Here is a 57,671-nt window from a genome sequence, read left to right as displayed (position 1 = left end):
AGGGGCCAGTCACCGAAGATCAAACGGTGGGAGCGAGCTTGCTCGCGATAGCGTCCGTTCAATCGACTTGATGTTGACTGGCACACCGCAATCGCGAGCAAGCTTTGCTCCCACAGGTCCTGCTCAAACAGATCTGACGGGTGTACGACCGCAAGAGCCAGGCCGGCTGTCAGGCCGCCTCGCGAGCAAGCTTTGCTCCCACAGGTCCTGCTCAAACAGATCTGACGGGTGTACGACCGCAAGAGCCAGGCCGGCTACTAGGCCGCCTCGCGGTGGACGTTGATCTCGGCGCCCCGTTAACCACGCTGGCCGAACGCAGGCATTGCGCAGTGGGCAACCCGGCATGGATGCCGGGTTAGCCGCGCTGGGCCATGGATGGCCCTTCGCGGCGGGCCCACGGAGCAATGCCTTCGTTCGGGCATGCCGAGCCTAGGCGAGGCACCGAGTGGTGGGGCAGAAGCGCTTTGGTTACTTTCGCGCTTTTCGAAAGTGACCCGCCGTCAGGGCGGAACCCTAAGCCGCCGTTACCGCAGCAATGGATATGTACCGACCATCAGGCCGCCATCGCGAGCAAGCTTTGCTCCCACAACGGCGCCAGCGCCTGACAAACCGCGCTAAAAACGTAAAAGCCAGGCAAAAAGAAACCCCGAGAAGTGGGGAGACGACTCGGGGTTAAACGTAACCAATCAAGGTTCGTACAACAAGCGACAAGCACCGGAGCACAATGCTCGCTCTTGTTGGTAAAGAGTCTGACTCATCAGGACGTAGGAAGGTTCCCACAAAACCCCAGTCAATTCGCCCCGACCATGACCTTGTCGCGCGCCAGATTGCGCAGCGCCGCAATCACACAGGGCTCCAGGCGGCCCTCGGCAATCAGCACATCGCGATGCAGGCCATCGACCACATCCGTCAACTGACGCTTGTCGGTCAATTGGGCCTGATTGAACACTCGCTCGACCATGATGGCCCCGGAGGTATTCTTCAGCGTCACCAGGCATTCGCCCTTGGCGCCGGAGGGAGTCAGCGTGACCTGATACGGGCTCAAGGCTTCATTCAGCAATAGGCTGATACTTTCCATTCGCTCACCCTTCAATAGTCCGAAAACAACTGCATGTTCACAGTAAGTGACCGTGGGCCGCAGCAGAAAGTTCGTCAGCGCACCGAACCGGCACGCCTCCAACCTGTTCAACCGAGCATGCGCGCCCAATATGACAGGCAAACAACAGCCTTCTCTTGAAGTCTTGGCGTGGTGACGGTCGGCGTCAGGCCATCAACTTGTCGCAACGGCGCCATCGACGCCCGGCATCGGTCCAGCCCCCCAGAATGCCGCGCAACTGCCCGTCAGCCCCATAGAAGGGCACCGACCAATGATAGATTTCCCGCAATCCGCTGCTGAACATCAATTGTCGGTCGACGAACCGGGACTGGCCGGTGCGCAATTGCTCCATCACCTCCCCATGCAGCAACTCGGCAGTGGCCGGCGGGAATGCCGCCGAATCCGTCAGCCGCGTGCCCCGCAGCTTTTCGAAGCGGGTCGCAAACTGGTCCTCGTAGCTTTTGTTGCACATGATCAGGCGCCCTTCCAGATCCCGGATGAAAATCGGGTCGGGAATGGCATCCATCAAGGCCCGCTGGAGCATCAACTGGTCCTTGAGGACCGCCTCGGCCTTGAGACGCTGGTCGATCTGTATCTGCAGGCGACGGTTCCATAGCAGGGACAGGAGGCCGAACACCACGACCACGGTCACGCACCAGTACCCCCAGCGGGACACCCGCTCCCAGATCGATGGCGCCTGGACGGGTGTGATGCCGGCCATCCATTTGGAACGCAGCGCGCGCATGTCCTTGGCCGGGAAGGCTTCCAGGGCTTTGTTCAAGATGCTCAGCAGCACGGTCAGGTCCTGGCGTACCGCGAGGTAATCGGGTTCCCACTTGCCTTCAAGGCCCCTTCCTACCTGCAATTGTCCTGCCGGATAGAGATGCACCCCGGTTTCATTTTCGATGGTGGCATAGGCTTCCCGACTCTCGACCAATGCCCGCGCCTCGCCATAGGTCTTGGTCGTGCGCAATTCGATGGCCGGGTAGTCGCGCCTGATCTCCGCTTCCAAGGCATGCCGCGCCGGCAACGCCAGGACCTTCCCTTCCAGCTGTTCCAGCGAATGGAGAATCGACTCTCCGTCACGGCCGACAAATACCCAGCCCGAGCCACCAAATGCATGGCTGAAACTCAGGAAATCCCTGCGTTCGTCATTCATCGCCAAGAGGGTCGTCATGTCGGCTTCGCTGTTCTCCAGCAGCGTCAGCAACTCGCCGGGGGAGAACGACTCTCGATGCACGAACTCAAGGCCAGTCATTTGCGTAATGCGCTGGAGAATGTCGTGGTTCAGACCGTTCCACTGCCCCAGTTCATTCTTGAACAGGTACAACGGAAACTGCGTCGTGGCCACGATGACGCGGGGGTTCTCCTTGATCCACTTCAATTCCTGCACATCCAGCACCAGCCGCTCGCCAGGATTGAACGGCGGCGTGTCGAAAGCCGCCAACTGCGCCGCATTGCCCCCTTGCGCCCAGTACATCAGGGCCAGGCCCATTACCCAGCCCCGGGCTGGCTTGCCTTTGCTAAAAAACGACATCTGCATTTCCTTCGAGATGACTCGCCCGTTCCTCCAAGGGCGAAAACCCGACCAGTTTGGCATGCAGAAACAAGAAAGCCCGTCAGGAGACGGGCTTCAAAATGTGACAGGTTTGCGCGGTCAGAGCGGCTTGCCGCGGTTCCCATGCTGACTGACAAAGGCCTGCACGGCCTTCAAGTCGTTGGGCAACACGGTGCAACGCTCATCTCGCTCAAACAAATCAGAAAGATGCGCAGGCAGTTCGAGCGCTTTTCCTACACCGGCTTTCTCCACGGCTTCCGGGAACTTGACCGGATGCGCCGTGCCCAGGATCACCATCGGGATGTCCAGGCTACGACGGCACTCACGAGCGGCCCTGACGCCAATGGCCGTGTGCGGATCGAGCAACTCACCGCTCTGCTCGAACACCTCGGCGATGGTTTCGCAAGTCTGCTCATCGTCCACGGCCAGGGAGTCGAACAACTTGCGGGCTTCGGTCCAGCGCTCAGGCTCGACGCTGAAACCGCCGCCCTGGCGGAAGCTGTCCATCAGGCCGGCAATCGCCGCACCATTGCGACCGTGCAGGTCGAACAGCAGGCGTTCGAAGTTCGACGACACCATGATGTCCATCGAAGGCGACAGCGTGGCGTGCAGGGTTTCCTTGACGTACTGGTTGCCGCTCATGAAGCGGTGCAGGATGTCGTTGCGGTTGGTGGCGACGATCAATTGATTGATCGGCAGGCCCATGTTGCGCGCCAGGTAGCCGGCGAAGATATCGCCGAAGTTGCCGGTCGGCACCGAGAACGACACGGAGCGGGCCGGGCCGCCCAATTGCAGGGCCGCGTGGAAGTAATAAACGATCTGGGCCATGATCCGCGCCCAGTTGATCGAGTTCACCGCCACCAGCCGCGTGCCCTTGAGGAAGCTCTGGTCGGCGAAACTGGCCTTGACCATTTCCTGGCAGTCATCGAAGTTGCCTTCGATGGCGATGTTGTGGATGTTATCGCCGAATATCGTCGTCATCTGCCGACGTTGTACTTCCGAGACCCGGTTGTGCGGGTGCAGGATGAAAATGTCGACGTTATCGCAATGCTTGCAGCCTTCGATGGCCGCCGAACCGGTGTCGCCAGACGTGGCACCGACGATCACCACACGCTCGCCACGCTTTTGCAGCACGTAGTCCAGCAGGCGACCGAGCAATTGCAGGGCGAAGTCCTTGAACGCCAGGGTCGGGCCGTGGAACAGCTCCATGACCCATTCGTTACCGTTGAGCTGACGCAGCGGTGCGATGGCATTGTGGGAAAAGACGCCATAGGTCTCTTCCAGGATTTTCTTGAAATCGGCGTCCGGGATGCTGCCGGTGACGAACGGGCGCATGACCCGGAACGCCAGTTCGTGATACGGCAGGCCGGCCCAGGAAGCGATTTCTTCCTGGGTGAAGCGCGGCAGGTTTTCCGGCACATAGAGACCGCCGTCCGTGGCCAGGCCGGCCAGGAGGACATCTTCGAAATTCAGGGCCGGTGCCTGGCCGCGGGTGCTGATATAGCGCATGGGGCAAACCTTCGGTTTGGGCTTCAAGCGTTGAAGCTGCAGGCGATACATTCAAAGGCAAGTGTGCCTTCGTTCGCAGCCTGCAACTTACCGCTTGCCGCTAAATTAATTCAAATGTTCGACGCGGATACGGACCACCGGGCCAACGACACCCTGGAGCGCTTCCAACGCCGCAATCGCGTCGTTGATGCGCTGCTCGACCACACGGTGGGTCAGCAGGATCATCGGCACCAGGCCGTCGTGTTCCTCGACTTCCTTCTGCATGATCGACTCGATGTTGATGCCGCGTTCCGAGAGGATGCTCGCCACTTGGGCCAGCACACCCGGATGGTCCTTGGCCTGGATGCGCAGGTAGTAGGAGCTTTCGCACGCCTCGATCGGAAGAATCGGGTGAGCCGACAGCGAGTCTGGCTGGAAGGCCAGGTGCGGCACACGGTTTTCCGGGTCCGAGGTCATGGCGCGAACCACGTCCACCAGGTCGGCAATCACCGAAGAGGCCGTCGGTTCCATGCCCGCACCAGCGCCGTAGAACAGCGTCGAGCCGGAGGCGTCGCCGTTGACCATCACCGCGTTCATCACGCCGTTGACGTTGGCGATCAGGCGATCGGCCGGGATCAAGGTCGGGTGCACGCGCAGCTCGATGCCGTTGGCGGTGCTGCGCGCCACGCCCAGGTGCTTGATGCGATAGCCCAAGGCTTCGGCGTAGTTCACGTCAGCGGTGGTCAGCTTGGTGATGCCTTCGGTGTAGGCCTTGTCGAACTGCAACGGAATGCCGAACGCAATGGAGGCCAGGATCGTCAGCTTGTGCGCTGCGTCGATGCCTTCCACGTCGAACGTCGGATCAGCCTCTGCGTAGCCCAGGGCCTGGGCTTCGGCGAGCACGTCTTCGAAGGTGCGACCCTTCTCGCGCATCTCGGTGAGGATGAAGTTGCCGGTGCCGTTGATGATCCCCGCGACCCAGTTGATGCGGTTGGCCGACAGGCCTTCGCGGATCGCCTTGATCACCGGGATACCACCGGCCACGGCGGCTTCGAAAGCCACGATCACGCCCTTCTCGCGGGCCTTGGCGAAAATCTCATTACCGTGAACAGCGATAAGCGCCTTGTTCGCGGTGACCACATGCTTGCCATTCTCGATGGCCTTGAGTACCAGCTCACGGGCAACGGTGTAGCCGCCGACCAGCTCTATGACGATGTCGATCTCAGGGTTCGTGGCCACTTCGAAGACATCGTTGGTAATCGCAATACCGGTCGTCTGGAACTGAGGCTTTGGCGTGCGCATGGCAATTTGTGCCACTTCGATCCCACGCCCGGCACGACGAGCAATTTCCTCGGCGTTGCGCTGAAGTACGTTGAAGGTGCCGCCACCGACGGTACCTAACCCACAGATGCCTACTTTGACCGGATTCACTCTTGACTCCCCATGAAACGGCCGACGCAAGGTCGGCCGTGAAATACAGCCGCGCAGCAACGCGACTTTGTGTTTAACGGCCCGACGAAGGTTTTCGCCGAGCCGTGATCTTCAGAAGCAGATCGCCCATGATCATTTCGCGTCCAGGGCCAGTTTGGCGACTTGTGGCGCCGGCTGGTAGCCCGGAATCACCTGGCCGTCGGCCAAAACGATGGCCGGCGTGCCGTTCACACCAATGGACTGGCCAAGGGCGAACTGCTTGGAAACCGGGTTCTCGCACTTGGCGGCCTTGATTTCCTTGCCATCGACCATCTTGTCCATGGCCGCTTTCTTGTCCTTGGAGCACCAGACCGCCTGCAACTGCTCATCGCCCGGCGAGCCCAGGCCCTGGCGCGGGAACGCAACATAGCGCACTTCGATGCCGCGCTTGTTCAGCTCCGGCACTTCGGCGTGCAGCTTGTGGCAATACGGGCAGGTGGTGTCGGTGAACACGGTGATGTGCGACTTGGTTTCGCCAATGGCCGGATAGACCACGGTTTCAGCGACTGGAATGCCGTTGATCAACTTGGAAATGCCCTGGCGCTCGGTCATCTCGGTGAGATTGACCGGCTTGCCGTCCTTGAGCTCGAACAGGTTGCCCTGGACGATGTACTGACCGTCGGCGCTGGCGTAAAGCACGCGACTGCCCTTGAGCTTGACCTCATACAGGCCGGCCATGGGACTGGCCGAGATGGTTTCGATCGGCACTTCGAGCTGAAGGTTTTCCAGGCTCTTGCGGATAGCCTTGTCGGCCGCGTCGTCGGCGATGGCAAAGGTACTGGCCAGCGCAATGGCGGCGGCGGTGAACATCTGGATCAAACGCATGGGGACTCCTGAGGCGAACAAATGAGACGGGAAACGCCGACCCGCAGATTCGGGTTCCAACCGCCCACTGTGCAAACCGACAAAGCCTACCACATAAGGCCCGCGTGACCGAATGCCGCTGATGCAAGACGCTTTGAGGATTGATGCAGGCTTTTCTGTGGGAGCTTTTCTGTGAGAGCTTTTCTGTGGAGCTGTCCTGTGGGAGCTGTCCTGTTGGAGCTGTCCTGTGGGAGCTGTCCTGTGGGAGCTGTCCTGTGGGAGCAAGGCTTGCCCGCGATGGCCGCGCCGCGGTGTAACAACTACACCGCGTTATCGTTCATCGCGGGCAAGCCTTGCTCCCACAAGCTTGCTCCCACAAGCTCGCTCCCACAGGGAATTTCATTCAGCCGCGCGGATGGTGTTTGGCATGCAAGTCCTGCAACCGCGCCCGGGCGACGTGGGTGTAGATCTGGGTGGTGGACAGGTCGCTATGGCCGAGCAGCATCTGTACCACCCGCAAGTCGGCGCCGTGGTTGAGCAGGTGCGTGGCGAAGGCATGGCGCAAGGTGTGAGGCGAGAGGGATTTGTTGATCCCGGCCACCTTGGCCTGGTGCTTGATGCGGTGCCAGAAAGTCTGGCGGGTCATCTGCTCGCCGCGCAGGCTGGGGAACAGCACGTCGCTGGGGCGCCCGCCCAACAGTTCGTGGCGGGCATCGCGCATGTAGCGCTCGACCCAGACAATCGCCTCCTCGCCCATCGGCACCAGGCGCTCCTTGCTGCCCTTGCCCATCACCCGCAGCACACCCTGGCGGAGGTTGACCTGCTCCAACGTCAAGCTGATCAACTCGGTGACCCGCAGGCCACAGGCGTACAAGACTTCCAGCATGGCCCGGTCGCGCTGACCGATGGCTTCGCTGAGGTCGGGTGCCGCCAGCAGCGCTTCCACATCGGCTTCGGAGAGGGACTTGGGCAATGGACGCCCCAATTGCGGCATTTCCACGCGCAAGGTCGGGTCCACCGCGATCAGCTTTTCCCGCAGCAAATAGCGATAGAACCCACGCAGGCCGGAGAGAAACCGTGCCGTCGAGCGCGGTTTGTAGTTCTGCTCCAGACGCCACGCCAAGTGATCGAGGATCAACTCCCGGCCAGCATTGATCAGTTCCAGGTGGTTTTCCTGCAACCAACCGTTGAACAGCGCCAAGTCGCTGCGATAGGCATCGCGGGTGTTATCGGACAGGCCCTTCTCCAGCCACAGGGCGTCGAGAAACTGGTCTATCAGCGGATGATCGATGGCGGGCATAAGAACTCTTGAAGGATGCGGGCACACACAGCATCAAAATGGCAAATGAAGCTATGCAGGGTGCTCAAAGCGCAAATCGCAGGCAACAAAAAAGCAGCCCGCAGGCTGCTTTTTTTGCATCGGAAGCTGGACTTAAGCCAGTTTTTCCTTGATGCGAGCTGCTTTACCCGACAGGTCACGCAGGTAGTACAGCTTGGCTTTACGTACGTCACCGCGACGCTTGACAGCCATGCTGTCGATTTGCGGGCTGTAGGTCTGGAAAGTACGCTCTACGCCGACACCGTTGGAGATTTTACGAACGGTGAATGCACTGTTCACGCCACGGTTACGCTTGGCGATAACGACGCCTTCGAACGCTTGCAGACGGGAACGGTCGCCTTCCTTCACTTTCACCTGAACGACAATGGTGTCGCCTGGGGCAAAGGTAGGGATTTCTTTGGTCATCTGCTCTGCTTCGAGTGCAAGGATGATTTTGTTAGTCATGCTGTGCTCCTAAGGCAAGTCGTCGGACTCACCATCGATACGTTGTTAACTATCGTCCCGCTCGCGGATGTATTCCTCGAGCAGCTTCTTCTCTTCTCCAGAAAGCGAGCGGCTTTCCAGAAGATCGGCGCGTCGTTCATAGGTCCGACCAAGGGACTGCTGTAAACGCCAACGCCGGATGTGCGCGTGATTGCCACTTAGCAACACGTCGGGAACACGCTGATCCGCATACACCTCCGGTCGGGTGTAGTGCGGGCAATCCAGCAGACCATCCGTAAAGGAATCTTCCTCAGCGGAATCTGCATGCCCTAAAGCTCCAGGCAGCAGTCGTGTAACCGCATCGATCAGGACCATCGCCGGCAGCTCGCCGCCAGACAGTACATAGTCGCCAATCGACCACTCTTCATCGACATGAGCTTCAATGAAACGCTCGTCAATGCCTTCATAACGGCCGGCAATCAGGATCAATGCATCCGAATTCGCCAGCTCGCGTACCGCCGACTGAGTCAGCTGACGGCCTTGGGGCGACAGGTAGATCACCTTCGCACCCTCCCCGGCTGCCGTCCTGGCCTGAACCAGCGCATCTTCCAGGGGCTTGATCTTCATCACCATGCCCGGACCACCGCCAAACGGGCGATCGTCCACAGTGTGATGTCGATCCGTGGTGCAGTCCCGCGGATTCCAACAGGTGAGCTGCAACAGCTCCTGTTTCACCGCGCGGCTGGTTATGCCGTACTCGCTGATGGCGGAAAACATCTCGGGAAACAATGTAATGACTTCAACGCGCAAGTTAGCCACGTTTAGAAATCCGCATCCCATTCCACCTTCATCTCGCCTGCGGCAAGGTCGACGGCCAACACGCATTGCTCGGTATAGGGCAACAGGCGTTCGCGATCATCCAGGCTGCCGACGCAAGGCTTGACCACCATGACATCGTTCGAACCGGTCTCGAGCAGGTGATCGATTTTCCCGAGCAATTGCCCGAGGTGGTCGATGACCTTCAGACCCACCAGCTCGTACCAGTAGTACTCGCCGTCGGTCAGTTCAGGGAACAGGTTGCGCGGCACGCAGATCTCATAACCGGCCAGAAGACGCGCTTCTTCACGATCATCGAGATCCTTGAGCTTTGCGACCAGGAACTTGTCGTTCCCGCGTCCGCTGACCAGCTCCACCTGTTTCACGCTACCTTCGCGCTTGAGCGTCCAGGTTTTGTAGTCCAACAGGTTCTTGATCGGATCAGTAAAGGAATACACCTTCACTTCGCCGCGAACGCCATGTACAGAGTAGATCTTGCCGACAACGATCAAATCATCAGCATCTTTTGGCGTCGCGTTCATATTGCTCAGGCCGCAGCCTTAGCCGATTCCTTCAACAACTGAGCAACGCGCTCAGAAGGTTGTGCACCAACGCTCAGCCAGTAGGCTACGCGCTCTTGGTTCACGGACAGACGAACTTCCTGACCACGGGCAACAGGGTTGAAGAAACCAACCTGCTCCTTGTGGGAACCGTCACGCGGGTTGCGGCTGTCGGTTACGGTCAGGTGGTAAAACGGGCGCTTTTTGGAGCCGCCAAGGGCAAGACGGATTGTTAGCATGTGAACATCGTTCCTGTAGTCGGTGCTGCAAATCTAAATGCACAGCGGGCATAGGTGCCCGAAAGGCCGCATATTCTAAGGAATATCCGGACTTTTGCAAATGTCTTTTTCCGGCGCCTGGCGCCATGCGATCAAGATTTGCCATAGAGCCGTCATGAAAAACGGCAAGTCAGCTCCCGCGTAGCGCGGGTTTGCTGGAGATCCCCGCATCCGTGCGGGGCAACGCCGACATGACAGTCGGCGCAGATTCTTTACATTTTCGGCATGCCGCCGCCGGGCAACATACCACCCATGCCGCGCATCATCTTGGCCATTCCGCCCTTGGCGGAGAATTTCTTCATCATCTTCTGCATCTGCTTGTGCTGCTTGATCAAGCGACCGATGTCCTGCACCTGGGTGCCGGAACCCATGGCGATACGGCGCTTGCGCGAACCGCTGATCAGCTCAGGGTCGCGGCGCTCGGCCGGGGTCATGGAGTTGATGATGGCTTCCATCTGCTTGAACTGCTTTTCAGCCGCGCCCTGGGCATTGCCCATCTGCGCCAGGTTCACGCCACCGATGTTCGGCAGTTTGTCCATGAGGCCGCCAAGGCCGCCCATGTTCTTCATTTGTTGCAACTGGTCGCGGAAGTCTTCGAGGTCGAAGCCCTTGCCCTTCTTCAGCTTCTTGGCCAGTTTGTCGGCCTTGTCCTTGTCGAGGGTCTGTTCGGCCTGCTCGATCAGGCTGAGCACGTCGCCCATGCCGAGGATACGCGAAGCGATACGCTCGGGGTGGAACGGTTCGAGCGCTTCGCTCTTCTCGCCCATACCGATGAACTTGATCGGCTTGCCGGTGATGGCGCGTACCGACAGCGCGGCACCGCCACGGGCGTCACCGTCGACCTTGGTCAGGATCACGCCAGTCAACGGCAGTGCATCACCGAATGCCTTGGCGGTGTTGGCCGCGTCCTGGCCGGTCATGGCATCGACCACGAACAGGGTTTCCACCGGGTTGATCGCGGCATGCAGCGCCTTGATCTCGCCCATCATCTCTTCATCGATGTGCAGGCGACCGGCGGTATCGACGATGACCACGTCGATGAATTTCAGTTTTGCTTCTTTAATAGCCGCCTGGGCGATGTCCACCGGCTTCTGGCTCAGGTCGGACGGGAAGAACGTCACGCCAATGTCGTTGGCCAGGGTTTCCAGTTGCTTGATCGCCGCCGGACGGTAGATGTCCGCCGACACCACCATCACCGACTTCTTCTTGCGCTCTTTAAGGAAGCGCGCCAGCTTGCCGGCTGTCGTGGTCTTGCCCGCGCCCTGCAGGCCGGCCATCAGCACCACCGCTGGCGGTACGGCGCTCAGGTTCAGGTCTTCGTTGGCGGCGCCCATCAGGCTTTCGAGTTCGGCCTGGACGATCTTCACGAACGCCTGGCCCGGTGTCAGGCTGCGCGACACCTCGGTGCCGACGGCACGCTCCTTGACCGAATTGACGAAGTCCTTGACCACCGGCAGGGCGACGTCGGCTTCGAGCAACGCCATACGCACTTCGCGCAGGGTGTCTTTGATGTTGTCCTCGGTCAGTTTCGCCTTGCCGGTGACATGGCGCAGCGTCTGCGAGAGACGGTCGGTTAGGTTTTCAAACATGCGCGATCCTTTCAGGCCCAGATGAGACCGGGATAATGGCGGCCCAGACCGTGAAAAATGTGCTCGGCGAGCCTGCGGCGTGGGCAGGTCGCGGATTATAGCGAAGAAGCGGGCGACGTACACCTTGCTGTCAGTTGCGGTGGTCTTTCGTGCGGAGGGGGTTCTATGCCAAACTCAGCGCCTTTCGGGCTTGCCTAACAGGATTTATGCTCCCCTTGTCACCCAGCTTGCTTGCCACGCTCGCCGCCGCTTGCCTTTATGCCGCTGCGACCCTCTATCAAGGCACCCGCCTGGCCACCGGCGCCAAGGCGAACAAACGCCTGCTGGTCACGCTTGGCGTGCTGGCGGTGCTCGGTCACGCGACCAGCCTTTATACCCACCTGATGACGCCGATTGGCCTGGGCCTGGACTTCTTCAACGCCGCCAGCCTGATCGCCGTCGCCGTGATCGCCCTGACGCTGCTGGCCTGCTCGCGCATTCCGGTGGAAAACCTGCTGGTGCTGCTGTTCCCGCTGGGGCTGGCGACGGTGCTGCTGGCGCAATTCGCGCCGTCGGGCACGGTGCAGATCATCGACGAAGAGCCGGGCATCCTTGCCCACATCCTGCTGTCGATCCTCGCCTATGGCCTGTTCACCATCGCGGTGTTCCAGGCCTTGCTGCTGCTGGTGCAAGACCACCAGCTCAAAAACAAGCACCCGTCCGGGCTGATCCGCAACTTCCCGCCATTGCAAACCATGGAAAGCCTGTTGTTCGGCTTCCTCTGGGCCGGCTGGAGCCTGCTGTCGCTGTCGCTGATCTCCGGCTGGTTGTTCGTCGAGAACCTGTTTGCCCAGCACCTGGTGCACAAGACCCTGCTGGCCTGCCTGGCGTGGATCGTCTTCAGCGTGCTGCTATGGGGCCGCAACCGCCTCGGCTGGCGCGGCCACAAGGCGATTCGCTGGACCCTGGCCGGTTTCTGCCTGCTGATGCTCGCGTACTTCGGCAGTAAGCTGGTCCGCGAATACATCCTGCATGTGTGACGGACGGCCCTGATGGATACGTTGCCCGTGGCGCCGCTGTTTGCCGTGCTGGTGGTGCTGATCCTCTGGTCGGCCCTGTTCACCGCCATCGAAGCCGCCCAGCAGCACCTGCTGGCCCAGCGCACGGCTTCGCGCGCCAGTGACAAACCACTGGCAGCGCTGACGTTCCCGTTGGCCAGCCTGATCCTGTGCAATACCCTCTGCCGCACCCTGGCCGTGGTCGTCGGCACCTTGCTGGCGATCTTTACCTGGCTGGAAAACGGCCCTTGGGTAGCCTGGCTCGGCAGCGGCGCTGCCCTGCTGGTGTTTGCCGACTACCTGCCGCGCACCTTGGCCACCCGCCAACCCGAAGCGGTGCTGGCCCTGGGCAACGCCTTGCTGGGCATACCGTTGAAGATCCTCTATCCGTTTGCCTGGCTGTTGAATGGTGCCAGCCAATTTTTGCTGCGCCCCTTTGCGCGCAAGGCCAGCATGGTGCAACAGAGCGACGACGAAATGCCCGCACCACCGCGCAGCGAACACGAACCTGAACACGGCGGCGGCCGGCTGCACCCGATTTCCGGCATACACGCCCTGGACAACATCACCGTCAACGATATCCTCGTGCCCCGCAGCGAGGTCGATGGGATCAACCTCGACGACCCCATCGGCGAGATCATCGAACAGTTGCGCCTGAACCGGCGTACCCGCCTACCGATGTTCCACAGCGACATCAACCAGGTCGAAGCGGTGCTCAACACGCGCCAGATCCGTCATTTGCTGGCGGACGCGAGCCTGACCAAGGAAGCGCTGCTGACCGCCTCCCACGAGCCCTACTTCGTCCCCGAAAGCACGCCACTGCAACTGCAATTGCTGAATTTCCACAAGCAGCAGCGGCGCCTGGGCATGGTGGTGGACGAGTACGGCGAAGTGCTGGGCATCGTCACCCTGGAAGACATCCTGGAAGAAATCGTCGGCGAATTCGAGAGCGAGCACAGCCTCGACAACCCCCACATCCATCCCCAGCCCGATGGTCGCCTGATGATCGATGGTGCGGCGTCGATCCGCGAATTGAACAGGACCCTGGGCTGGCACCTGCCTTGCGACGGCCCCAAGACCCTCAACGGGCTGGTGACCGAAGCCCTGGAAACCATCCCCGAAAGCCCGGTGTGCCTGAAGATCGGCCGTTATCGGCTGGAAATCATCGAAACCGTGGACAACCGTGTCAGCCAGGTGCTGGCGTGGCATAACAGTTCGGTGCCCACGGCTTCCTGAATCCCCCCCAGGCTCAAGGTAAAACACAGTTGTGGCGAGGGGATTTATCCCCGCTGGGCTGCGAAGCAGCCCTAAAACCCGGCAACTCGGTGTGCCAGGCAAAATTGAGTTGACTGTATTTGGGGCCGCTTCGCAGCCCAGCGGGGATAAATCCCCTCGCCACAAAAAGCCCAGCGCACGCTTCAATATTGTGTGCGGGCTCTCTTGTTGAATCGTTAGCCCCCTTCCTATACTCAAGCCGCTTACCCAGCCCCGCCCGAACCCCGTGCTTACCCGCACCCAGCCGGTTCATCGGCAGAATCCACATCAGTCCTGCGACTGTTCCTACCCGAAACAGCGAAAGGATACCCGCCCACATCCCTGGGTGTTCGACCATAATAATTCGCTCCAACGGAGCACATGACTGTCAGGGATAACCGCATGACGACCGCTACCTGCAACGAGGCTGTGTCTGCCCAGCCGACAAATTCGGCCACCCGCGTGGCCACCGCGAGTTTCATCGGCACCGCCATCGAGTTCTACGACTTCTACGTCTACGCCACGGCTGCGGCCCTGGTGATCGGGCCGGTGTTCTTCCCGCAAACCTCAGGCACGGCACAGATGCTGTCGTCCTTCCTGACGTTTGGCATCGCCTTCCTTGCCCGCCCGTTGGGCTCTGCGCTGTTCGGCCATTTCGGCGACCGGATCGGGCGCAAGTCGACGCTGGTGGCGTCCCTGCTGCTGATGGGTGTGTGCACCACGCTCATCGGCGTGCTGCCGGGCTACGCCAGCATTGGCGCCTGGGCGCCGATCCTGCTGTGCGTGCTGCGTTTCGGCCAGGGCCTGGGGTTGGGCGGTGAATGGGGCGGCGCGGCGCTGCTTGCCACCGAGAACGCGCCCAAGGGCAAGCGTGCCTGGTTCGGCATGTTCCCCCAGCTGGGGCCCTCCATCGGCTTCCTGGCGGCCAACGGGCTGTTCCTGACCCTGGCCATGACCCTTGACGACGAGCAGTTCCGCGCCTGGGGCTGGCGGATTCCGTTCCTGCTCAGTGCCGTGCTGGTGATCGTCGGCCTCTATGTGCGGCTCAAGCTCCACGAAACCCCGGTGTTTGCCAATGCCATGGCCCGCCAGGAGCGAGTGAAGGTGCCGTTGGTCGAGCTGTTCAGCCAGTACTGGGCGCCAACCTTGCTGGGCGCGGCGGCGATGGTGGTGTGTTACGCGCTGTTCTATATCTCGACGGTGTTTTCCCTGAGCTACGGCGTGTCCACCCTCGGCTACAGCCGCGAGACCTTCCTGGGTCTGTTGTGCTTTGCCGTGCTGTTCATGGCCGCCGCTACGCCCCTGTCGGCCTGGGCCAGCGACCGCTACGGCCGCAAGCCGGTGCTGATCGTCGGCGGCGTATTGGCGATTGCCTCGGGTTTCCTCATGGAACCCTTGTTGACCCACGGCTCGACCGGCGGCGTGGCGCTGTTCCTGTGCATCGAGCTGTTCCTGATGGGGGTGACCTTCGCCCCCATGGGCGCCTTGCTACCAGAACTGTTTCCGACCCACGTGCGCTACACCGGTGCCTCGGCGGCCTACAACCTGGGCGGCATCGTCGGCGCCTCGGCCGCGCCATTCTTCGCCCAGAAACTGGTGGCGATGGGCGGTTTGAGCTATGTCGGGGGTTATGTTTCAGCGGCCGCGCTGCTTAGTGTGATCGCCGTGCTGTGCCTGAAGGAGACGCGTCATAACGACTTGAACCGAGTCGCCTGACGCGCCTCCCGTAGGAGCTGCCGCAGGCTGCGATCTTTTGATCTTTCACTTGAGACTCAAGCGTCAGGGGAAAGATCGCAGCCTCGCTTCGCTCGGCAGTTCCTACGGGGCAGAACCGGCCAATGAAATAACCGCTAACAATCACCCTCCATTGAAACCACCCCCCACCTGCCCCATCTAAGACCCATACCCCATTGCGCAGGTGCCCCATGAGCGACCAGCACTCTACAGAAGCCACTCACGATTACGCTGACTCCGAACACATCGAACACACCTCCTCCGGCACCGGCCTGGCCCTGCCTGGCCAGAATTTGCCGGACAAGGTCTACATCATCCCGATCCACAATCGTCCGTTCTTCCCGGCCCAGGTGTTGCCGGTCATCGTCAACGAAGAACCGTGGGCCGAGACCCTGGAGCTGGTGGCCAAGTCCGACCATCACTCCCTGGCACTGTTCTTCATGGACTCGCCCCAGGAAGACCCGCGCCATTTCGATACCTCGAAACTGCCGCTGTACGGCACGCTGGTGAAGGTGCACCACGCCAGCCGGGAAGGCGGCAAACTGCAATTTGTCGCCCAGGGCCTGACCCGCGTGCGTATCCGCACCTGGCTCAAGCACCATCGCCCACCGTACCTGGTGGAAGTCGAATACCCGCACCAGCCGAGCGAGCCGACCGATGAGGTCAAGGCCTACGGCATGGCGCTGATCAACGCGATCAAGGAACTGCTGCCGCTCAACCCGCTGTACAGCGAAGAGCTGAAGAACTACCTCAACCGCTTCAGCCCCAACGACCCTTCGCCGCTGACCGACTTTGCCGCTGCGCTCACCTCCGCCACCGGCAATGAACTGCAGGAAGTGCTCGACTGCGTGCCCATGCTCAAGCGCATGGAAAAAGTCCTGCCGATGCTGCGCAAGGAAGTCGAAGTGGCGCGGCTGCAAAAAGAAATTTCCGCCGAGGTCAACAACAAGATCGGCGAACATCAGCGCCAGTTCTTCCTCAAGGAGCAGCTCAAGGTCATCCAGCAGGAGCTGGGGCTGACCAAGGACGACCGCAGCGCCGATATCGAACAGTTCGAGCAGCGGCTCGAAGGCAAAGTGCTGCCGGCCCAGGCGCAGAAACGCATCGAAGAGGAAATGAACAAACTCTCGATCCTGGAAACCGGCTCGCCGGAATATGCCGTCACCCGCAATTACCTGGATTGGGCGACCTCGGTGCCGTGGGGCGTGTATGGCCAGGACAAACTCGACCTCAAGCATGCGCGCAAGGTGCTCGACCAGCACCACGCCGGCCTGGACGACATCAAGGAGCGCATCCTCGAATTCCTCGCCGTTGGCGCCTACAAAGGCGAGATCAGCGGTTCCATCGTGCTGCTGGTGGGTCCGCCGGGCGTGGGCAAGACCAGTGTCGGCAAATCCATCGCCGAGTCCCTCGGGCGACCGTTCTACCGTTTCAGCCTCGGCGGCATGCGTGATGAAGCCGAGATCAAGGGGCATCGGCGCACCTACATCGGCGCCCAGCCGGGCAAGCTGGTGCAGGCACTGAAAGATGTCGAAGTGATGAACCCGGTGATCATGCTCGACGAGATCGACAAGATGGGCCAGAGCTACCAGGGCGACCCGGCCTCGGCCCTGCTGGAGACCCTCGACCCGGAGCAGAACGTCGAATTCCTCGACCACTACCTGGACCTGCGCCTGGACCTGTCGAAAGTGCTCTTCGTCTGCACCGCCAACACTCTGGACTCGATCCCCGGCCCGCTGCTGGACCGGATGGAAGTGATCCGCCTGTCGGGCTACATCACCGAAGAAAAAGTCGCCATCGCCAAGCGTCACTTGTGGCCCAAGCAACTGGCCAAGGCCGGCGTGTCCAAGGGCAGCCTGAGCATCAACGACAGCGCCCTCAAGGCCCTGATCGACGGCTATGCCCGTGAAGCCGGGGTGCGACAGCTGGAAAAACAGCTGGGCAAACTGGTGCGCAAGGCGGTGATGAAGCTGATCGACGACCCCAAGGCCATGATCAAGCTCGGACCGAAGGACCTCGAGGCCTCGCTGGGTAAACCGGTGTTCCGCAACGAGCAGGTGTTGTCCGGCATCGGCGTGATCACCGGCCTGGCCTGGACCAGCATGGGCGGCGCGACCTTGCCGATCGAAGCAACGCGCATCCACACCCTCAATCGCGGCTTCAAGCTGACCGGGCAACTGGGGGACGTGATGAAGGAATCGGCGGAAATCGCCCACAGCTACGTCAGTTCGCACCTGAAGCAATTTGGTGGCGATCCGAAGTTCTTTGACGAGGCCTTCGTTCACCTGCACGTACCGGAAGGCGCCACGCCCAAGGACGGCCCGAGCGCCGGCGTGACCATGGCCAGCGCGTTGCTGTCCCTGGCCCGCAACCAGCCGCCGAAAAAAGGCGTGGCCATGACCGGCGAACTGACCCTCACCGGACACGTCCTGCCGATTGGCGGGGTGCGCGAGAAGGTCATCGCGGCGCGGCGGCAGAAAATCAACGAGCTGATCCTGCCGGAAGCCAACCGGGGCAACTTCGAAGAACTGCCGGACTACCTCAAGGAAGGTGTCACGGTGCACTTTGCCAAGCGGTTTGCGGATGTGGCTAAGGTGTTGTTCTGATATTTCTCTAGCGCTTGTGCGGGCGCCATCGCGGGCAAGCCTTGCTCCCAGGGTAAAATGTCGCTCACAGATTTTGTGTGCGACAAAGATCTATTGTGGGAGCAAGGCTTGCCCGCGATGACGGCATCAGTAACAACACCTCCCCAGCTGACACACCCAGTAGCATCTTCGGTTATGCTCGCCGTTCGTCGTGAATGCCGGAGCCACCACCCTTATGTTCCCCACCCGCCTGCTCGCCCCCCTCAGCCTCGCCCTGTTGAGTGCCTGCGCCACGCAAACCAGCAACAACGTGACCGTGGAAAAACTGAGCCAGTGCCCGGTAAGGCTCAATAACGGGCAGAACCTGATCCTGAGCTTGCCCAGCAACCCCACTACCGGTTATCGCTGGGCGATCCAGGATTCGGCCGGTGGCGTGCTCAAAGGCTTGGGGCCGGAGGTTTATCGCAACCCGGAAGACGCCGGCATCGTCGGCGCCGCGGGTGTCTCGACCTGGCGCTTCCAGGCGTTCAGCGCCGGCACCGGGCGCTTGCGCCTGACTTATCAACAGCCCTGGGCCCCGGAAGTACCGCCCGTGGAAACGTTTGACTGCGCCATTGCGGTGAACTGACCGTGGGTTGGCTGATCCTTGCACTGATGGGCGCAGCCACCTACCTGTACGGCCTGACCGTGCACGCCACGCTGTTGTGCCTGCTGGTCAAGCCCATGCCGGTCCTGGCCCTGCTCGGCTGGCTGCACGATGCGCCGCCCAGTGACTATCGGCGCTGGATCAGCCTCGGGCTGATTTTTTCGCTGGTGGGCGATGTGTTGCTGGCCTGGCCGGGGGATCTGTTCGTGTTCGGCCTCGGCGCGTTTCTGCTGGCGCACCTGGCCTACCTGAAAGCCTACCTCAGCGACTGCCGCCGCCCGGCACTGCTGCCATTGGCCCTGGCCTTGGGCATCGGCGCGGTGCTGTTGGGGATCCTGGTGTCGAACGGCCTCGGGCCGTTGCTGGTGCCGGTGATTGTCTACGGCCTGGCCATCAGCGCCATGCTCTGGCGAGCGTTGGCGCGACTGGGCACCGGCGTGCCGAAACGCTCGGCCTGGCTGGCCGCCGCCGGGGCGCTGGCGTTTGTGTTCTCCGACAGCCTGATCGGCATCAACCGGTTCGTGCAGCCCTTCCATGCCGCGCCTTACCTGATCATCGTCAGTTACTGGCTGGGCCAGTGGGGGATTACGGCGTCGGCGTTTACCCAAAAGCCACACTGAACAAAGATAAATATGGGAACAAAGCTCTGTGGGAGCAAGGATCTGTGGGAGCAAGGCTTGCCCGCGATGAAGGTACCGCGGTCTATAGCAAGACCGCATTATCGTTCATCGCGGGCAAGCCTTGCTCCCACAGAGCCCTACTCCCACAAAACCTTACTCCTACAAAGCCTTACTCCCACAAAGCTCGCTCCCACAGGTTTTTTGGTTAAAATGCCGGCCTTTTCACCACCCATGCCGCTGGAACCGCCGTGAGCAAAGATCCCGATCGCCTATTCGCCCAACCCCTGGCCCAAGTGCCGGACTTCGCCTTCAACGAGGACGTGGTGCGGGTGTTTCCGGACATGATCAAGCGTTCGGTACCGGGTTACCCGACCATTGTCGAAAACCTTGGCGTGCTCGCCGCGCAATTCGCCCAGCCGGGCAGCGTGCTCTACGACCTGGGCTCGTCCCTGGGCGCCGTGACCCAGGCCCTGCGCCGCCACGTGCGCACGGACGGTTGCCGGGTAATCGCTGTGGATAACTCGGCGGCCATGGTCGAGCGCTGCCGCGAATACCTCAACGGCCAGGACTCGATGCTCCAGGAGCTGCTGCCGGTGGAAGTGATCGAAGGCGACATCCTCGCCCTGACGTTCCAGCCGGCCTCGGTGGTGGCACTGAACTTCACCCTGCAATTCATCGCGCCGGACCAGCGCACCGCATTGTTGAGCCGCATCCGCCAGTCCCTGCTGCCGGGCGGCGCCCTGATCCTGTCGGAAAAATTGCGGTTCAACGATGCCGAGGAACACGCCCTGCTCACCGACCTGCACGTGGCGTTCAAGCGCGCCAACGGCTACAGCGAGCTGGAAATTGCCCAGAAACGCAGCGCCATCGAAAACGTCATGAAGCCCGACAGCCTCGAAGAACACCGCGAGCGCCTGCTGGCAGCCGGGTTCTCGAAAGTCGTGCCGTGGTTCCAGTGTCTTAACTTCGCCTCGTTGATTGCCCTGCCATGATTGATCTGTCCCCCCTCGCCCGCCATCTGGCCGGCACGCCCCTGGCCGAATGGGCCGCGACGCTGCAGACGCAACTCGACAGCAAGATGGAAAAGGGCCATGGCGATCTGGAGCGTTGGCAAAGCGCGCTCGATGCGCTGCCGGCCTTGCAACCCACCACGGTCGACCTGCTGAATGGTCTGACGCTCGACACCGATTGTTCCGACGAAACCCGTGCGCAAATGCGTACCGCGTTGATGGGCCTGTCGCCATGGCGCAAAGGCCCTTTCGACCTGTTTGGCGTGCACGTGGACACCGAATGGCGCTCGGACTGGAAGTGGTCACGGGTGGCCCCGCACCTGGACCTGAAAGGCAAGCGCATCCTCGATGTGGGCTGCGGCAACGGCTACTACATGTGGCGCATGCTCGGCGCCGGGGCTGACACGGTGATCGGCGTCGACCCCAATTGGCTGTTCTTCTGCCAGTTCCAGGCGGTGCAGCGCTACCTGTCGCAGCCCAACGCCTGGCATTTGCCGTTCCCCTTCGAGGCCCTGCCACCCGAGTTGGAAGGCTTCGACACCGTGTTTTCCATGGGCGTGTTCTACCACCGCCGCTCGCCGATCGAGCACCTGCTGGCCTTGAAGGACTGCCTGGTCAAGGGCGGTGAACTGGTGCTGGAAACCCTGGTGATCGAGGGCGACGAACACCAGGTGCTGGTGCCCGAGGACCGCTACGCGCAGATGCGCAACGTGTGGTTCCTGCCGTCGGTCCCGGCCCTGGAGCGCTGGCTGCGCCGCGCCGGGTTCAGCGACGTGCGTTGCGTGGACGTGAGCCTGACCACCGTAGAGGAACAGCGCAGCACCGAGTGGATGAAGTATCAGTCGCTGAGCGACTTCCTCGACCCCGCCGACCACAGCAAAACCATCGAAGGGCTGCCGGCGCCGATGCGGGCGGTGATTGTGGCGCGGAAATAACCCAGACAGCCACAAATCCCCCCTGTGGGGGCGAGCCCTTGTGGGAGCAAGGCTTGCCCGCGATGGAGGCACCGCGGTCTATAGCAAGGCCGCGTTATCGTTCATCGCGGGCAAGCCTTGCTCCCACAAAGGTTCACTCCTACAGAGGTTCGCTCCCACAGGAGATAAGTGTTTAGTCTGAGGATTTGGCTCTTCGGGCCTTGAAGAACTCACTCAGCATGGTGCTGCATTCCTCGGCCAACACCCCGCCCTCGTACATCACCCGATGGTTCAGGAAGCCCTGGTTGAAGAACTGCCCCTGGCTCTGCACGATGCCGGCCTTGGGCTCCAGGGCGCCGTAGACGACCCGGGCGATACGCGAATGGACGATCAGGCCAGCGCACATGCTGCATGGCTCCAGCGTCACATACAGCGTGCTGCCGGGCAGGCGATAGTTGCTCACCGCCTGGGCGGCGGCGCGGATGGCGACCATTTCGGCGTGGGCACTGGGGTCGTAGCCGCTGATCGGGCAGTTGAAACCGCGTCCGATGATCTCGCCGTCCTGCACCAGCACCGCGCCCACGGGCACTTCGCCCAGGGCGGCGCCTTGTGCGGCGAGGGCCAGGGCTTCGCGCATGAAGTCCTGGTCACGGCTGCGGTCGATGATCCTGGCAGGGCGAATCTGGCGCATCAAGCCACCTCGATGGCGGCCATCAGGCCGGTTTCCATGTGGTCGATCACATGGCAGTGGAACATCCACACGCCTGGATTATCCGCCACCAGCGCCACCTGCGCCCGCTCGTTCTTGCCCAGCAGGTAAGTGTCGGTGAAATACGGCACGACCTTGTGCCGGTTCGACGCAATCACCTTGAAGCTCATGCCGTGCAAGTGGATCGGGTGCTGGTACTGGGTCATGTTCTTCAATTCGAAAATGTAGCTCTGGCCTTTCTTCAGCGTGGCGATCGGCCGGTCGGCGCAGGTCTTGTCGGTGATGTCCCAGGCCTTGCCGTTGATCTGCCACAGGCTCGGTGGCTTGCCATTGTCGACATTGACCGACACCGAGCCAACCCATTCGAAATTGAAGTTGAGTTTTTCGGCATTGGCCAGGTCCGGCTCGGACACAGGATTGGGCGGCAGCGCCGGCGGCCATTGGCTCGGCGCGTCACTGTTAGGCACCGAACGCAAGGTCCCCAGGCGCACCGGGCCATTGCGCAACGACAACTCTTCGCCGGCTGGCGGTGCCTTGATCGCCAGGCAAATGCGCATGCCCGGGCCAAGCCAGTATTCCTTGCCCAACGGGCGCGGTTCGATGGGGTTGCCGTCCAGTGCATAGATCTGCGCTTCAACGCCTGGGATGTTGATGCGATACGTCAGGGTGTTGTCCAGGTTGAGCAAGCGCACCCGGGTGATCTGCCCGGCCGGCAGGTCAATCACCGCTTGCGCCACGCCGTTGATGGTCGCCAGCCGGCCAGCCGTGCCGCCACGCGCCGCTTCACGGGGAATGCTGAACGCGACGAACTCGCCCTGCTCGTCCACATGCCAGCTCTTGAGGCTCAGGGTTTGTTCGTACTTGAAACCGGTGGGCTCACGCTCTTCGATGATCAACGGCCCCACCAGCCCACGCCCGAGCTCTTCGCTGCTGTTGACGTGGGGGTGATACCAATAGCTGCCAGCGTCCGGCACGCGGAATTTGTAATCGAAATACTCGCCCGGCAGCACCGGCAATTGCGAGACATACGGCACACCGTCCATCTCCAGCGGCAAACGGATCCCGTGCCAATGAATGGTGGTGGCGACCGGCAGGTGATTGATGAAACGTACCCGCAGCCACTCACCCTGGCGCACCCGCAACTCGGTGCCCGGCGCCGAAGAGCCAAACGCCCAGGCCTGGGTCTTGTGCCCGGCCACCAGCTCGACGTCCAGCGGTGCGGCGATCAATTCATAGTCGTGACCGGCCTCGGCATCGGCGCGCTTGCCCAACCAGTACCGCGACGCACCTCCCGCCCCCACGCCAACGACAACAAGACCGGCCAGGCCACCGAGTATTTGGCGACGGGTAAAGGACATGAACGCAACCACCTATTGAATCCGCGGCGAACCGTTGGGCCCGCAAAAGGCGAATACGATACACCCGCAGATGAGAAACGGTAAGGAAAGCAAGATGAAAAAAACGTGTGGTGGTTTTTCCCAGCGTTTTCCCGATAGGAGAATAATTCGAACGATCAGCGTGCTTTTGCACCGCGTGGCGTAAAAAAAGCCGAGCGACTACTCGCTCACCCGCTCCAACCAGGCCTTGTGCGCAGCACTTGTATCGTCGGGCAGGTGGCGCAGGTAAGCCTGTAGCTCCGCCTGCATACCGAACACCTTCCATATCAACGGCGCCAAGCGCGATGCAGGGTTGCCCGCCTGCTCCAACTCGCGCAGCCACTGCAGGCTGCGCTCTTTGTATTCGGCGAGCACGTCCGACTGGTAATCGTGGGCCTTGCCCAACCCGGAGATGTACATCAGCTTGGCGACTTCCACCGTGGGCCAATGAAGAGCCATGTTCAGCGGCCAGTCGAGCATGGCACGCTCACCCCACATCGCGGATTTAGGCATGCGCCCGTTCGCCAGCAGCGTCAACATGAAGGCCTGGCCCAGCTCGGTCAGGTAGACCGGCAAGGCTTCGGCGGTGGGATGCAGGTAGAACGAATCCACGGGCGTCTCGCGCTTCAGGCCAATGCGCGCAAGCAAACGCTGCTCAAGGTCGAGTACCAGAGCACCGATGCCGGCCTTCGTCGCGCTGCCGCTTTCGGTAGTTTGCCTGGTGCGAGTCGCGCAGTCCCAGAGGCTCAGGGAAAGCTGCCATTGGGCTAGATCACCTTCACCCGAACAGCCGATCTCGCCGGTGATGAAGGACTTCATCGTCGGCGGCACGATATCGAAAAGCGCTTGGCCGTCGGCTTCACCCCCCGATAGCACCGGGCCGCCGCCTTCCACGATTTGGATATAACACGTGCCTACATGGTCGCTCCAGTAGTGCACGGCTTCGGCCAGGTAGAGAGGAATCGCGCGCGAGAAGCGCCCCAGTTCATCCTCCCGTTGCGATTCGGCGCGCTCTGCCCCGTCTGTGCTTTTGGACAGCGCGAAGAAACCGATTTGCGATGCCCCTTCCGGTTTCTGCGCGAAGAACCAATCGGCGTTGCGCAAACCGTAGTGCCAGATCGGCTGGCTCAATGCCAACGTCGCGAACTGCAGGCTTTCAGGATCCACCGGCACGCCTTGGGCGTCCTGCTTGTGCATTTGCTGGAAGGCTTGGGCAAACTGGTCGAGCTGGCTTTTGATCGGCGCAAAACCCAGGGCATACAGGCGGGCGAGCAGCGCCTCGCCTGCGGCCGCTTGGCCAAGTTCCTGATAGGCGCGCAGCAAGTTGATACCGGCCATGGGGTCGTGTTTGCGCTCATCATAGACGGGCTCGACCAGCTCGATGATCAGTGGAATCTGGCCGTTGTTACCCAAGTCGCCCGAGATCATCATCAGCGCGCTGCCGTCGAACGTACCCGCCGTCAGCACCTGCGTGTAAAACCCGCGTGCCGATTGGACGTCCTTCTGTTCCAGGCAATGACGCGCCAACCACAAGGGCGCACGCCAACTGCCGGGCAACGCAGCCACGGTACGCAGCGCCTCGAGATAACCCGCCTCGCCCCCTCGTTCCCGCTGAAGGGCCGCCCACCACAACAGGCCATTCTCTTGATTCGGGTCGGCCTGGATCGCGTGCCAAAGCGTTTCATCGGCAAGCGCCTGCTCGCCGCGCTCGCTGAAGACCTTGGCCAGGTTGGTCAGCAAGGTGCCTGTCGCGCCCACTTTCGCCATCCCGGTGCGCAGCGCGTTTTCGGCGGCATCGAGCTGGCCGTTCTCCAGCAGCACAATGCCCTGGATGACATGGCTGCGCTCGGGGTTGCTGTCGATCTCGACCAGTTGTGCCGCGGCCGGAATCAAGTCAGCGACAAAACCATCATTCAAACCCGAGATAATCAGGCTGTAGAGTTCGTCGGCAGAATTCCATTTCTCTCGCAGGTTTGGCAGGAAGACGTTGTTGCGCCACTCGTTGCGGGTGATCTGCATCTCACGACCGTAGCTGTCGTAGACCGTGATCAATTCACCCTCGTCCGGCTGGGGCGGCGGCGCATCAGCGTGCGCGGAAGAAACCGGTGTCGACGTGCTGGATTTCTTGCCGCTCAGAGCGGACAGGATGCGTTTGAACATAAGGGCAGTGACACCGTTTCTGAGTTTGTCGGCACGGTGTTCTTGGGATGGAAGTTTGCAGTCTTGTTGTGAGCGGCCGACAGCTTTGCGCATTCACGAGCAGAGAGCGACGGACAAACGTGGACAAGCCAAGAGCAACGATGGGGAAGTTGGCATTTAAGCACAATTTGAAACACGACTTTGCGCAGCGGCTAGGCACAGACACCTGGAAAACGCCTCTGCCCCTGTGGCGAGGGGATTTATCCCCGTTGGGCTGCACAGCAGCCCCCCGGAACCGTTATCGCCATGCGCCAGCTTCGGCTACTCCGTTATTCCCCAAGACTGTCACCCAACCAAAGCGTCCAACTCTTCGCAAGCCATACCAGGCAACCGTCGACCTTCTTTCGCAACGTTGACCTGCAGCGCCACTTGGGCCACATCCAACACATTCTTGGTAAGCGAATAGCTGCCCCTGGCCTGCAGCCAACCCAGAACATCTGCCAAATGCCAGATAGATGTACTGCCCTCATGCACCGGTGTCGGGAAGCTAGCTGGATGGGCCAACATCAGCTTGCGCATGTTCTGCCGAGACACACCTACGATCTCGGCAACGTCGGTCAACCCGACCAAATCAGGCGCAACCTCGATCAATTTGGCCGACGGCACCGCGCGATGGACGTCGGCCAGAGCGCTAAGCACAGCCTTGACCGCATCAGGAGCCTCGCGAGTGAACTCAAGCGCCAGACGCCCTGGCTGCCCGATGCCTACCAAGGCATCGTCGCAGCCCGCTTCTCCCAGCCGTTCGACCAGTTCATCCATGGCACAACCGTCGTCAGCAAGCTGATATTTCAAGGTAAAAATATATTCCATTGTTCTATTCCTCAGCATCGCCATCAACGTCGTGTCGGTCGCGATGCGCAGTGCAATTGTCCACAACGCGTCGCAAGGCTCGCGCATGGTTGCCAGGGCTCTTCGGCGTGCTCCATATCGAAGTGATACAGAACTCGCCACAACGGCACTCCACCTCTTTGTACGGGCAATAAACCCGCCCCCAGGCGTGACTGCCGCCAACCTCTATGCGCCAGCCATGCCCTTCGGCATGCCTAAGCGCTTCTTCAATTTCTTTCTTCGGATGCGTTGGACGAATCATCCTTGATCTCCAGTATTCGCATGACTCGCCAGGTTGTCAAATGACAACCTTACTCTTTCTTTTAAACGACAGCACTCACTACCAGCACGGACACGCTTGCCCGGGCACGGCATGGGTGCGGGGGAGATAACTTGGCTACAACAGCGTTTCGCGAGGCATGCCGGCGACGCTCCTGTTGGGTCTCGCCGTTCGATGATAAGCATTTCTCGATGCTCGTTGAGGCGGGGAATCGTAGCGAAAGGTGACTGAGCCGCCAGGTGACATTCACTTTCAGGGGAGCGACGGACAAACGTGGACAGGTCAGGAACAACGATGGGGAAATCGGTGCATAGACGGCACAAGCAGCATGGACCGCTTAACAATGTGGCGAGGGAGCTTGTCCCTCGCCACATAGGTGTTTTGCAGAACAGTCCTATCGGAAAGTTATTATCAGTCGAACGTGACCAAGCCCTGGGTTCAAACGCCAAAAGCCCGCAATTAAGCGGGCTTCAGGGTGTTTCTCGCTAATGGCTGCCGGTCAGTGCCGGCGCCCCATCATTCCCACTCAATCGTCGCCGGCGGCTTGCTCGACACGTCGTACGTCACGCGAGAAATACCTTCGATTTCATTGATGATGCGCCCGGAAACGGTTTCCAGCAGCTCGTACGGCAGGTGTGCCCAGCGCGCGGTCATGAAGTCGATGGTTTCCACGGCACGCAGGGCCACGACCCAGGCGTAACGACGGCCATCGCCGACCACGCCCACCGATTTCACCGGTTGGAACACCACGAAGGCCTGGCTGACCTTGTGGTACCAGTCGGCCTTGCGCAGTTCTTCGATGAAGATGTGGTCGGCGCGACGCAGCAGGTCGGCGTATTCCTTCTTCACTTCGCCGAGGATCCGCACGCCCAGGCCCGGGCCCGGGAATGGGTGGCGGTAGACCATGTCGTACGGCAGGCCCAGCTCAAGACCCAGGCGACGCACTTCGTCCTTGAACAGTTCGCGCAGCGGCTCGACCAGCTTGAGGTTCATCTCTTCCGGCAGGCCACCGACGTTGTGGTGGGACTTGATCACGTGGGCCTTGCCGCTCTTGGCGCCGGCCGACTCGATCACGTCGGGGTAGATGGTGCCCTGGGCCAGGTACTTGATGTTGTCCAGCTTGTTGGACTGGGCATCGAACACGTCGATGAAAGTGCGGCCGATGATCTTGCGCTTTTTCTCCGGGTCGGACTCGCCGGCCAGGTTGTTCAGGAACTGCTCTTCGGCGTTGGCGCGGATCACCTTGACGCCCATGTTCTCGGCGAACATGGCCATCACTTGCTCGCCTTCGTGCAGGCGCAGCAGGCCGTTGTCGACGAAGACGCAGGTCAGCTGGTCGCCAATGGCCTTGTGCAGCAATGCGGCAACCACCGAGGAGTCAACGCCGCCGGACAGGCCGAGCAGCACGTTGTCAGTACCGACTTGAGCACGGACTTGGGCAATGGCGTCTTCAGCGATTTTCGACGGGGTCCACAGGGCTTCACACTCGCAGATGTCGAGGATGAAGCGCGACAGGATGCGGCCGCCCTGCTTGGTGTGGGTCACTTCAGGGTGGAACTGCACGCCGTAGTAACGGCGATCATCGTTGAACATGCCGGCAATCGGGCAGCTCGGGGTGCTGGCCAGGATGTGGAAGTCTTCCGGCATCCTGGTGACCTTGTCACCGTGGCTCATCCACACGTCCAGGCCGAACAGGCCGTCGGCGTCGACGTGGTCCTCGATGCCGTCCAACAGGCGGCTCTTGCCGACTACGTCAACGCGGGCATAACCGAACTCACGCAGGTCCGAACCTTCGACCTTGCCGCCCAGTTGTTCAGCCATGGTCTGCATGCCGTAGCAGATACCGAAGACGGGCACGCCCAGGTCGAACACGGCTTGCGGGCAGCGCGGGCTGTCGGCTTCGTGCACGGACTCGGGGCCGCCGGCGAGGATGACGCCTTTAGGCGCGAATTCGCGAATCGCTTCGTCATCCATGTCGAACGGATGCAATTCGCAGTACACGCCGATTTCACGCACGCGGCGGGCGATCAGCTGGGTGTACTGGGAACCGAAGTCGAGGATCAGGATGCGGTGAGCGTGAATGTCGAGGGCCATGACTCATTCTCATGTAGTGAATCAGAAACAACTCGGGGCTGAATGAACAGCCCCGGTGATTAACGTTTTGCTGGAGGCCTTAACCTACGCGGTAGTTCGGCGCTTCCTTGGTGATCTGCACGTCGTGGACATGGGACTCGGCCATGCCAGCGCCGGTGATACGCACGAATTCAGGCTTGGTGCGCATCTCTTCGATGTTGGCGCTGCCGGTGTAGCCCATGGAAGAACGCAGGCCGCCCATCAGTTGATGGATGATGGCGCTCAGGGTGCCTTTGTACGGCACGCGACCTTCGATGCCTTCCGGCACCAGCTTCTCGGCACCCGCGGAGGAGTCCTGGAAGTAACGGTCGGAAGAGCCCTGGGCCTGGGACATGGCGCCCAGCGAACCCATGCCGCGATAAGCCTTGTAGCTACGGCCCTGGAACAGCTCGATCTCGCCCGGTGCTTCTTCGGTACCGGCAAACATCGAACCCATCATCACGCAGGAGGCACCGGCTACGATGGCCTTGGACAGGTCACCGGAGAAGCGGATACCGCCGTCGGCGATCAACGGCACGCCGGTGCCTTCAAGGGCGGCGGCGACGTTGGCGATGGCGCTGATCTGCGGCACGCCGACACCGGCAACGATACGGGTGGTGCAGATCGAGCCAGGGCCGATACCGACCTTGACCGCGTCGGCGCCGGCTTCGGCCAGGGCCTTGGCGGCAGCGCCGGTGGCGATGTTGCCGCCGATCACCTGCACTTCAGGGAAGTTCTGCTTGACCCAGCGAACGCGGTCGATCACGCCTTTGGAGTGGCCGTGGGCGGTGTCGACCACCACCACGTCAACACCGGCACTGACCAGGGCGGCGACACGGTCACCGGTGTCCTTGCCGGTGCCGACCGCAGCGCCGACGCGCAGACGACCTTGGTCGTCCTTGCTGGCCAGCGGGTAGGCCTTGGCTTTTTCGATGTCGTTGACGGTCATCATGCCCTTGAGGGCGAATTTGTCGTCGACGATCAGCACGCGCTCGATGCGGTGCTTGTGCAGCAACTCGCGGACTTCGTCCTTGTTGGTGCCTTCCTTGACCGTGACCAGGCGCTCTTTAGGCGTCATCACTTGGCGGACGGTGGCATCCAGGCGGTTCTCGAAACGCACGTCGCGGGAGGTGACGATGCCGACCAGGTCGCCATCGTGCAGCACCGGAACGCCGGAGATGTTGTGCATGCGGGTCAGTTCGAACAGATCCCGGACCGTGGCGTCAGCCTCGATGGTAATCGGATCCTTGACCACGCCAGCCTCGAACCGCTTGACCTTGCGCACTTCGGCGGCCTGCTGTTCGATGGTCATGTTCTTGTGGATGATACCGATACCGCCTTCCTGGGCCATGGCAATGGCCAGACGGGCTTCGGTCACGGTGTCCATGGCGGCGGAAACCAGGGGGATATTCAGTTCGATGCCACGGGTGAGACGGGTTTTGAGACTGACTTCGTTAGGCAGTACTTCGGAATAACCGGGCACTAGGAGAATGTCGTCGAAGGTCAGAGCTTCTTGGCTGATACGCAGCATCGCGGGGGCTCCCGAGCGGGAAAATGGAAGCGCGCCATTATACTCATGGACCCCGTCTGGCTCAATGTAAAACTCTGTCTATTATTGCCGGGCTGATTGACGGGCTAAAACCAACAATTCTTGTTGTACACCAAACCCTGTGGCGAGGGGATTTATCCCCGCTGGGGCGCGAAGCGGCCCTAAACCCAGACCATGCGGTACATCTGGCAGATTGAGTCGACTGCTTGGGGACTGCTGCGCAGCCCAGCGGGGATAAATCCCCTCGCCACAAAAGCATCCTGTGGTGTACCTATCTACAACTCCACCTTCACCCAACTCACCGGCTGGTCGAGCCAATCGGCGAATTCATCGAGAAAGTCCTGCTTGAACCCCGCCTCCAGCCAATTGTTGAAGATGAACCCCAGGTTGGAAAAGCCGCAGGGCTGCAGGAACAGGAAGCCGTTGATGTCATCTTCATGGCCGCATTCGGGGCAGGTGAAGTTGTCGGTGCGCGCCGGCATCCAGTCTTCCAGGCTTTCGAACAGCGCTTCGCCGACTTCCTTGCGGCACTCGGCGCAACCGGCTTCTTCGAGAAAGCCCTTGGCCGGCGTATAGATGCAGCGCTTGGTGATGATCTCCAGGCCATTGATCGCCTCACCGAACGGCAAGGCTTCGGGGTGCATGACCACGTCGCGGGCACCGGAGGCGATGGCGTGGGCCATGCGACTGCCGGTGCGCCCGCAGGTGGTCAGTTGTTCTTCGACGATATTCTTGCGCACCAGCCAGCGCACGATCGCCCGGGCCCGAGGCTCGTGGACCGGCAGGGTGGAAATTTTCGGAACGATGATGCTTTGCGAGTTCATGGCGAGGCCTGGCTGTTTCCCTGGCAGGGTCTGATCAAAGGCCGGCAGCTTAATCCCTGGCGGGGCCAGGTCAAGCACTCAGGTAGCGCCCGATCAACGCAAGACCGCTGGCAAGCACCAGCCAGGTGACCAGCCGCACGAATGCCTCTCGCGACATCTTCATGGTCAAGCGACGCCCTACCCACAACCCCAGCGCCATGGCCGGCAACAAACACAGCGCCAGTACCAACAAGGGTAGCTCGGCATACACCCCGGCCACGATAAACAGGCTCAGGCGCACCACGGTGCTGCAACTGATCAGGGCACTTTGCGTGGCTCGGGCCGCGTCCTTGGGCAAGCGACTGTTCAGATAGATGGCATATAAAAAGCCGCCACTGCCAAACAACGCGCCGAACATCCCGCCCACCGTGCCCATCGGAAACGCCCACCGCGCTGACAACTGCGTCGGCCGGGTTTTTATCAACAGGCTGTAGATCGCATAGCAACTGATGAACACCCCCATCAACAGCAACAACAGGTCGGACTTGAGGTTGAGCAGGAAAATCACCCCGAGGGTGCAACCCAGTGCCATGCACGGCAGCAACCGCAGCAGCTCCGGCCGGGACACATCTCGGCGCGAGGGCAGCAAGTTGCCGAAGGCCGCGACGAAATCGAGCAAGACCAGCAGCGGGACGATTTTCGACAGCGGCATGAACAGCAGCAGGATGGGCGCGGCCACCAGCGCCGTGCCGAACCCGGCAATGCCGAACACGATGTAGGCCAGGGCAATGGCCGAGCCGATCACCAGCCATTCCATGGGGGCGAAGGCCCATTGGCCCAGCCATGGGAGAAGATTCATCCGGCACTTCCTTGATGAGGAGAGCGGGGACTTTAGCCAGAGGTCGGGGGCATATCCAGCATTTGTGGTGACAGACCTAGCGCCTTCGCGAGCAAGCCCGCTCCCACAGGGGATATCGGCGATTTCAAGATTGATGCTGTACCTGTGGGAGCGGGCTTGCTCGCGAAGGCGGCGACTCGGTCTGACAGGCAGTGCACAGGAGGAGTTATCTGTACACATGGAGATTCCCCTGCGAATCCCCTTATCATGCCGCCCATGATTAAAGATCCCTTTGCCCGACTGGGCCTGGACCGTGAGGTCCTGACTGTCAGCCAGCTCAACGGCCGTGCGCGGGTGTTGCTTGAAGACGTGTTCAGCAACATCTGGGTCGAGGGCGAAATCTCCAACCTCGCCCGCCCCGCCTCCGGCCATGTGTATTTCACCCTCAAGGACAGTGGCGCCCAGGTGCGTTGCGCGCTGTTCCGGCAGAATGCCGCGCGGGTGCGCCAGGCCTTGAAGGACGGGCTGGCGGTGAAAGTGCGCGGCAAGGTCTCGCTGTTCGAAGGCCGTGGCGACTATCAATTGATCCTCGACACCGTCGAGCCGGCCGGCGATGGCGCCCTGCGCCTGGCCTTCGACGCCCTGAAGGAAAAGCTCAGCGCCGAAGGCCTGTTCAGTGCCGAGCGCAAAGTGCCGCTGCCGGCCCATCCGCAACGCATCGGCATCATCAGCTCGCCCACCGGCGCGGTGATCCGCGACATCATCAGCGTGTTCCGCCGGCGCGCGCCGCAGATTGCCCTGACGCTGATCCCCACCGCCGTGCAAGGCCGCGAAGCCACCGCGCAAATCGTCCGCGCCCTGAAACTGGCCGATGCCCGTGGTTTCGACGCGTTGATCCTGGCCCGGGGCGGTGGTTCGCTGGAAGACTTGTGGTGCTTCAACGAAGAAGCCGTGGCCCGGGCGGTGGATGCCTGCGTCACGCCGATCGTCAGCGCCGTGGGCCATGAAACCGACGTGTCCATCAGCGATTTCGTCGCCGACGTCCGCGCCCCGACCCCGTCCGCCGCCGCCGAACTGCTGGCGCCGGATGCCGGCGACCTGGTGCGTCGGGTCGAAAGCCTGCATCGCCGACTGGTGATGCGCATGCGTGACCGGCTGATGCGCGATCAGCTGCGCCTCGAAGGCCTCACCCGACGCCTGCGCCACCCCGGCGAACGCCTGCGCCAGCAAGCCCAGCGCCTCGACGACCTGGACATGCGCATGCGCCGGGCGTTCGAACGCAGCCTCAATACCCGCCGCGAACGCCTGATCCGCCTGGAAACCCGCCTGGCCGGGCAACATCCGGGCCGGCAACTGGCCTTGCTGCGCCAGCGCCTGGACAGCCTGGCCGAACGCCTGCCCCGGGCCATGCGCGAAGGCCTCAAGACGCGCCGCGTGCAATTGCACAACCAGATGCAGACGCTGCACATCGTCAGCCCCCTGGCGACCCTTGGCCGGGGCTACAGCATTTTGCTCGACGAACGCGGCCAGGCGATCCGCAGTGCCGGGCAAACCCAGACCGGCCAGCGCCTGACCGCCAAGCTCGGCGAAGGCGAATTGCTGGTGCGGGTCGAAGACAATCACCTGACGCCGGTCACCCTTTCTTTACTGGATTGATTCATGCCGCGATATCTCGCCCCTTTGCTCTTGCTGTGCCTGACCTTCAACGCCCACGCCGACAGTTACATCACCCGCCTGCTGAACAAACCGGTGCCCGGCGGCGTGGCCGTGGTGGACCTGGGCAGCGCCGCCAAGGCACCGAAAGCCAGTTACCAGGGCAAGCCGGTGCTGGTGGTCAAGGAACAGGAAAACTGGCTGGCGATTGTCGGCATCCCGCTGACGGTGCAGCCCGGCACGCAACAGATCAGCAGTGGCGGCGGCACCCAGCCGTTCGTGGTCGGCTACAAGAAGTACCCCGAGCAACACATCACCCTGAAGAACAAGCGCCAGGTCAACCCGAACCCGGCGGACCTCAAACGCATCGAGGCCGAACTGGCGGTGCAACTGAAGGCCTACCGCAGCTTCAGCCCGAACATCCCCAGCAACCTGTTGCTGGACAAACCGGTCAACGGCCCGCTGTCGAGCAAGTTCGGCGTGCGCCGCTTCTTCAACGGCGAAGAACGCAACCCCCACGCCGGCCTGGACTTCGCCGTGCCCGCCGGCACGCCGATCAAGACCCCGGCCGCCGGCAAGGTGATCCTCACCGGCAATTACTTCTTCAATGGCAACACCGTGTTCGTCGACCATGGCCAAGGTTTCATCAGCATGTTCTGCCACATGTCGAAGATCGACGTGAAGGTCGGCCAGCAACTGGCCCGGGGCACCGTGGTGGGCAAGGTCGGCGCCACCGGCCGGGCGACCGGACCGCACATGCACTGGAACATCAGCCTGAACGATGCGCGGGTGGATCCGGCGATTTTTATCGGCGCTTTCCAACCCTGAGTATTTTGCGGTGAGGCCACTGGCCTCTTCGCGAGCAAGCCCGCTCCCACAGGTACAGCGTTGATTCTGAAATCATCCACATTCCCCTGTGGGAGCGGGCTTGCTCGCGAAAGGGCCAGCGGCATCGCAACTCTTCGCCATGGATTGCCGAGTGACAAGCATCGACGCAATAAAACTACAAATACCTGATAGTCACGCGATTAAATCTCGCAAACCCGCCTAAAAGCAGAACTTCTCTCAATTTTTTCCGACTGCTTGCGATCCTCTCCCCACGCGGTTAGGGTTGAGGGCATGAAAACCTCTCACACCCTCATTCAGCTTCGCCAGCACCGCAGCCTGTGCCTCGTCAGCGCACGACTGCCGGGCTGAATCGCGGCACCTCGTCCCGGCTGTGAAGCCACCCCCATCGAACCACCGGCAGGCCGCCTTTTTCCGGCCACGACATTAAGGATTTCCCCATGAGCATGCTCAAAGACCCGTCTTCCAAATACCGTGCCTTCCCGACCATCAACCTGCCGGATCGCACCTGGCCGTCGAAGACCATCACCGCCGCGCCGATCTGGTGCAGCTCCGACCTGCGCGACGGCAACCAGTCGCTGATCGAGCCGATGGACGCGGTCAAGAAGCTGCGCTTCTGGAAAACCCTGGTCGCGGTGGGCGTGAAGGAAATCGAAGCCTCGTTCCCAGCCGCTTCGCAAACCGACTTCGACTTCGTGCGTACCCTCATCGAAGAAGGTCACATCCCGGACGACACCACCATCCAGGTGCTGACCCAGGCCCGTGAAGACCTGATCGCCCGTACGTTCGAATCCCTGCGCGGCGCGAAAAAAGCCATCGTCCACCTGTACAACGCCACCTGCCCGTCGTTCCGCCGCATCGTGTTCAACCAGGACAAGGAAGGCGTGAAGGAAATCGCGGTGAACGCGGCCAAGCTGTTCGTCAAATACGCCGCGCAGCAGCCGGAAACCCAGTGGCAGTTCGAGTATTCGCCAGAGACTTTCAGCGCCACTGAGCTGGAATTCGCCAAGGAAGTCTGCGACGCGGTGATCGAAGTCTGGAACCCGACGCCCGAGCGCAAGGTGATCCTCAACCTGCCGGCCACCGTGGAAGTCGCCACGCCGAACATCTACGCCGACCAGATCGAGTGGTTCCACCGCAACATCACCCGTCGTGACAGCGTGCTGATCAGCCTGCACACCCACAACGACCGTGGCACCGGCGTGGCCGCTACCGAGCTGGGCCTGATGGCCGGCGCCGACCGTGTCGAAGGCTGCCTGTTCGGCAACGGCGAACGCACCGGTAACGTCGACCTGGTGACCGTGGCGCTGAACCTCTACACCCAGGGCATCAACCCCGGGCTGGACTTCTCCGACATCGACGGCGTGCGCAAAGTGGTCGAGGAATGCAACCAGATCCCGGTGCACCCGCGTCATCCGTACGTTGGCGACCTGGTCCACACCGCGTTCTCCGGCTCGCACCAGGACGCCATCCGCAAGGGCTTCGCCCAGCAGAAATCGGACGGTCTGTGGGAAGTGCCATACCTGCCGATCGACCCGGCCGACATCGGCCGCAGCTACGAGGCGGTGATTCGCGTCAACAGCCAGTCGGGCAAGGGCGGCATCGCCTACCTGCTGGAACAGGAATACGGCATCAGCCTGCCGCGTCGCATGCAGATCGAATTCAGCCAGGTGGTACAGCGCGAAACCGATCGCCTGGGCCTGGAAATGACGGCCCAGCAGATCCACGCCTTGCTGCAGCGTGAATACCTGCAAGCCAACACTCCGTACGCGCTGGTCAGCCATCGCCTGCAGGAAGAAAACGGCAACAGCGCCGTGGAAGTGGAAGTGGCGAGCAAGGGCCAGGGCGAGACCAACCTGCACTGGCGCGGCAAGGGCAACGGCGCGCTGGAAGCGCTGGTGGCCGGCCTGCCAATTCCGGTGGAGATCATGGACTACAACGAACACGCCATCGGCGCCGGCACCAATGCCAAGGCGGCGGCGTACATCGAACTGCGGGTCAACGGCGAGCGTGCGGTGCACGGCGTGGGCATCGATGAAAACATCACCACGGCCAGCTTCAAGGCGCTGTTCAGTGCACTGAACCGGTCGCTGAGCCAGCCGGAAGCCAAGGCGGCCTGATCGGTCGCTGAAAAATCAAAAAGGCCCCGAGGTGTGAACCCTGGGGCCTTTTTTATTCGGCTTGATTTTGGGGTGGCTGTTCCGACCTCTTCGCGAGCAAGCCCGCTCCCACAATGGATCTGCGGCGGACACAAACTCTGTGTCTGGCAGAAATCTCCTGTGGGAGCGGGCTTGCTCGCGAAGGGGCCCTACTAGACGACCGAGATGTCAGGCATGGGTATCGATCGAGATGGTCATCGCCTGCAGCAACGATGCCCGCAGGGTTTGCAATGTCGCCTGGGTGCCCATGATCTGGGTCTGGAGGGCCATGGCCTGCTGGGCTTTCTGCTCTTCGCTGGCCTGGCTCTTCTGCACGCGGGCCAGTTGGGCCTGCTGCTGGGCCAATAGTTTTTCGGCCTGCTCGATCTGCTTCTTCAACTGTTCGATGATGCTGCCACCCGCCTCGGCACCCGCACCGGCGACGTTTGCGCCACGGGTATCGACCTGCAGTGTCTTGTCTTTGTCGTCATCGGTTTCAGTCGAGGCGACAGGGCTGACCGCTTTTTCCTCTTCCGCCCCCTTGATAGAGACTTTAGGGGCCGACGTCGGGTACGGGTTGACGGTGGTTGCGCTGATACTGGTCATAGGGACTTCTCCTTGGCTGACCGGTTATCGGCACGCAACACCGTTCCTGAAGGGTTGAAACGTTTCAGTTAGATGAATTCGAACGAGTCGGCATCCAGGTTCGCCGGAAACCGCGTGCGATACGCCGCCAGGTCCGCTGCGTTCAAGCACACCTTGAACACACCATCCGCCTCACCGGCGCTGAGCAAGCTCTCGCCCTGGAAATCCAATACCTGGCTGTCACCGGTATAGGCGAAGCCCTTGCCGTCGGTGCCAACACGGTTTACCGCCGCCACGTAGCACAGGTTCTCGATCGCCCGGGCCGGCAACAGCCGGTTCCAATGCTGACGCCGCGCCCCGGGCCAGTTGGCGGTGTACAGCAGCAGGTCGGTGTCCTCGGCATCGCGGCTCCAGACCGGGAAGCGTAGGTCGTAGCAAATCAACGGACGAATCCGCCAGCCCCTGAGCTCGAACAGCACCTGTCGCTCACCCGGGGTGTAGTGGTTGTGCTCCCCCGCCATGCGAAACAGATGGCGCTTGTCGTAATGCAGCACTTCTCCATCCGGCCGCGCCCAAAGCAGGCGATTGCGATGGCTGCCGTCAGCGGCCTGGATGATCACACTGCCGGTAATCACTGCGTCCAGCTTCGCCGCCTGGGCCTTCAGCCATTGGCGCGTCGGGCCGTTCTCCGGCTCCGCCAGGGTCTCGGATTCCATGGAGAAACCCGTGGTGAACATTTCCGGGAGGATGATCAAATCGGCCCCGCGTGCCTGCTCCAGCAACGCTTCGAAATGTTCCAGGTTGGCCCGGCGGTCGTGCCAGGCCAGGGTGGTCTGGACCAGGGCAATGTCGAGGTCCGGCAATGTGCTCAAATCACGCATAGCTTTTGCGCTGCTTCGCGCAGCGTCTCCTCACGTTTGGCAAAGCACAGGCGCACCAGGCGCTGGCCTTGTGGTGGGTGCTGGTAGAACACCGAGATCGGAATCGTCGCCACGCCATGCTCGCGGGTCATCCACACCGCCATGTCGACGTCATTCAGGTCCGGGCGAATCTGCGAATAGTCCACCAACTGGAAATAAGTACCGGTCACGCGCTTGAAGCTGAACCGCGATGGGGCCAGCAGATCGCAGAACAGGTCGCGCTTGGCCTGGTAGAAGTCCGGCAGTTCATCGACATGTTCCGGATGCTCGGCCATGTAATCAGCCAGGGCGTACTGCAACGGCGTCACGCCGCAGAAGCTGACGTACTGGTGCACCTTGCGCAGTTCCGCCGTCAAGGCCGCTGGCGCCACCACGTAGCCGGTTTTCCAGCCGGTGACGTGGTAGGTCTTGCCGAACGAACTGACCACGAAGGCGCGGCGGTACAGCTCTTCATGGGCCAGGACACTGGCGTGGGCGACGCCGTCGAACACCAGGTGTTCGTAGACCTCGTCGCTGACCAGGTAGATGTCACGGTCGCGAATCAGCGTCGCCAATTGATCCAGTTCGGCGCGGCTGATCAGGGCGCCGCTGGGATTGTGTGGCGAGTTGAGGATGATCATGCGCGTACGCGGGCTCAGGGCTTCGCCGAGTTTCTCGAAGTCGATGGCGAAGTCATCCAGGCCCAACGGCACGTGCACGCAACGCCCACCGGCCAATAGCACGGCAGGCTCGTAGCTGTCGTAGCTGGGGTCGAAGACGATCACTTCGTCGCCGCTGTGGACCACCGCCGCAATGGCACAGAAAATCGCCTGGGTCGCGCCAGGGGTCACGGTGACTTCCTGATCGGCATCGACGTTGACGCCATAGCTGCGGGCGATCTTTGCCGCGATCTGCTGGCGCAGGGCGGGTAAACCGGTCATGGGTGAGTATTGGTTATGACCTTGGGCAATGTGCCGGCCGACCGCATCGCGCAGGGCCTGCGGACCATCGAAATCGGGAAAACCCTGGGACAGGTTCAGCGCGCCCGTCTGCGCGGCGAGCTGGGACATCTGGGTGAAAATCGTGATGCCGACATTCGGCAACTTGCTGGTGATCATGAAGGGTCCCTGCTCTGCACCCGGCTCTGGTGCGGCGCGGGAGAGCTCGAGAATAGCCCAATCGCCGGGCATGAAAAAGGGTGCCGCCCAGGGCACCCTTCTCATGCTGAAGACTCATGCCCTGTGGGAGCCAGAACTGTGGTAAGCAAGACTGTGGGAGCAAGGCCTGTGGGAGCCAGAGCTGTGGTAAGCAAGACTGTGGGAGCAAGGCTTGCCCGCGATGGCCGCGCCGCGGTGTAACAGCTAAACCGCGTTATCGTTCATCGCGGGCAAGCCTTGCTCCCACAGTTTCACAGTTTCACAGTTTCACAGCTTCACAGCTTCACAGCTTCACAGCTTCACAGCTTCACAGCTTCACAGCTTCACAGCTTCACAGCTTCACAGCTTCACAGCTTCACAGCTTCACAGCTTCACAGCTTCACAGCTTCACAGCTTCACAGCTTCACAGCTTCACAGCCTCACAGTCCCAGATCCAGACTGGATCAGCGCTTGTCGCGGCGTTTCTTGTCGGCCTTCTTGTGGTGCGACATCAAGCGGCGCTTCTTGTTGACCTGGCGGTCGGTGAGCGTGTTCTTGTTGCCTTCGTACGGGTTCTCGCCGCCCTTGAACTCGATGCGGATCGGCGTGCCGACCAGCTTCAGGACGCGACGGTAGGTGTTCTCCAGGTAACGAACGTACGACTTGGGCACCTTCTCGATCTGATTACCGTGGATCACGATAATCGGCGGGTTGGCACCGCCCAAGTGGGCGTAGCGCAGCTTGATCCGACGGTTGTTGACCATCGGTGGCGCGTGCTCGCCGACCGCATCTTCGAGGATCTGGGTGAGGCGGTTGGTCGGCCAACGGGTCACCGCCGACTTGAACGAGTTCTGCACCGAAGCGTAGAGGTTGCCCACGCCCGTGCCGTGCAGGGCCGAGATGAAGTGGATGTCGGCGAAGTCGACAAAGAACAGTCGGCGCTGCAATTCGATCTTGACGAAATCCCGTTCGCTCGGCGTCATGCCGTCCCACTTGTTGATCGCGATGACCAGCGCACGACCGGCTTCCAGGGCGAAGCCCAGCAGGTTGAGGTCGTGATCGACCACGCCTTCGCGGGCGTCCATCACGAAGATCACCACGTTGGCGTCTTTGATCGCCTGCAGGGTCTTGACCACGGAGAACTTTTCAACTTCTTCGTGGATCTTGCCGCGCTTGCGCACACCGGCGGTGTCGATCAGCGTGTACTTCTCTTCGTTACGCTCGAAGGGAATGTAGATGCTGTCGCGGGTGGTGCCGGGCTGGTCATAGACGATGACCCGGTCTTCACCGAGCATGCGGTTGACCAACGTCGACTTGCCCACGTTCGGGCGGCCGATGATGGCGATCTTGATCCCGTCTTTTTCGCTCGGGCCCGGAATGCGCTTGGCTTCCTCGCCTTCGGCAACGATCTCTTCCTCGCCCTCTTCCGGTTCTTCTGCGTCGTCCTTGGGGAAATCAGCCAGGGCGATTTCCAGCATCTGGGTGATGCCACGACCGTGGGCGCCGGCGATCGGAATCGCCTGGCCCATGCCCAACGGGGCGAACTCGGCGCGGGCCATGTCCGGGTCGATGTTGTCGACCTTGTTGGCGACCACGTAGGAACGCTTGTTACGCTTGCGCAAATGCTCGGCGATCATCTGGTCGGCGGCGGTAAAACCGGCCTTGGCGTCTACCAGGAACAGCACCACATCGGCTTCTTCAATGGCGAGCAGCGACTGCTCGGCCATTTTTTCGTCCATGCCGTGTTCATCACCGGAGATGCCGCCGGTGTCGACCAGAATATAGGTACGCCCTTGCCACTTGGCCTCACCGTATTGGCGATCACGGGTCAGACCGGACAAGTCGCCGACAATGGCGTCGCGAGTCCTGGTCAGGCGGTTGAACAAGGTGGACTTGCCGACGTTCGGTCGGCCCACCAGGGCGATTACGGGAACCATGCGGCTCTCCACTTCGTTATTTCAGAAAATACAAAAGCCGCTGCGAGGCAGCGGCTGGTGCTCGGGGCAGTCTGTAGAAGCCCTGCAAACCTTGTGAACAAGGCCGCTTGGGGGATTAGCCCCAAGCATAGTCTTACTTGATGGTCAGGGCTTCCAGTTTGCCGCTGTTGCCATACACATAGATCATGTCGCCCACCACCAGCGGACGGGCACGCAGGCCGTCGCTGTCGATGCGCTCACGGCCGACGAAACGACCGTCCACCTGGCTGAGCAGGTGCAGGTAACCTTCCAGGTCACCCACTGCAACGTAACTGGAGAACACTTCCGGGGCCGACAGTTGACGACGGGCCAGGGAGTCGTTGCTCCACAAGGCGGTGGTGGAACGCTCGTCAACGCCTTCGACGGTGCCCGAAGACAGGCTCACGTAGACGCTGCCAAAGCCTTGGGCGACACCGGCGTAGCTGGACGCATCGCGCTGCCACAACGGACGACCGCTTTCCAGGTCCAGTGCCGCCACGCGGCCCTGGTAGCTGGCGACGTACAGGGTACCGCCGGACAGCAGCAAGCCGCCGTCGATGTCGACCACGCGCTCCAGCTCCGAACGACCTTGCGGGATCGCTACGCGCTGTTCCCACACCGGCACGCCGTTGGAAACATCCAGGGCCACCACTTTACCGGTCGACAAACCAGCCACCGCCAGGCGGTTGGTGACGATCGGCGCACTGGTGCCGCGCAGGGTCAGTACCGCCGGGGTGCTGTCGTACAACCAGCGCTGGTTGCCGGTGGCGGCATCCAGGCCGATCAGACGGTCGTCCTGGGTCTGGACTACCACCACATCACCGTTGGTGGCCGGCGGTGCGAGCACTTCACTGGTCACGCGGGCGCGCCATTTCTCTTCACCGCTGCTCGCGTCCAGGGCGACGATCTCGCCCTTGAGCGTGCCGATCATGACCAGGCCGTAACCCACGCCAACGGCGCCGGAAACAGGCAGTTCAAGATCCTTTTCCCATTTGACATCACCGTTGGTGCGGTCCATCGCCATCACCACGCCCGTGACATCACCTGCATAGATGGTGTCGCCGTCAATGGCCGGCACCAGCATGTTGTAGGTCTCGCCCTGGCCATCGCCGATGGAACGGCTCCACTGCTTCTGCAGCACGACTTCTTCTTTGAAGTCGGTCAGTTCGGCCGGCGGCAGTTCTTTCTTGCTGTTGCTGCTGCAACCCGCGGCCAGAATGGCCAGGGCCAGCAATGCTGCATGTTTCCAACGGATCACGTCACGCATCCCCTTTGGCCAGGTCGTCCAGCTTGATTTGCAGGCCACCGACTGCGGCTTCATCCGACAGCGCAGCCTTGGCTTTTTGGTAGGCCGCATGGGCCTCATCGGCACGGCCCAGCTGTACCAGCAGGTCGCCCTTGAGTTCTTCGCGGGTCGCCAGGAATGCCTTGTCGGCATCACCCTCGAGCAGCTTCAAGGCGTCTTCGACCTTGTTCTGTGCCGCCAGCACCTGCGCCAGGCGCTGACGCGCCACTTCGCCCAGGGTCGGGTTAGCCGGTTTGTCGACGATACCTTTGAGCTCGGTGGCCGCGTCGTCCAGCTTGCCGCTGTCCACCGCCACCTTGGCCACGAACAGGCGACCGTATTGGGCGTAGGCAGTGCCGCCGAATTCCTTGTCCAGCTTGCCGGCCAGGTCCGCCACGCGGGCCGCGTCAGGCTTGCCGTCCGGGGTCAGGGTGGTTTCCAGCAATTGCTGGTAGAGCACCGAGGCGCCTTGCGACTGGTTGCTCTGGTATTTCTGGTAGGCCTGCCAGCCGAACACGATGACCAGCGCCAACAGGCCGCCAGTGACCAGCGGCTTGCCGTTGCGCGTCCACCAGTCCTTCAAATCCGCCAGCTGTTCATCTTCGGTACTCGACACCCCAATACTCCTTAATCGCTAAATCGGCTGTTTGACAGCTTCAACCCTGCACGACGCAGGTGGCCAGGTGTGCAGCAAGCGCATCCCAGGCAATGCTTTGTTGTTCGCCCTGGCCACGCAGGGGTTTGAAACCTACCACTTGTTGGGCCAGTTCGTCGTCACCGAGGATCAGTGCGTACAGCGCACCGCTCTTGTCGGCCTTCTTGAATTGGCTCTTGAAGCTGCCGGCGCCGGCGTTGATCTGCAGGCGCAGGTTGGGCAACTGGTCGCGGATCCGCTCGCTCAACGACAGGGCTGCCAGCTCGGCGGCCTCGCCAAAGGCGCACAGGTAGACGTCGACCTGACGGGACAGTTCTTCGGGCACCTTGTCCAAGGCTTCAAGCATCAGCACCAGGCGCTCGATGCCCATGGCAAAGCCCACGCCTGGAGTCGGCTTGCCACCCATCTGCTCCACCAGCCCGTCGTAGCGGCCGCCGGCACACACAGTGCCCTGGGCGCCGAGCTTGTCGGTGACCCACTCGAAGACGGTCTTGCTGTAGTAGTCCAGGCCACGGACCAACTTGGGGTTGATCACGTAAGGGATGCCCACGGCGTCGAGACGCGCCTTCAGCCCTTCGAAGTGTGCACGGGATTCGTCGTCGAGGTAGTCGGCCATTTTCGGCGCGTCGACCAGGACCGCTTGGGTCTCGGCATTCTTGGTGTCGAGCACACGCAGTGGGTTGGTCTTCAGACGGCGCTGGCTGTCTTCGTCGAGCTTGTCCAGGTGGGCGGAAAGAAACTCCACCAACGCTTCACGGTAGCGGCCACGGGACTCGCTGGTGCCCAGGCTGTTGAGCTCAAGCTTGACCGCATCACGCAGCCCCAGCTCGCCCCACAGGCGCCAGGTCATGACGATCAGTTCGGCGTCGATGTCCGGACCCTCGAGGTTGAACACCTCCAGGCCAATCTGGTGGAACTGGCGATAACGGCCTTTCTGCGGACGCTCGTGACGGAACATCGGCCCGACGTACCAGAGTTTCTGCACCTGGCCGCCGCCGGTGATGCCGTGCTCGAGCACCGCACGCACGCAGGCCGCCGTGCCTTCGGGGCGCAGGGTCAGGGAGTCGCCGTTGCGGTCGTCGAAGGTGTACATCTCTTTTTCGACGATGTCGGTCACTTCACCGATGGAGCGCTTGAACAGCTCGGTGAACTCGACGATCGGCATGCGGATCTGCCGATAGCCGTAGTTATCCAGCAGACGCGCCACAGTGCCCTCGAAATAACGCCACAGGGGCGTCTGCTCGGGCAGGATGTCGTTCATGCCACGAATGGCTTGCAGGGACTTGCTCACGTGTATTCCTTAATCTTTCGACTTAACCGCGCGCGATAACCGCTGCGTCGGCTTCGACCTTTTCGGCCGCTTTCTGGCGAATCAGCCGTTCCAGCTCATCCACCAGATTGTCATTCGTCAGTTTCTGCGACGGCTTGCCGTCGATGTAAATCAGGTTCGGTGTACCGCCAGTCAGGCCGATGTGGGCCTCTTTGGCTTCGCCCGGCCCGTTGACCACGCAACCAATCACCGCGACATCCAGCGGCACCAGCAGGTCTTCGAGGCGCCCTTCCAGCTCGTTCATGGTCTTGACCACATCGAAGTTCTGCCGCGAGCAGCTCGGGCAGGCGATGAAGTTGATGCCACGGGAACGCAGGTGCAGGGACTTGAGAATGTCGTAGCCGACTTTCACTTCCTCGACCGGGTCAGCCGCCAACGAGATGCGGATGGTATCGCCAATCCCTTCGGCGAGCAGCATACCGAGGCCGACGGCGGATTTCACCGTGCCCGAACGCAACCCACCGGCTTCGGTGATGCCCAGGTGCAGCGGCTGGACGATTTCCTTGGCCAGCAGGCGGTAGGCTGCGACGGCCATGAACACGTCGGAGGCCTTCACGCTGACCTTGAAGTCCTGGAAGTTCAGGCGTTCGAGGTGTTCGACATGGCGCAGGGCCGACTCCACCAGCGCCGCCGGGGTCGGTTCGCCGTATTTTTTTTGCAGATCTTTTTCCAGGGAACCGGCGTTCACGCCGATGCGGATCGGGATGCCCCGGTCGCGGGCGGCATCCACCACCGCGCGGACACGGTCTTCGCGACCGATGTTGCCCGGGTTGATGCGCAGGCAATCGACGCCCAACTCGGCCACGCGCAGGGCGATGCGGTAGTCGAAGTGGATGTCGGCCACCAAGGGGACCTTGACCAGTTGCTTGATCTTGCCGAACGCCTCGGCGGCGTCCATGTCCGGCACCGATACGCGCACGATGTCGACACCGGCAGCTTCCAGGCGGTTGATCTGCGCGACCGTGGCGGCCACGTCATTGGTGTCGCTGTTGGTCATGCTCTGCACAGCGATAGGCGCATCGCCGCCCACGGGCACGTTGCCGACCCAGATCTTTCGGGATTCGCGACGCTTGATTGGAGATTCGCCGTGCATGACTTATTGACCCAACTTCAGGCGAGCGGTCTCGCCACTGGTGAACGGAGCGATGTCGACCGGCTGGCCGTTGTAGCTGACCTGCGCGCCACGGGCATAACCCAGGCGCACGGCAAATGGCGGCTTGCCGTTGATGGCGGTGCTGTCGCCCTTGCGCTTGAGGCCACTGAACAGCACCTTGCCGTTGCCGTCGGTGACTTGCGTCCAGCAGTCGGCGACAAACTGAATCTGTACCTGGCCTTCACCCGCGACCGGAGCCGGGGTCGGAACCGCCGGAGCTGCCGGGGCGACTGGAGCGGCGTGGGTCGCAGGCGCAGCCACGGTCGGCGCGGGTGTGCTCGGCGCGGCAGGTGCCGGGGCAATCGGTGCGCTGCCGGTGATCGGTGCAGCCGGCGCTGTCGGTGCAGCGGGTGACGGGGCTGGAACAGCCGGCTCGGCACCCGCCTGGGCATCAGCGGCGTCCTGGCCCTGTGGCAACGCCAGGGCGGTTTCGCCTTCGGCCTGGCCTTCGACGACAGCCTGGTCTTCCGGCTCGTCCAGCGGATGGATCTGGGTGGTGCCGTCGGCGCCCTCGACCTCAACGTGCTCAGGGTTCATGGCGACCGGCTCCTTGCTGCGCAAGGACGCCTGGTCCTGCCACCAGACAAAACCGCCACCAATCACCGCGATCAGCAGCAACAGGCTGACGATTCGCAAAATGGTGTGGGAAACGCGAACCGGCTCCTCGATACGACCCAGGCTGTGCACGCTGCTGCCCTGGGCATCGGAACCGGTGTATTGATCGAATTGCTGGACCAGCACGGTCTGGTCCTTGCCGAGCAACTTGGCATAGGCGCGGATGTAGCCCCGGGCGAAGGTGTGCCCAGGCAGCTTGTCGAACGCGCCCGCTTCCAGATTGCCCAGGGAAGCCACGGTGAGATTGAGCTTGAGGGCTACTTCGGCCAGCGACCAACCATTGCTTTCGCGGGCTTGACGCAGGGTCTCACCAGGATTTACGCGAGTCGCTGCTACAACTTCGGGATGCGCCGCTTTCATCATTGCTCCGACAGGTATTGCTGATATTCCGGCGTACCGGGATAGAGTCTTTTGAGTTGCAGGCCGTAACTTGCAGCCTTATCGCGATCTTCAAACACATGTGCCAGCCGAACGCCGAGCAATAGACTACGTGCATTTTGCTCACTCAGCAGGCTAAAACGCTCGTAGTAGTCACGCGCGGGCACATAATGCCTGTCTTCGTAAGACAACTCAGCCATTTCGAGCAGCGCCCGCGGTTGCTGGCGGTTGAGCCGCAGCGCCTTTTCCAGCTGCTGGCGGGCCAGGTCACGCTGGCCCAGCTGCGCGGCCGTCATGCCAAGGTTTTCGAAAACCCGCGAACGCTCAGGGTAAAGGGTGTCGGCGGCGGCCTGCTCGAAGCGCTCGTAGGCTTCTTTGAAGCGTTTCTGCTCGAAAAGAAAGCTGCCGTAGTTGTTCAGGATCCGTGCGTCTTGCGGGCGGGCAGACAGCGCCTTGCGAAAATGCTGGTCGGCCAGCTCCGGCTCCATCTCGGCCTGGAACACCAGGGCCAAGGCCGCATTGGCGTCCGGGTCGGAATCGTCCAGCTCCAGGGCTTTCTTGAGCGGCACCTTGGCCCGTTCGGTCATGCCCTGCTGCAGGTAGCCAATGCCCAGTTGCACGTAGGCCACACGCGCCTCGTCGCGCCCTTTGCTGGTCCTCATCGGGTTGTAGTCACCCGACAGGACACAACCGGAACAAAGGCCGGCCAACAGCAAAACGAGCGCGAAGCGCAGGGACATAGAGTTCCTCTCTTAGTGACTGTTCGCAGCGTTTTGCACCGCATCGTCCGCGGCGTTCAACTCACGCACGGCAATGTAGCGCTCGCTGCGACGGGTGCGATCCAGCACCTGTCCTACCAATTGGCCACAGGCGGCGTCGATGTCTTCGCCGCGGGTGGTGCGCACGGTGACGTTGAAGCCAGCGTGGTGAAGCTGATCCTGGAAGCGACGAATCGCGTTGTTGCTCGGACGCTCATAACCGGAATGCGGGAACGGGTTGAACGGGATCAGGTTGATCTTGCACGGGATGTTCTTGAGCAGCTCGATCATCTCGACCGCGTGTTCGACCTTGTCGTTCACATCCTTGAGCAGCGTGTACTCGATGGTCAGCACGCGCTTTTCGCCCAGGGACGACATGTAGCGCTGGCACGACTCGAGCAGCATCTTAAGCGGATACTTCTTGTTGATCGGCACCAATTGGTTACGCAATGCGTCATTGGGTGCGTGCAGCGACAACGCCAGGGAGACGTCGATGTGCTTGGCCAGCTCATCGATCATCGGCACCACGCCCGAGGTGGACAGGGTCACCCGGCGCTTGGAGATGCCATAGCCCAGGTCATCCATCATCAGATGCATGGCCGCGATGACGTTGTCGAAGTTCAGCAGCGGCTCACCCATGCCCATCATCACCACGTTGGTGATGGCACGGTCGACGGTCGCCGGGACGCTGCCAAAGGATTTGTTGGCAATCCACACCTGGCCGATCACTTCGGCGGCGGTGAGGTTGCTATTGAAGCCTTGCTTGCCGGTGGAGCAGAAACTGCAATCCAGGGCACAGCCTGCCTGGGACGAAACGCACAAGGTGCCGCGTTTGCCCTGGGGAATGTAAACGGTCTCGACGCAGCTGCCGGACGCCACGCGCACCACCCACTTGCGGGTGCCGTCGCTGGAGATGTCCTCGCTGACCACTTCCGGACCGCGAATTTCAGCAACGGTCTTGAGCTTTTCGCGCAAGGCCTTGCTGACATTCGTCATGGCGTCGAAGTCGTCGACGCCAAAGTGGTGAATCCATTTCATCACCTGGCCGGCACGGAAACGCTTCTCCCCGATCGAGTCGAAGAATTTTTCCATTTCCTGTTGGGTCAGCCCCAGCAGGTTGGTTTTAACAGTCGATGTAGTCATGGATTCACCTTCACTCTTAAGCCAATGCTTAGCGAGCGGTTACTTCAGTAGCGGCGAAAAAGTAAGCGATTTCGCGAGCAGCAGCGGCTTCGGAGTCCGAACCGTGAACGGCGTTGGCGTCGATGGACTCGGCGAAGTCAGCACGGATGGTGCCAGCAGCGGCTTCTTTAGGGTTGGTAGCGCCCATCAGCTCACGGTTGCGAGCGATAGCGTTTTCGCCTTCCAGCACCTGAACGACAACCGGACCGGAAGTCATGAAGGCAACCAGTTCACCGAAGAAACCGCGCTCGCTGTGCTCAGCGTAGAAGCCTTCGGCTTCGGCCTTGGACAGCTGCTTCATTTTCGAAGCTACAACGCGCAGGCCAGCGTCTTCGAAGCGGGTAACGATCTTGCCGATCACGTTTTTAGCAACGGCGTCAGGCTTGATGATGGAGAAAGTACGTTGAACAGCCATGGTGTAACTCCAGAAACGGTAATTTGCGAAAAATTAAACCCGCGAATTATACGCGGGTTCAGGGGTATTGCCTAACCTGCCAGGTCGATCAGTCGATTTCTTCGATCCAGAGCGCCTGAACCGCTTCCAAGACCTTCTCGCCACAACGGCCAGAGGTGCTGTCAAAATCGGGAAGCTCCATGATCCAGTGCTGCAGATCGACAAAATTAACAGTCAACGGATCCACGTCCGGCTTGGCTTCGGCCAGTTCTTCTGCGATGCGTTGTACATCATTCCAACCATAGCTCATGACAGTGTCACCATCAGTGCGGCGCTTCGGCCGCATGGTTAAGCGAATATTTCGGGATTTCGACGGTCAGGTCTTCGGTGCCGACGATGGCTTGGCAGCTCAGGCGCGATTGCGCTTCCAGGCCCCAGGCGCGATCGAGGAAATCTTCTTCCAATTCGTCAGCCTCTTCCAGCGAATCGAAGCCCTCACGAATGATGCAATGGCACGTCGTGCAAGCGCAGACGCCACCACAGGCACTCTCTATCTCGATATGGTGCTCATGGGCCAGCTCGAGAATGGAGATTCCCGGCTCAGCCTCCACGACCATGCCCTCCGGACAGAACTTCTCGTGGGGCAGAAAAATCACCTGCGGCATCAGTTATTCCTCGATTTCATTCAGGTTGCGCCCCGCCAGGGCGGCTTTCACCGTCGAGTCCAGGCGGCGGGCAGCAAAGGCGTCGGTGACGTGCGACAGACGCTTGGTCTGCTGCTCGATGGCATAACCATCGGTGCCTTTGATCAATTCGGACAGTTCCTGCATCTGCAACTCGATGACCATGCGCTCTTCGGCATCCAGCAAGCGCTCGCCGTCAGCCTCAAGGGCACCTTGCACGGCCTCGATCAGGCGCTGGGCGTCAACCTGTTGCTCGCGCAGCACACGTGCCACCTTGTCGTCGCTGGCATGCTGGAAGGAATCCTTGAGCATCTTGGCGATTTCGCCGTCGGTCAGGCCATAGGACGGCTTGACCTGGATGCTCGCCTCCACGCCCGAACCCAGTTCGCGGGCAGAGACGTTGAGCAAGCCGTCGGCGTCGACCTGGAAGGTCACGCGGATCTTCGCCGCACCCGCCACCATCGGCGGGATGCCGCGCAATTCGAAGCGAGCCAGGGAGCGGCAGTCGCTGATCAGCTCACGCTCGCCTTGCAGCACGTGGACCATCATGGCCGACTGGCCGTCTTTATAGGTGGTGAAGTCCTGGGCGCGAGCAACGGGGATGGTGGTGTTGCGCGGAATCACCTTCTCCATCAGGCCGCCCATGGTTTCCAGACCCAGGGACAACGGAATCACGTCAAGCAGCAGCAGTTCGCCACCATCGCGCTTGTTGCCAGCCAGGGTATCGGCCTGGATCGCGGCGCCGATGGCAACCACCTGGTCCGGGTCGATTTCAGTCAGCGGCTGACGGCCAAAGGCCTCGGCAACGGCTTCGCGAACCCGAGGCACACGGGTCGAACCACCGACCATGACCACGGCCTTGACGTCTTCCAGCTCTACGCCGGAATCGCGCACGGCACGGCGGCAGGCCTTGAGGCTGCGGGCGACCATGGGCTCGATCAGGGCATCGAAGGCTTCGCGGGTCAGCGCGGCTTTCCAGTCGCCATAAGCGACTTCAACCGTGGCGGCGTCGGTCAAGGCTTCCTTGGCGGCGCAGGCGGTTTGCAGCAGATGCCGCTGCGCACCCGGATCGAGGTCGGCGGAGAGGCCCGCCTGCTCGATGATCCAGCCAGCAATGGCATGGTCGAAGTCATCGCCGCCCAGGGCGCTGTCGCCACCGGTGGCCAGGACTTCGAAGACACCGCCGGTCAGGCGCAGGATCGAAATATCGAACGTACCGCCGCCCAGATCGTAGATCGCGACCAGGCCTTCGGCATGCTGGTCCAGGCCGTACGCCACCGCAGCGGCCGTCGGCTCGTTGAGCAGGCGCAGCACGTTCAGGCCGGCGAGCTTGGCCGCGTCCTTGGTGGCTTGGCGCTGGGCGTCGTCGAAATAGGCCGGCACGGTGATGACCGCACCCACCAATTCACCGCCCAATGCCGCTTCGGCGCGCTGGCGCAGGACCTTGAGGATGTCGGCGGAAACCTCGACCGGGCTTTTCGGGCCCTGTACGGTTTCGATGAACGGCATGTGGGATTCGCCACCGACGAAGCGGTACGGCAGTTGGTCGCCCAATTGCTTGACGTCGGACAGACCACGACCCATCAAGCGCTTGACCGAAACAATAGTGTTGAAAGGGTCGGTGGCCGCGGCCAGCTTGGCCGACTCGCCCACTTCGACGCGATCGGCGTGATAGCGCACAGCGGACGGCAGGATCACCCGCCCCTGCTCGTCGGCCAGCGGTTCGGAAAGACCGCTGCGCAAGGCAGCGACCAGGGAATTGGTGGTACCCAAGTCGATCCCGACAGCCAGGCGACGCTGGTGCGGTTGTGGACTTTGGCCGGGTTCGGCGATCTGCAGTAGGGCCATCGTAATCAGGACTTATCTGTAATCAGGCGTGCGACCGGAGCGGCACTGGGTTAATCGTCGAGGCGCTCTTCGAGCTGGCGCACTTCATAGGTGAGCTTGTCGAGAAACTGCATGCGCCGCATCAGGCGCTCGGCCTGTTCGCGTTGCGCGGCATCGTTCCAGCAGGCTGCGAAGCTTTCGTTCAGTGTTTGCTGGGCGTCTTTCAAGCGACGCTTGAATACCGCGACACCGGCCAGGTCGGCGCTGTCCTGCAGGTCCTCGAGCTCTTCGCGCCACTGCATCTGCTGCAAAAGAAACTCGGGATCATGGACCGTGACCTCCAGCGGCAACTCATGGCCGCTGATGGCGAGCAAGTACCGCGCGCGCTTGGCCGGGAGCTTGAGCGTCTGGTAGGCCTCATTGAGGTTCGCCGACTGCTCGAGCGCCCGCCGCTGCTCCGCCTCGGAAGCATCGGCAAAGCGGTCGGGATGGACGCCACGGGCCAATTCAAGGTAACGCGCGGACAACTGATCGAGATCCAGCTGGAACGCAGGCTGCATCTGGAACAACGCAAAATGACAAGGAGTACCCACAAGCCGCCTCAGATGTTGAAGCTTTCGCCGCAGCCACACTCACCGCGCACGTTGGGGTTGTTGAACTTGAAGCCTTCGTTCAACCCTTCCTTGACGAAATCCAGTTCGGTGCCGTCCAGGTACGTCAGGCTTTTCGGGTCGATGATCACTTTCTGACCATGACTCTCGAATACCTGATCGTCTTCGCCCACTTCGTCGACGAATTCCAGTACATAGGCGAGGCCAGAACAGCCCGTGGTGCGAACACCCAGGCGGATACCCTCGCCCTTGCCGCGCCCCGCAAGTGAGCGCTGGATATGGTTAGCTGCCGCTTCTGTCATCTGGATAGCCATGAAAACTCCTTACCAATGCGCGGATCAGATCAAGCCTTTCTTCTGCTTGTAATCGCGAACGGCGGCCTTGATGGCGTCTTCGGCGAGTACCGAGCAGTGGATCTTCACTGGCGGCAGGGCCAGTTCTTCGGCCAGCTGGGTGTTCTTGATGGTTTCGGCTTCATCAAGGGTCTTGCCCTTCATCCACTCGGTGGCCAGGGAGCTGGACGCGATGGCGGAACCGCAGCCATAGGTCTTGAACTTGGCATCTTCGATGATGCCTTGCTCGTTGACCTTGATCTGCAGGCGCATGACGTCGCCGCACGCCGGAGCGCCGACCATGCCGGTGCCGACATCAGGATCCTGCGCGTCCATCTTGCCGACGTTGCGCGGGTTCTCGTAGTGGTCGATGACCTTTTCGCTATATGCCATTTGCTTCAATCCTCATCAGTGAGTCGCTCTGGTGGCGACTTCTTCAGTGCGCCGCCCACTCGATTTTCGAAATGTCGACGCCGTCTTTGTACATGTCCCACAGCGGCGACAGAGCGCGCAGCTTGGTAACGGCCTCGCAGACTTTCTGCGCGGCGTAATCGATTTCTTCTTCGGTGGTGAAGCGACCGAAGGTGAAGCGAATGGAGCTGTGGGCCAGTTCGTCGTTGCGGCCCAGGGCGCGCAGTACGTACGAAGGCTCAAGCGATGCCGAGGTGCACGCCGAACCGGACGACACGGCCAGATCCTTGAGCGCCATGATCAGCGACTCGCCTTCAACATAGTTGAAGCTCAGGTTCAGGTTGTGCGGTACGCGGGCGGTCAGGCTGCCGTTGACGTAGAGCTCTTCCAGGTGCTCGACCTGCTTGAAGAAGCGGTCGCTCAGGGCCTGGATGCGTACGTTCTCGGCAGCCATGTCTTCCTTGGCGACACGGAAGGCTTCACCCATGCCGACGATCTGGTGGGTCGCCAGGGTGCCGGAACGCATGCCACGCTCGTGACCGCCGCCGTGCATGGTCGCTTCGATGCGAACACGCGGCTTGCGGCTGACGTACAGGGCGCCGATGCCTTTAGGGCCGTAGGTCTTGTGGGCCGAGAACGACATCAAGTCGACTTTCAGCTTGGACAGGTCGATGTCGACCTTGCCGGTGGACTGCGCGCCGTCGACGTGGAACAGGACGCCCTTGGAGCGGGTCAGCTCGCCGATGGCGGCGATGTCGTTGACGGTGCCGATTTCGTTGTTCACATGCATGATCGAAACCAGGATGGTGTCGTCGCGCAGGGCGGCTTCGACCATGGCTGGAGTGATGATGCCGTCTTCACCGGGCTCGATGTAGGTGACTTCGAAGCCTTCACGCTCCAGTTGGCGCATGGTGTCCAGGACAGCCTTGTGCTCGATCTTGGAGGTGATCAGGTGCTTGCCCTTGGTGTGATAGAAGTGCGCGACACCCTTGATTGCCAGGTTGTCGGACTCGGTGGCACCGGAGGTCCAGACGATTTCACGCGGGTCGGCGTTGACCAGGTCGGCGACCTGGCGACGGGCGTTTTCCACCGACTCTTCGGCCTTCCAGCCGAACACGTGGGAACGGGACGCCGGGTTACCGAAGTTTCCGTCGACCAGCAGGCATTCACTCATTTTTTGCGCAACACGCGGATCAACCGGGGTGGTCGCAGAGTAATCAAGGTAAATCGGCAATTTCATGGACTTTCTCCTAAATCAGGCTGGCTGGCGTTCCGCGTGCTCTGCGGCAGTCATTCGACGGCGGACGCTTCAATCTTGTCCAGGTGCAGCGTCTTGCTATTGCAACGGCGCTGGTCCTGACGCTGGGCTACTTCTTGCACCTCACGACGAGTTACAAGGTCAGCCAAGCTGATACCGCTTAGAAATTCGTGAATCTGCAGGCTGAGGTCGCACCACAAGTGGTGGGTCAGGCAAGTATCGCCGCCATGGCAGTCGCCAAGGCCCTGGCATTTGGTCGCATCGACCGATTCGTTCACCGCATCGATCACCTGGGCAACCTGGATGCCCTGCATGTCGCGCGACAGCTGGTAGCCGCCGCCGGGGCCGCGAACGCTGGAAACCAGGTTGCTGCGGCGCAGCTTGGCGAACAGCTGTTCAAGGTAGGACAGGGAAATGCCCTGGCGCTCGGAGATATCGGCCAGGGACACCGGCCCGTGCTGCGCATGCAATGCCAGATCCAGCATTGCGGTCACGGCGTATCGGCCTTTTGTAGTCAGTCGCATGGACAATTACCACGGAGTTCGGAATGGGGGCGAGTATGCAATTCCCGAGTATTTAAGTCAAGTATAAGACCTAGTGCTTTACTCAGGTTTACCCGCGAAAGAGCGCGCGCATGATAGCAAAGGCTGGCCGGCGGCGACCAGCTATACCGCGTTATCGTTTATCGCGAGCAAGCTTTGCTCCCACAGGATTCCCTCGCTCCCACAGAAGGCTCTTTTAAAAACCAGGACTCCTGTAAAAACCAGAACTCCTGTAAAAACCAGAACTCCTGTAAAAACCAGGACTCCTGTAAAAACCAGAACTCCTGTAAAAACCAGGACTCCTGTAAAAACCAGAACTCCTGTAAAAACCAGGACTCCTGTAAAAACCAGGACTCCTGTGGGAGCAAGGCTTGCCCGCGATGCAGGCACCTCGGTTTAGCTGGCCTGAGTCTCATCCTTGTCCTTCACACACGCAAAATCTTCCTCGCGCAGCTCAGGCAGCTCCTTGGCACAGTAATTACTGCCCAGGTCCTTCAGGGCGCCGCACATCCCCTCCAGGCGCCCATCGACGGCCTGCAGGTGATCGAGCAACTGGTTGATGGCGCGGGCGACCGGGTCGGGCATGTCTTCGCCGACACCGTAGGCGTCGAAGCCGATTTTCTCGGCCATGGCCTTGCGCCGGGCATCCTGCTCGTCATCGGACTTGACGATGATCCGCCCCGGAATACCCACCACGGTCGCGCCCGGCGGCACGGCCTTGGTGACGACCGCGTTGGAGCCGACTTTCGCCCCCGCCCCTACCGTGAACGGCCCGAGTACCTTGGCGCCGGCACCCACCACCACGCCGTCTTCCAGGGTCGGGTGGCGCTTGCCTTTGTTCCAGCTGGTGCCGCCGAGGGTCACGCCCTGGTACAGGGTCACGTCGTCGCCGATCTCGGCGGTTTCGCCGATGACGATGCCCATGCCGTGGTCGATGAAGAAGCGGCGACCGACCTTGGCGCCCGGGTGGATCTCGATCCCGGTCAACCAGCGCCCGAAGTTCGAGACAACCCGCGCCAGCCACTTCCAGCCCATGTTCCACAAGGCGCCGGACAGGCGATGGATCCAGATGGCGTGCATCCCCGGGTAGCAGGTCAGCACTTCAAAGGCATTGCGCGCCGCCGGGTCACGATGGAAAACACTTTGGATATCTTCACGCAAACGTTCGAACATTTTATTTCTTCCGCTTAATCAGCTCGCCACGGGCCGCTTTCTGGGTTTCCGTGAGGATGCCGCGCAATATATTCATCTCCGCCCGGCTGACCGAGCTTCGTCCGTACAACCGACGCAGGCGCGCCATCAAGTGTCGCGGCTTTTCCGGGTCGAGGAACTCGATGTCCACCAGGGTCTGTTCCAGGTGTTCAAAGAACCGTTCCAACTCGTCCATGGTCGCCAGTGTCTCACTGCGCGGCGACGTGACCTCGGTTTTTTCGACTTTGCTGGGCTTGCCTTCGGCTGCCAACCAAGCCATACGCACTTCATAGCTCAACACCTGCACCGCCGCCCCCAGGTTCAAGGAACTGAACTCAGGGTCGGAAGGGATATGCACGTGAAAGTGACATCGCTGCAGCTCGTCGTTGGTCAGGCCGGAGTCTTCACGGCCGAACACCAGGGCGATCTCAAAGCCTTGCGCGGCTTCCTCGACCACTTTGGTGCCGCATTCGCGGGGGTCGAGCAGTGGCCAGGGGATGCGCCGGTCGCGGGCGCTGGTGCCGAGCACCAGGTTGCACCCCACCAGGGCGTCTTCCAGGGTGGCGACGACCTGCGCGTTGGCGAGGATGTCACCGGCGCCGGAGGCCCGGGCGTCGGCTTCGTGATGGGGAAACAAGCGCGGTTCGACCAACACCAGGCGCGACAGGCCCATGTTCTTCATGGCCCGCGCAGCTCCGCCGATGTTACCCGGATGGCTGGTATTGACCAGGACGACACGAATGTTCTGCAACAAGGGAGGCGCTCTCGAACACGATAAAGGGAGCAAATCTTACATAAGCACCTACCGTTAAGCTATGAAAGCGAACACCAACCTTCTCCTGAGAAAACTTTCTGATAGAATGCGCGGCTTTCTTTAACAACCTTAGGTGACACATCCATGCAGCCCATGCTGAATATCGCGCTGCGCGCCGCCCGCAGCGCCAGTGAACTGATCTTCCGCTCCATCGAGCGCCTGGATACCATCAAGGTCGATGAAAAAGACGCCAAGGACTACGTGTCCGAGGTTGATCGCGCCGCCGAGCAAAAGATCGTCGACGCCCTGCGCAAGGCTTACCCCAACCACTCGATCCTCGGTGAAGAGACCGGCATGCACGCTGGTACTGGCATCGAAGGTGAAGAGTACCTGTGGATCATCGATCCGCTGGACGGCACCACCAACTTCCTGCGCGGCATTCCTCACTTCGCTGTCAGCATCGCCTGCAAATACCGTGGCCGCCTGGAACACGCCGTCGTGCTGGACCCGGTTCGCCAGGAAGAATTCACCGCCAGCCGTGGCCGTGGCGCCCAACTGAACGGTCGTCGCCTGCGCGTCAGCGGCCGCACCAGCCTGGACGGCGCCCTGCTGGGTACCGGCTTCCCGTTCCGCGATGACCAGATGGACAACCTGGACAACTACCTGGGCATGTTCCGCGCCCTGGTCGGCCAGACCGCCGGCATCCGCCGCGCCGGTGCTGCGAGCCTGGACCTGGCTTATGTGGCCGCTGGCCGTTTCGATGCGTTCTGGGAATCGGGCCTGTCCGAATGGGACATGGCTGCAGGCGCCCTACTGATCCAGGAAGCCGGTGGTTTGGTGAGCGACTTCACCGGCGGCCACGACTTCCTTGAAAAAGGCCACATCGTTGCCGGCAACACCAAATGCTTCAAGGCTGTGCTCACCGCTATCCAGCCACACCTGCCGGCTTCGCTGAAGCGCTAAGCAGCTCGGCTACAGAAAAAGCACCCTTCGGGGTGCTTTTTTTATGCCCGGATTTCGACATGCCTCCAATTATTTGCAAGCTTTCAAGAGCAAAGCCTGTGGGAGCAAAGCTTGCTCGCGATAGCGGTGGGTCAGCTTGCAAGGATGCTGGATGTACCGGCCTCTTCGCGAGCAAGCTTTGCTCCCACAGAGGAGGTTTGGGTAGCCGGGAAATCGAAGTCT

54 protein-coding genes are annotated in these 57,671 nt (G+C 61.3%); 12 read left to right on the top strand and 42 right to left on the bottom strand.

Annotation, left to right across the window (positions count from 1 at the left end):
- Positions 1-790 precede the first annotated feature (790 nt).
- From B0E42_RS05330 to ffh, 11 genes are all read right to left on the bottom strand, one after another.
- Positions 791-1,078: a DUF3509 domain-containing protein gene (locus B0E42_RS05330; protein ID WP_018611102.1), complete on the bottom strand. Its 288-nt coding sequence runs from the start codon at positions 1,076-1,078 to the stop codon at positions 791-793.
- Between the two features lie 184 nt (positions 1,079-1,262).
- Positions 1,263-2,633, bottom strand: coding sequence for a transporter substrate-binding domain-containing protein (locus tag B0E42_RS05325; protein WP_018611105.1), 1,371 nt, complete (start codon positions 2,631-2,633; stop codon positions 1,263-1,265).
- A 120-nt stretch (positions 2,634-2,753) separates the two neighbouring features.
- Positions 2,754-4,163: a threonine synthase gene (thrC, locus tag B0E42_RS05320; protein WP_024617669.1), complete on the bottom strand. Its 1,410-nt coding sequence runs from the start codon at positions 4,161-4,163 to the stop codon at positions 2,754-2,756.
- Between the two features lie 105 nt (positions 4,164-4,268).
- Complete coding sequence (locus B0E42_RS05315) at positions 4,269-5,573, bottom strand: homoserine dehydrogenase (RefSeq protein WP_003198098.1); 1,305 nt, start codon at positions 5,571-5,573, stop codon at positions 4,269-4,271.
- A gap of 132 nt (positions 5,574-5,705) precedes the next feature.
- Positions 5,706-6,437: a bifunctional protein-disulfide isomerase/oxidoreductase DsbC gene (gene dsbC / locus B0E42_RS05310; protein WP_014336731.1), complete on the bottom strand. Its 732-nt coding sequence runs from the start codon at positions 6,435-6,437 to the stop codon at positions 5,706-5,708.
- Positions 6,438-6,819: 382 nt separating this feature from the next.
- Entirely contained in the window at positions 6,820-7,716 is an 897-nt protein-coding gene (gene xerD / locus B0E42_RS05305; protein WP_003198093.1) for a site-specific tyrosine recombinase XerD, read from the bottom strand.
- Positions 7,717-7,848: 132 nt separating this feature from the next.
- Entirely contained in the window at positions 7,849-8,199 is a 351-nt protein-coding gene (rplS, locus tag B0E42_RS05300) for a 50S ribosomal protein L19 (protein WP_003175895.1), read from the bottom strand.
- Between the two features lie 45 nt (positions 8,200-8,244).
- A complete protein-coding gene (gene trmD / locus B0E42_RS05295) occupies positions 8,245-9,018 on the bottom strand; it encodes a tRNA (guanosine(37)-N1)-methyltransferase TrmD (protein WP_174599568.1) in 774 nt (257 codons plus the stop codon).
- Positions 9,000-9,536 (bottom strand): ribosome maturation factor RimM, encoded by a 537-nt coding sequence (gene rimM / locus B0E42_RS05290; protein ID WP_018611149.1) that lies wholly within the window; start codon positions 9,534-9,536, stop codon positions 9,000-9,002. Before rimM ends, trmD begins: the two co-directional genes overlap by 19 nt.
- Before the next feature lie 5 nt (positions 9,537-9,541).
- Complete coding sequence (gene rpsP, locus B0E42_RS05285; protein WP_003198088.1) at positions 9,542-9,793, bottom strand: 30S ribosomal protein S16; 252 nt, start codon at positions 9,791-9,793, stop codon at positions 9,542-9,544.
- Positions 9,794-10,044: 251 nt separating this feature from the next.
- A complete protein-coding gene (gene ffh, locus B0E42_RS05280; protein WP_003198085.1) occupies positions 10,045-11,421 on the bottom strand; it encodes a signal recognition particle protein in 1,377 nt (458 codons plus the stop codon).
- Between the two features lie 206 nt (positions 11,422-11,627).
- Between ffh and B0E42_RS05275 the strand changes: the two genes are divergently transcribed.
- From B0E42_RS05275 to cmoB, 8 genes are all read left to right on the top strand, one after another.
- A complete protein-coding gene (locus B0E42_RS05275) occupies positions 11,628-12,440 on the top strand; it encodes an inner membrane protein YpjD (protein WP_018611152.1) in 813 nt (270 codons plus the stop codon).
- A 12-nt stretch (positions 12,441-12,452) separates the two neighbouring features.
- Positions 12,453-13,694: an HlyC/CorC family transporter gene (locus tag B0E42_RS05270; RefSeq protein WP_077505895.1), complete on the top strand. Its 1,242-nt coding sequence runs from the start codon at positions 12,453-12,455 to the stop codon at positions 13,692-13,694.
- Between the two features lie 420 nt (positions 13,695-14,114).
- Positions 14,115-15,428 carry an MFS transporter gene (locus B0E42_RS05265; protein ID WP_024617665.1) on the top strand — a complete coding sequence of 438 codons (1,314 nt, stop codon included), beginning with the start codon at positions 14,115-14,117 and terminating at the stop codon, positions 15,426-15,428.
- Positions 15,429-15,637: 209 nt separating this feature from the next.
- Positions 15,638-18,052 carry an endopeptidase La gene (lon, locus tag B0E42_RS05260; protein WP_018611158.1) on the top strand — a complete coding sequence of 805 codons (2,415 nt, stop codon included), beginning with the start codon at positions 15,638-15,640 and terminating at the stop codon, positions 18,050-18,052.
- 214 nt (positions 18,053-18,266) lie between these two features.
- Positions 18,267-18,659 (top strand): protease inhibitor I42 family protein, encoded by a 393-nt coding sequence (locus tag B0E42_RS05255; RefSeq protein ID WP_018611160.1) that lies wholly within the window; start codon positions 18,267-18,269, stop codon positions 18,657-18,659.
- A 2-nt stretch (positions 18,660-18,661) separates the two neighbouring features.
- Positions 18,662-19,297: a lysoplasmalogenase gene (locus B0E42_RS05250; protein ID WP_014336723.1), complete on the top strand. Its 636-nt coding sequence runs from the start codon at positions 18,662-18,664 to the stop codon at positions 19,295-19,297.
- Between the two features lie 248 nt (positions 19,298-19,545).
- Complete coding sequence (gene cmoA / locus B0E42_RS05245; RefSeq protein ID WP_077505893.1) at positions 19,546-20,289, top strand: carboxy-S-adenosyl-L-methionine synthase CmoA; 744 nt, start codon at positions 19,546-19,548, stop codon at positions 20,287-20,289.
- The gene (cmoB, locus tag B0E42_RS05240; RefSeq protein ID WP_077505891.1) at positions 20,286-21,242 is read left to right on the top strand and encodes a tRNA 5-methoxyuridine(34)/uridine 5-oxyacetic acid(34) synthase CmoB; all 957 of its coding nucleotides are present in this window, start codon (positions 20,286-20,288) and stop codon (positions 21,240-21,242) included. The genes cmoA and cmoB overlap by 4 nt, the downstream gene beginning before the upstream one ends.
- 172 nt (positions 21,243-21,414) lie before the next feature.
- Here the strand turns inward: cmoB and tadA are convergent, their stop codons facing one another.
- The 9 genes from tadA to B0E42_RS05195 all read right to left on the bottom strand — a co-directional run bounded on the left by tadA (position 21,415) and on the right by B0E42_RS05195 (position 31,936).
- Complete coding sequence (gene tadA, locus B0E42_RS05235; protein WP_053178273.1) at positions 21,415-21,912, bottom strand: tRNA adenosine(34) deaminase TadA; 498 nt, start codon at positions 21,910-21,912, stop codon at positions 21,415-21,417.
- Entirely contained in the window at positions 21,912-23,288 is a 1,377-nt protein-coding gene (locus B0E42_RS05230) for a multicopper oxidase family protein (RefSeq protein ID WP_018611169.1), read from the bottom strand. Before B0E42_RS05230 ends, tadA begins: the two co-directional genes overlap by 1 nt.
- A gap of 198 nt (positions 23,289-23,486) precedes the next feature.
- Positions 23,487-25,466 (bottom strand): lipopolysaccharide assembly protein LapB, encoded by a 1,980-nt coding sequence (locus tag B0E42_RS05225; RefSeq protein ID WP_077505889.1) that lies wholly within the window; start codon positions 25,464-25,466, stop codon positions 23,487-23,489.
- Between the two features lie 324 nt (positions 25,467-25,790).
- Positions 25,791-26,315, bottom strand: a complete 525-nt coding sequence (locus B0E42_RS05220; RefSeq protein WP_053178286.1) for an AlpA family transcriptional regulator — start codon at positions 26,313-26,315, stop codon at positions 25,791-25,793.
- Positions 26,316-26,319: 4 nt separating this feature from the next.
- Entirely contained in the window at positions 26,320-26,595 is a 276-nt protein-coding gene (locus B0E42_RS31405) for a hypothetical protein (RefSeq protein WP_024617657.1), read from the bottom strand.
- A 534-nt stretch (positions 26,596-27,129) separates the two neighbouring features.
- Positions 27,130-28,707: a glutamine-hydrolyzing GMP synthase gene (gene guaA, locus B0E42_RS05210; protein WP_003198041.1), complete on the bottom strand. Its 1,578-nt coding sequence runs from the start codon at positions 28,705-28,707 to the stop codon at positions 27,130-27,132.
- A 79-nt stretch (positions 28,708-28,786) separates the two neighbouring features.
- Positions 28,787-30,256, bottom strand: coding sequence for an IMP dehydrogenase (guaB, locus tag B0E42_RS05205; RefSeq protein ID WP_024616424.1), 1,470 nt, complete (start codon positions 30,254-30,256; stop codon positions 28,787-28,789).
- 293 nt (positions 30,257-30,549) lie between these two features.
- Positions 30,550-31,098, bottom strand: a complete 549-nt coding sequence (locus tag B0E42_RS05200) for a sugar ABC transporter ATPase (protein WP_077506036.1) — start codon at positions 31,096-31,098, stop codon at positions 30,550-30,552.
- Positions 31,099-31,168: 70 nt separating this feature from the next.
- Complete coding sequence (locus B0E42_RS05195) at positions 31,169-31,936, bottom strand: sulfite exporter TauE/SafE family protein (protein WP_077505887.1); 768 nt, start codon at positions 31,934-31,936, stop codon at positions 31,169-31,171.
- Positions 31,937-32,191: 255 nt separating this feature from the next.
- On the opposite strand from B0E42_RS05195, the gene xseA reads away from it, so the two are divergent.
- The 3 genes from xseA (at position 32,192) to leuA (ending at position 36,534) form a co-directional block, all read left to right on the top strand.
- The gene (gene xseA / locus B0E42_RS05190; protein WP_024616421.1) at positions 32,192-33,571 is read left to right on the top strand and encodes an exodeoxyribonuclease VII large subunit; all 1,380 of its coding nucleotides are present in this window, start codon (positions 32,192-32,194) and stop codon (positions 33,569-33,571) included.
- A gap of 3 nt (positions 33,572-33,574) precedes the next feature.
- Positions 33,575-34,396: a peptidoglycan DD-metalloendopeptidase family protein gene (locus tag B0E42_RS05185; protein WP_053178269.1), complete on the top strand. Its 822-nt coding sequence runs from the start codon at positions 33,575-33,577 to the stop codon at positions 34,394-34,396.
- A 458-nt stretch (positions 34,397-34,854) separates the two neighbouring features.
- Positions 34,855-36,534, top strand: coding sequence for a 2-isopropylmalate synthase (leuA, locus tag B0E42_RS05175; protein WP_024616419.1), 1,680 nt, complete (start codon positions 34,855-34,857; stop codon positions 36,532-36,534).
- 207 nt (positions 36,535-36,741) lie between these two features.
- Here the strand turns inward: leuA and B0E42_RS05170 are convergent, their stop codons facing one another.
- From B0E42_RS05170 to trmJ, 22 genes are all read right to left on the bottom strand, one after another.
- Positions 36,742-37,158 (bottom strand): hypothetical protein, encoded by a 417-nt coding sequence (locus B0E42_RS05170; protein ID WP_018607665.1) that lies wholly within the window; start codon positions 37,156-37,158, stop codon positions 36,742-36,744.
- Positions 37,159-37,226: 68 nt separating this feature from the next.
- Positions 37,227-38,018: an amidohydrolase gene (locus tag B0E42_RS05165; RefSeq protein ID WP_029866701.1), complete on the bottom strand. Its 792-nt coding sequence runs from the start codon at positions 38,016-38,018 to the stop codon at positions 37,227-37,229.
- Positions 38,006-39,154, bottom strand: coding sequence for a pyridoxal phosphate-dependent aminotransferase (locus tag B0E42_RS05160; protein WP_024616417.1), 1,149 nt, complete (start codon positions 39,152-39,154; stop codon positions 38,006-38,008). The genes B0E42_RS05165 and B0E42_RS05160 overlap by 13 nt, the downstream gene beginning before the upstream one ends.
- A 482-nt stretch (positions 39,155-39,636) precedes the next feature.
- The gene (der, locus tag B0E42_RS05155) at positions 39,637-41,109 is read right to left on the bottom strand and encodes a ribosome biogenesis GTPase Der (protein ID WP_018607672.1); all 1,473 of its coding nucleotides are present in this window, start codon (positions 41,107-41,109) and stop codon (positions 39,637-39,639) included.
- Between the two features lie 133 nt (positions 41,110-41,242).
- On the bottom strand, positions 41,243-42,394 hold the full coding sequence (gene bamB, locus B0E42_RS05150) for an outer membrane protein assembly factor BamB (RefSeq protein WP_014336700.1): 1,152 nt from the start codon (positions 42,392-42,394) through the stop codon (positions 41,243-41,245).
- Positions 42,387-43,028, bottom strand: coding sequence for a tetratricopeptide repeat protein (locus tag B0E42_RS05145; RefSeq protein ID WP_077505885.1), 642 nt, complete (start codon positions 43,026-43,028; stop codon positions 42,387-42,389). Before B0E42_RS05145 ends, bamB begins: the two co-directional genes overlap by 8 nt.
- A gap of 40 nt (positions 43,029-43,068) precedes the next feature.
- Positions 43,069-44,358: a histidine--tRNA ligase gene (hisS, locus tag B0E42_RS05140; protein ID WP_014336698.1), complete on the bottom strand. Its 1,290-nt coding sequence runs from the start codon at positions 44,356-44,358 to the stop codon at positions 43,069-43,071.
- 22 nt (positions 44,359-44,380) lie between these two features.
- On the bottom strand, positions 44,381-45,490 hold the full coding sequence (gene ispG / locus B0E42_RS05135; protein WP_018607678.1) for a flavodoxin-dependent (E)-4-hydroxy-3-methylbut-2-enyl-diphosphate synthase: 1,110 nt from the start codon (positions 45,488-45,490) through the stop codon (positions 44,381-44,383).
- Positions 45,491-45,493: 3 nt separating this feature from the next.
- Complete coding sequence (locus B0E42_RS05130; RefSeq protein WP_077505883.1) at positions 45,494-46,525, bottom strand: RodZ family helix-turn-helix domain-containing protein; 1,032 nt, start codon at positions 46,523-46,525, stop codon at positions 45,494-45,496.
- Entirely contained in the window at positions 46,525-47,283 is a 759-nt protein-coding gene (gene pilW / locus B0E42_RS05125) for a type IV pilus biogenesis/stability protein PilW (protein ID WP_018611567.1), read from the bottom strand. The genes B0E42_RS05130 and pilW overlap by 1 nt, the downstream gene beginning before the upstream one ends.
- A 12-nt stretch (positions 47,284-47,295) precedes the next feature.
- Positions 47,296-48,444: a 23S rRNA (adenine(2503)-C(2))-methyltransferase RlmN gene (gene rlmN, locus B0E42_RS05120; protein WP_024616413.1), complete on the bottom strand. Its 1,149-nt coding sequence runs from the start codon at positions 48,442-48,444 to the stop codon at positions 47,296-47,298.
- A 28-nt stretch (positions 48,445-48,472) separates the two neighbouring features.
- Positions 48,473-48,898, bottom strand: a complete 426-nt coding sequence (ndk, locus tag B0E42_RS05115; protein WP_003185145.1) for a nucleoside-diphosphate kinase — start codon at positions 48,896-48,898, stop codon at positions 48,473-48,475.
- 88 nt (positions 48,899-48,986) lie between these two features.
- Complete coding sequence (gene iscX / locus B0E42_RS05110; RefSeq protein WP_018611573.1) at positions 48,987-49,187, bottom strand: Fe-S cluster assembly protein IscX; 201 nt, start codon at positions 49,185-49,187, stop codon at positions 48,987-48,989.
- 13 nt (positions 49,188-49,200) lie between these two features.
- The gene (gene fdx / locus B0E42_RS05105; RefSeq protein ID WP_039592120.1) at positions 49,201-49,542 is read right to left on the bottom strand and encodes an ISC system 2Fe-2S type ferredoxin; all 342 of its coding nucleotides are present in this window, start codon (positions 49,540-49,542) and stop codon (positions 49,201-49,203) included.
- A gap of 3 nt (positions 49,543-49,545) precedes the next feature.
- A complete protein-coding gene (gene hscA, locus B0E42_RS05100; RefSeq protein ID WP_018611577.1) occupies positions 49,546-51,408 on the bottom strand; it encodes a Fe-S protein assembly chaperone HscA in 1,863 nt (620 codons plus the stop codon).
- 50 nt (positions 51,409-51,458) lie between these two features.
- Positions 51,459-51,980, bottom strand: a complete 522-nt coding sequence (gene hscB, locus B0E42_RS05095; RefSeq protein WP_018611578.1) for a co-chaperone HscB — start codon at positions 51,978-51,980, stop codon at positions 51,459-51,461.
- Between the two features lie 8 nt (positions 51,981-51,988).
- The gene (gene iscA, locus B0E42_RS05090; RefSeq protein ID WP_003185155.1) at positions 51,989-52,312 is read right to left on the bottom strand and encodes an iron-sulfur cluster assembly protein IscA; all 324 of its coding nucleotides are present in this window, start codon (positions 52,310-52,312) and stop codon (positions 51,989-51,991) included.
- Between the two features lie 24 nt (positions 52,313-52,336).
- Positions 52,337-52,723 (bottom strand): Fe-S cluster assembly scaffold IscU, encoded by a 387-nt coding sequence (gene iscU / locus B0E42_RS05085; RefSeq protein WP_003185157.1) that lies wholly within the window; start codon positions 52,721-52,723, stop codon positions 52,337-52,339.
- A gap of 43 nt (positions 52,724-52,766) precedes the next feature.
- Positions 52,767-53,981, bottom strand: coding sequence for an IscS subfamily cysteine desulfurase (locus tag B0E42_RS05080; RefSeq protein WP_018611581.1), 1,215 nt, complete (start codon positions 53,979-53,981; stop codon positions 52,767-52,769).
- 50 nt (positions 53,982-54,031) lie between these two features.
- Positions 54,032-54,523 (bottom strand): Fe-S cluster assembly transcriptional regulator IscR, encoded by a 492-nt coding sequence (iscR, locus tag B0E42_RS05075; RefSeq protein WP_018611583.1) that lies wholly within the window; start codon positions 54,521-54,523, stop codon positions 54,032-54,034.
- 414 nt (positions 54,524-54,937) lie between these two features.
- On the bottom strand, positions 54,938-55,714 hold the full coding sequence (gene cysE, locus B0E42_RS05065; RefSeq protein WP_053178263.1) for a serine O-acetyltransferase: 777 nt from the start codon (positions 55,712-55,714) through the stop codon (positions 54,938-54,940).
- A 1-nt stretch (position 55,715) separates the two neighbouring features.
- Positions 55,716-56,486 carry a tRNA (cytosine(32)/uridine(32)-2'-O)-methyltransferase TrmJ gene (gene trmJ, locus B0E42_RS05060; protein ID WP_003185164.1) on the bottom strand — a complete coding sequence of 257 codons (771 nt, stop codon included), beginning with the start codon at positions 56,484-56,486 and terminating at the stop codon, positions 55,716-55,718.
- A 144-nt stretch (positions 56,487-56,630) separates the two neighbouring features.
- Between trmJ and suhB the strand changes: the two genes are divergently transcribed.
- Entirely contained in the window at positions 56,631-57,449 is an 819-nt protein-coding gene (suhB, locus tag B0E42_RS05055; protein WP_003185165.1) for an inositol-phosphate phosphatase, read from the top strand.
- Positions 57,450-57,671 lie beyond the last annotated feature (222 nt).

Source organism: Pseudomonas sp. A25(2017) (assembly GCF_002001065.1).
Lineage (GTDB): Bacteria > Pseudomonadota > Gammaproteobacteria > Pseudomonadales > Pseudomonadaceae > Aquipseudomonas > Aquipseudomonas kilonensis.
Note: the sequence above shows the minus strand (reverse complement) of the source record. Positions and strands in the feature narration are given on the sequence as shown.

Coding starts and splice junctions, on each gene's coding strand:
- B0E42_RS05330 (WP_018611102.1), bottom strand. CDS start 1,078: ATGGAAAGTATCAGCCTATTGCTGAATGAAGCCTTGAGCCCGTATCAG.
- B0E42_RS05325 (WP_018611105.1), bottom strand. CDS start 2,633: ATGTCGTTTTTTAGCAAAGGCAAGCCAGCCCGGGGCTGGGTAATGGGC.
- thrC (WP_024617669.1), bottom strand. CDS start 4,163: ATGCGCTATATCAGCACCCGCGGCCAGGCACCGGCCCTGAATTTCGAA.
- dsbC (WP_014336731.1), bottom strand. CDS start 6,437: ATGCGTTTGATCCAGATGTTCACCGCCGCCGCCATTGCGCTGGCCAGT.
- xerD (WP_003198093.1), bottom strand. CDS start 7,716: ATGCCCGCCATCGATCATCCGCTGATAGACCAGTTTCTCGACGCCCTG.
- rplS (WP_003175895.1), bottom strand. CDS start 8,199: ATGACTAACAAAATCATCCTTGCACTCGAAGCAGAGCAGATGACCAAA.
- trmD (WP_174599568.1), bottom strand. CDS start 9,018: ATGGGATGCGGATTTCTAAACGTGGCTAACTTGCGCGTTGAAGTCATT.
- rimM (WP_018611149.1), bottom strand. CDS start 9,536: ATGAACGCGACGCCAAAAGATGCTGATGATTTGATCGTTGTCGGCAAG.
- rpsP (WP_003198088.1), bottom strand. CDS start 9,793: ATGCTAACAATCCGTCTTGCCCTTGGCGGCTCCAAAAAGCGCCCGTTT.
- ffh (WP_003198085.1), bottom strand. CDS start 11,421: ATGTTTGAAAACCTAACCGACCGTCTCTCGCAGACGCTGCGCCATGTC.
- B0E42_RS05275 (WP_018611152.1), top strand. CDS start 11,628: ATGCTCCCCTTGTCACCCAGCTTGCTTGCCACGCTCGCCGCCGCTTGC.
- B0E42_RS05270 (WP_077505895.1), top strand. CDS start 12,453: ATGGATACGTTGCCCGTGGCGCCGCTGTTTGCCGTGCTGGTGGTGCTG.
- B0E42_RS05265 (WP_024617665.1), top strand. CDS start 14,115: ATGACGACCGCTACCTGCAACGAGGCTGTGTCTGCCCAGCCGACAAAT.
- lon (WP_018611158.1), top strand. CDS start 15,638: ATGAGCGACCAGCACTCTACAGAAGCCACTCACGATTACGCTGACTCC.
- B0E42_RS05255 (WP_018611160.1), top strand. CDS start 18,267: ATGTTCCCCACCCGCCTGCTCGCCCCCCTCAGCCTCGCCCTGTTGAGT.
- cmoB (WP_077505891.1), top strand. CDS start 20,286: ATGATTGATCTGTCCCCCCTCGCCCGCCATCTGGCCGGCACGCCCCTG.
- tadA (WP_053178273.1), bottom strand. CDS start 21,912: ATGCGCCAGATTCGCCCTGCCAGGATCATCGACCGCAGCCGTGACCAG.
- B0E42_RS05230 (WP_018611169.1), bottom strand. CDS start 23,288: ATGTCCTTTACCCGTCGCCAAATACTCGGTGGCCTGGCCGGTCTTGTT.
- B0E42_RS05225 (WP_077505889.1), bottom strand. CDS start 25,466: ATGTTCAAACGCATCCTGTCCGCTCTGAGCGGCAAGAAATCCAGCACG.
- B0E42_RS05220 (WP_053178286.1), bottom strand. CDS start 26,315: ATGGAATATATTTTTACCTTGAAATATCAGCTTGCTGACGACGGTTGT.
- B0E42_RS31405 (WP_024617657.1), bottom strand. CDS start 26,595: ATGATTCGTCCAACGCATCCGAAGAAAGAAATTGAAGAAGCGCTTAGG.
- guaA (WP_003198041.1), bottom strand. CDS start 28,707: ATGGCCCTCGACATTCACGCTCACCGCATCCTGATCCTCGACTTCGGT.
- guaB (WP_024616424.1), bottom strand. CDS start 30,256: ATGCTGCGTATCAGCCAAGAAGCTCTGACCTTCGACGACATTCTCCTA.
- B0E42_RS05200 (WP_077506036.1), bottom strand. CDS start 31,098: ATGAACTCGCAAAGCATCATCGTTCCGAAAATTTCCACCCTGCCGGTC.
- B0E42_RS05195 (WP_077505887.1), bottom strand. CDS start 31,936: ATGAATCTTCTCCCATGGCTGGGCCAATGGGCCTTCGCCCCCATGGAA.
- xseA (WP_024616421.1), top strand. CDS start 32,192: ATGATTAAAGATCCCTTTGCCCGACTGGGCCTGGACCGTGAGGTCCTG.
- B0E42_RS05185 (WP_053178269.1), top strand. CDS start 33,575: ATGCCGCGATATCTCGCCCCTTTGCTCTTGCTGTGCCTGACCTTCAAC.
- leuA (WP_024616419.1), top strand. CDS start 34,855: ATGAGCATGCTCAAAGACCCGTCTTCCAAATACCGTGCCTTCCCGACC.
- B0E42_RS05170 (WP_018607665.1), bottom strand. CDS start 37,158: ATGACCAGTATCAGCGCAACCACCGTCAACCCGTACCCGACGTCGGCC.
- B0E42_RS05165 (WP_029866701.1), bottom strand. CDS start 38,018: ATGCGTGATTTGAGCACATTGCCGGACCTCGACATTGCCCTGGTCCAG.
- B0E42_RS05160 (WP_024616417.1), bottom strand. CDS start 39,154: ATGATCACCAGCAAGTTGCCGAATGTCGGCATCACGATTTTCACCCAG.
- der (WP_018607672.1), bottom strand. CDS start 41,109: ATGGTTCCCGTAATCGCCCTGGTGGGCCGACCGAACGTCGGCAAGTCC.
- bamB (WP_014336700.1), bottom strand. CDS start 42,394: ATGCGTGACGTGATCCGTTGGAAACATGCAGCATTGCTGGCCCTGGCC.
- ispG (WP_018607678.1), bottom strand. CDS start 45,490: ATGCACGGCGAATCTCCAATCAAGCGTCGCGAATCCCGAAAGATCTGG.
- B0E42_RS05130 (WP_077505883.1), bottom strand. CDS start 46,525: ATGAAAGCGGCGCATCCCGAAGTTGTAGCAGCGACTCGCGTAAATCCT.
- pilW (WP_018611567.1), bottom strand. CDS start 47,283: ATGTCCCTGCGCTTCGCGCTCGTTTTGCTGTTGGCCGGCCTTTGTTCC.
- rlmN (WP_024616413.1), bottom strand. CDS start 48,444: ATGACTACATCGACTGTTAAAACCAACCTGCTGGGGCTGACCCAACAG.
- ndk (WP_003185145.1), bottom strand. CDS start 48,898: ATGGCTGTTCAACGTACTTTCTCCATCATCAAGCCTGACGCCGTTGCT.
- iscX (WP_018611573.1), bottom strand. CDS start 49,187: ATGAGCTATGGTTGGAATGATGTACAACGCATCGCAGAAGAACTGGCC.
- fdx (WP_039592120.1), bottom strand. CDS start 49,542: ATGCCGCAGGTGATTTTTCTGCCCCACGAGAAGTTCTGTCCGGAGGGC.
- hscA (WP_018611577.1), bottom strand. CDS start 51,408: ATGGCCCTACTGCAGATCGCCGAACCCGGCCAAAGTCCACAACCGCAC.
- iscA (WP_003185155.1), bottom strand. CDS start 52,312: ATGGCTATCCAGATGACAGAAGCGGCAGCTAACCATATCCAGCGCTCA.
- iscU (WP_003185157.1), bottom strand. CDS start 52,723: ATGGCATATAGCGAAAAGGTCATCGACCACTACGAGAACCCGCGCAAC.
- B0E42_RS05080 (WP_018611581.1), bottom strand. CDS start 53,981: ATGAAATTGCCGATTTACCTTGATTACTCTGCGACCACCCCGGTTGAT.
- iscR (WP_018611583.1), bottom strand. CDS start 54,523: ATGCGACTGACTACAAAAGGCCGATACGCCGTGACCGCAATGCTGGAT.
- cysE (WP_053178263.1), bottom strand. CDS start 55,714: ATGTTCGAACGTTTGCGTGAAGATATCCAAAGTGTTTTCCATCGTGAC.
- suhB (WP_003185165.1), top strand. CDS start 56,631: ATGCAGCCCATGCTGAATATCGCGCTGCGCGCCGCCCGCAGCGCCAGT.